Genomic DNA, 57,671 nt, shown 5'->3' on the forward strand with positions numbered 1-57,671 from the left:
CTGACGATCGTCGCGGTAAAACGGCACGTACTCTTCGCGGGTGGTGATGTAAATCACCTGCTTCGGACTGCAATAGTACAGCGAACCCAGGCACATCGGGCACGGGCTGGCCAGAATGTAGATCTCACAGTCGGAGAGATTTTCCGTTTGCAGCTTTTTACAGGCTTCGCGGATCGCCAGGATCTCAGCATGAGCGGTCGGATCGTGGCTCTGCGCGGCTTTATTGGCGCTTTCGGCCACGATCTCGCCATTGCGCACAATCACCGTGGCAAAGGGTCTGCCACCTTCCTCAACGTTCTGCATTGCCAGCTCAATCGTTCTTTTTACAAAATCCATCATGACCTCTCTCACTCGTTAAGACAGGCGTAAGCGTAGGCTTAATATTGCTAGCAATCAAGCTAGCAAAGATGGATTTGATTTTATTGTATTGATAACTAACCGTTTATAGGGGTTTCATGCAGATGCCGCCAGCCGATGCCGGCAGAAGACAGGCTGAATACCACGGTTGAACGCCGCTGGGTAGGTGCTGAACCCGGCAGCGACTGGATTTCCCGGTAACTCACCACGGCACCGTCGGTCCATTCGCTGATCAGCGTCATCTCGTCAATGGCGATCTTCAGCCCTGGCTTTGCCGCCTGGCTGGCGCGGAAAAACTGGCTCAGTTTTGGGTGATCCAGCACCGCGCCGCTCAGGCCGATCATCGAGAACGCCGCCGGGAAGCGAGCCAGTAACGCCCCGACGTCGCCGCTGCCTTCACTCAGCCAGCTTTCAATGGCGACATGTGCGTCCAGCACTTCGGTAAACCAGGTATTCATGACGTTTTCTCACTGTTAACGGGATATTTTTGCTGCTGGCGGGCAAACCAGTCAGCCGGAACATGATGCGGTGCCTGCGTCAGCTGCTCAATGCCCTGTTCGATGATGATCGACGCCTGCTTCCACAGGTCGGCATTGCCGTCGGTCAGCAGCGCAATCTGTACGCGCTTTTCGACCAGATAGACGCGGGCAAAATGTGGATCGAAATGGATTATCGAGCGGGTGTTATCAATAATATCCGCCAGCTTGATGGTCTGCGCATCGGCAGAGGCTTTGGCGGTGTGGCGAAAGTGGGCGACTTTGCGCGCGGCGCGGTTTTTGGCTTCCGCCGGATGGCAGTCGGTCAGCATTTCGACCAGCTCCGCCACATCCGGGCCGAAGAAGTTGCTGATGTCATTTAAGGTGGAGGGCGTGTCCTCAACCGTGTCGTGCAGCCAGGCGGCAGCCAGCATCACTTCGTTGTCGGTCACGCTTCTGACCAGTTCGACCACGGCCGCCGGATGAACGATATAGGGTTCATCGGTGTATTTGCGGCGCTGGCCCGCTTCCGCGTGGGCTTTGGTGGCATATCGCCGTGCCTGTTCTTCCAGTGAGTCCATCCGCTTTCCCCCATAGATAGAAAATTAGCTTGCAAATATATCGTGCACTATTTATATTTTTGGTCATGACGAAAGATAAAGATGACAAAAAAGCCAAAGACTCGCCACTGTTGCTTGATCAACAGCTGTGCTTTGCGCTTTATTCCGCCAATCTGGCGCTGCACAAGCTTTACCGGCAGCTGCTGACCCAGCTCGATGTCACCTATCCGCAATATCTGGTGATGCTGGTGCTGTGGGAGAAGGATGACGTCACCGTCTCTGAGATTGGCGAGCGTCTTTTTCTTGATTCCGCGACCTTAACGCCGCTGCTGAAACGACTGGAAGCCGCCGGACTGCTTAATCGCCAGCGTTCACGCAAAGATGAGCGCCAGGTGGTGGTGACCTTAACGGAGCAGGGCGCTGAATTACGCCGTAAGGCCGAGAATATCCCGGAGTCGGTGTTCTGCGCCACGGCCTGTGACGGCGATATGCTGACCTCGCTGAAAACCGGACTGGAAACGCTGCGCGACAACCTTAACGGGTAAGCGCGGATGCACTAAAATCAGTATCGATTCTTTTTGTTATATAAATCGCGCGCGATTTAATCGCGCATAAAAACACTCAACAGGAGTTTCACCATGTCTATCGAAAAAGTTGTTTATACCGCAAAAGCTAAAGCCACCGGTGGCCGTGACGGCCGTGCGACCTCTTCCGACGGCGTGCTGGACGTTAAGCTGGGCGTGCCGAAAGAAATGGGCGGCGCAGGCGGCGAAGCGACTAACCCGGAGCAGCTGTTTGCTGCCGGTTACTCTGCATGCTTCCTCGGTGCGATGAAATTTGTGGCCGGTCGCGACAAAATCGCTATCCCGAAAGACGCCTTTATTGAAGGCGAAGTGGGCATCGGCGCGATCCCGACCGGTTTCGGTATCGAAGCCAAGCTGAATATTCACCTGGAAGGCATGGACGAAGCGGAAGCCAAAAAACTGGTCGATGCTGCACACATCGTGTGCCCGTACTCCAATGCAACCCGTGGCAACATCGATGTGACCCTGAATATCATCAACTAATTTGATGGTAAAAACGCCCCCGGCCCGCTCTGTGGTCGGGGATGCGCGCCCCGTAACGTTTTAAAATACAAAAAAACCGCAATCTTTCTGGTAGTTTCCTGTTCTCCGCTTACGCTTACTTAGCACCCTAACGAGTCGACACACAGCATCCTTCTCAGGAGAGACACATGATCAAGTCCCGTATTGCAGCCCTGCTGCTCGGCACGCTGCTGGTCAGCGGCACCTCTTTCGCTGCAGATACCACCATCAAACCTACCCGCGGAACGATCGATTCGGTCAGTGATTCGGCGGTTCAGATCACTACCCGTCAGGGCGATAAGCTGGATGTAAAAATCACCGACCAGACCAAGGTCAACAGCGTGAGCAAAGCCAAAATGAGCGATATCAAACCGGACAGCTTTATCGGCACCGCCGCGGTTCCGATGGCCAATGGCGAGCTGAAAGCGCTGGAAGTACACGTGTTTGCACCGAGCCTGCGTGGCAGCGGTGAAGGTTTCAACCCGTTTGAATCGCCGGACGGCAAAATCAACACCATGACCAACGGCACCGTCGGCAAGCTGGTTAACAGCAACGGCCGCACCCTGACGGTCAAAGTGCATGACATGGAAAAAACCGTGATCGTGCCTGACGACGTGCCGGTGGTATTGATTGAGCCGGGCAACAAGAGCCTGCTGAAAGCCGGAACCAAAGTGGTGCTGTTCGGCATGAAAGATGCGCAGGGCAACATCGTGGCACGCGGCATTTCTGCCGGTAAAGACGGCCTGACGCCGCCAATGTAACCCGGAGAAACCATGCCGGCTTCTGCAAAAAAACGGGTCCATCCGTGGCCCGTCCGCCTGTGTCACTGGCTGAACGTGCTGGTGATGGTTGGCATGGTGATGAGCGGCTGGGGCATTTATAACGCCTCGCCGCTGTTTTCGTTTACCTTCCCGCAATTCCTCACCCTCGGCGGCTGGCTGGGCGGCAATATCGCCTGGCATCTGGCCGTGATGTGGCTGCTGTTCGTCAACGCGGCGATTTACGTGCTGTGGGGACTGTTCAGCGGGCATTTTCGTCGTCGCTTCTTCCCCTTTACGCCCGCGTCGGTGCTGCGTGATATCGGCCAGGCGCTGCGCTTTAAATTGCCGCACCAGCAGGGCCGCTATAATGCGGTGCAAAAGCTGCTGTATGTGGGCGTGCTGATGTTGGGTGCGCTGCTGGTGCTGTCCGGGCTTTCCATCTGGAAACCGGTGCAGTTCAGTCAGCTGGTCGCCCTGTTCGGTGGCTTTGATATTGCCCGCTACGTCCATTTTTTTGCCATGAGCGGCGTGATGCTGTTTGTGGTGGTGCATGTGGTGATGGTGTTGCTGGTGCCAAAAACGCTACCGGCGATGATCACCGGTGGCCGCAGGGAGACACCCGCCGATGAGTGACAAACCCAAAATTATCCTCGAGCCGGATCAGCGCAAACAGCTGGTGAATCTGCAGCGTCGCCTGATCCTGCGATCCGGCCTGACGCTGGGCGCGGTGTCGATGCTCACCGGTTGCAACCTGCAGGACGGCGATCAGGTGGATAAAGCGCTGTGGGCGATGTCGCGCTGGAACGATCGGGTGCAGGCCTGGCTGTTCAGCGGCGATAAGCTGGCGCAGACCTACAGTGAAGCGCAGATTACCCGGCCATTCCGCTTCAACGCGTTTTACCCTGAGTACAACGTGCCGGATATTGATATCAGCGACTACCGGCTGGAAGTGTCCGGCAAGGTGGAGAAAAAAGCGCCCTGGACGCTGGATCAGCTAAAGCAGCTGCCGCAGAATGCGCAGATCACCCGGCTGATCTGTATTGAAGGCTGGAGCGCCATCGGCCAGTGGAGCGGCGTGCCGCTGAAAACCTTCTTACAGCATGTGGGGGCCGATCTGACCGCCAAATACGTCGGCTTTAAGTGTGACGATCGCTACTACTCCAGCCTGGATATGCCCACCGCGCTGCATCCGCAAACCATCCTCGCGTTAGATTTTGACAAAAAGCCGCTGCCGCCGGATTTCGGTTATCCGCTGCGTCTGCGCGCGCCGACCAAGCTCGGATTTAAGAATGCCAAGCATATTGGGGCTATTTTTGTCACCAATGAGAATCCCGGAGGGTATTGGGAGGATCAAGGATACAACTGGTTCAGCGGGATCTGAGCATCCCCGTCGTCCTTGACGCTGTGGCGGCGTTAGCTGCAAGAAGCCACCCGAATCACTTACTTATGTAAGCTCATCGGGATGACTTCTTTTGCTGCCTTGTCACAGCGCCAATGACTTGGGTCTGGACTGTGGGAGCCGTCGTCCTTGACGCCGTGGCGGCGTTAGCTGCAAGAAGCCACCCGAATCACTTACTTATGTAAGCTCATCGGGATGACTTCTTTTGCTGCCTTGTCACAGCGCCAATGACTTGGGTCCGGACTGTGGGAGCCGTCGTCCTTGACGCCGTGGCGGCGTTAGCTGCAAGAAGCCACCCGAATCACTTACTTATGTAAGCTCATCGGGATGACTTCTTTTGCTGCCTTGCCACAGCGCCAATGACTTGGGTCTGGACTGTGAGACCTTGCAGCGTTAGCGCAACGTTAATTAATCCCATTTGAGCTTTTTCTGAACGATTTTTGGGAAAACGGGCGCGTATTGTGGTTAACTACGCGGCTTGTGCGGAGGGGCTCCTTCGCTCTGACGTTCCTGGGTGACGATTTTACCTGGGGATAATCGACCTGCTTTCCGAACTCTGGCGTAACGGTACGGTCTGATTAGCGTTTAAGATCCGTTTTAGTTACACCGGGAAATAGGTTGAATGAATTTTATTAAAACTCTTACACAGCAGAAGCTCTCGCTGATGCTGGCATTTTACATCGGTATCTTTTTGAATATACCGGTGTTTTACCGTCGTTTTGATCCCTTTCTGGCCCAATTCAATGCCATGCAGTGGTTTTCTGCTGCGGTGGAAGTGGTGGCAATCGTCCTGCTGACCTTCTTCCTGATGCGTCTGCTGTCGCTCGGCGGCAAGGTGTTCTGGCGCATTACCGCCACCGCGCTGGTGCTGATTTCGGTTGCCGCCAGCTACTATATGAGCTTCTTTAACGTCGTTATTGGCTACGGCATTGTGGCCTCGGTAATGACCACCGATACCGACCTGTCGAAAGAGGTGATTGGCTACCACTTCGTCCTGTGGATGGTGTCAGTCAGCATCGTGCCGTTAGTGCTGATCTGGTGCAACGCGCTGCGCCTGACCCTGCTTGAGCAGCTGAAAACCCCAGGGCACCGCATTAAACCGCTGCTGATCCTGCTGCTGGCCGTCGCGCTGGTCTGGTTGCCGATCCGCTTCCTCGATAAGCAGCAGAACATCAACGAAAAGCTGACCAACGTCGATCTGCCAAGCTATGGCGGCGTGGTGGCGCACTCCTATCTGCCGTCGAACTGGCTTTCGGCGCTGGGGCTGTTTGCCTATACCAGCTACGACGAGAAGATGGACAGTAAGGACCTGCTGGATCCGGCGAAGAAGTTTACCTACACCGCGCCAGCCGGGCTGGACGACACCTATGTGGTGTTTGTCATCGGTGAAACCACCCGCTGGGACCATATGGGCATCCTCGGCTATAACCGCGATACCACGCCAAAACTGTCGAAAGAGAAGAACCTGGTGGCGTTCCGTGGCGAGTCCTGCGATACCGCCACCAAGCTGTCGCTGCGCTGTATGTTTGTGCGTGAGGGCGGAACCGATGAAGGTCCGGCCCGCACCCTGAAAGAGCAAAATGTCTTCTCGGTACTGAAAGAACTGGGCTTCAGCTCGGAGCTGTTCGCCATGCAGAGCGAAGTGTGGTTCTACAACAACACCAACGCCGATAACTTCGCCTTCCGCGAGCAGATTGGATCGGAGAAAGAGAATCAGGGCAAATCGGTTGACGATATGCTGCTGGTGCCGGAGCTGAAAAAGTCGCTGGATCGCCATCCTGACGGCAAACATCTGGTGGTGCTGCATACCAAAGGCTCGCACTACCTCTATTCCCAGCGCTATCCGCGTGAGTTCGCCCGCTATCAGCCTGAATGCATGGGCGTCGACGACACCTGCAGCAAGGCGATGCTAATCAATGCCTTTGATAACTCGGTGCTGTACACCGATACGGTGCTCGACAGCGTGTTCGACCAGCTGCGTGATAAGAAAGCCATCGTCTTCTATGCGGCGGACCACGGCGAATCGATCAGCGAGAATATGCACCTGCACGGCACGCCGCGTCATATGGCGCCGCCGGAGCAGTTCCGCGTGCCGATGATTGTCTGGGCATCCGATAAGTATCTGGCCGACCCAAACAACCAGAGCGCCTTTGAACGGCTGAAAGCCCAGCAGCGCGTTGGCAAAACCCATCGCCACGTTGAGCTGTTTGATACCCTGCTCGGTTGCCTGGGCTACACTTCGCCAGACGGCGGCATTAATCAGAAAAACAACTGGTGTGCCGATCCGAAACAGGTCCCGGCGACGGCAGACAATAAAGCCTGATCGGCTGCAAAACCCCTGCAAATAGCCCGGATCGTTCCGGGCTTTTTTATGCCTGAAATTCCCCACCGCAAAACCGCAGCATAAAATCCTGTTGGCGAAAAATGACTGTTACAAAAATTTGTCCATTTTTAATGGAAAAAAAGTCGCTGAAAGCCTTCTGCCGTCAGGCTTCATCCACTTATTTCGCGCCGCGTTTCGCTTATGACCGATCCCGGGTTGTTGCTGATTTCTTATGCGTCAGTTGCAGCATATTTAGCTGGCTAAGTTGATATAAGCAAAGCGTATCGTTCATAAATAACCCAGTTAGCCGACTAAATTAATCGTTTTTTTTTAGAGCAAATTGCCATGATTAAAGTTGTGGGCATTATCTTTGTGTGGTGAAAAGGACTGCAATCAATCGTTTCCTCTGAAAAACACCGCAATTGGTTTTTTTTATGTTTGCTTGCTGTTTCTCACACTCTGTGTAAATACCTGACAGTTGTATTGACGTTCCTTGCAACTGTTGACAAATTGATGCCTCAGCGAGACAGGATGCGGATTAGTCTGATGGTTTCTCCCCTGACCAATCCTTTCCTTCTCCAGCGCCGCAAGGCAACGCAAAGACCGCACTAAAAAAATACAGGGTCTTGCGCACGTGCACACAACACCACATCACAATTGGAGCAGAAGCATGCGTATTTCTAAAACAGGGATGCTGAAGGTAGGTCTGAGCCTGATTGCTCTCACCGTTGCCGCTGGCGTCCAGGCTAAAACCCTTGTTTATTGTTCAGAAGGGTCGCCTGAAGGCTTTAACCCACAGCTGTTCACGTCTGGCACCACCTACGATGCCAGCTCAGTCCCGATGTACAACCGTCTGGTTGAATTCAAAATCGGCACCACTGAAATCCAGCCGGGCCTGGCAGAGAAGTGGGAAGTGAGCGAAGACGGTAAAACCTACACCTTCCACCTGCGTAAGGGTGTGAAGTGGCAGACCACCAAAGACTTCAAGCCAACCCGCGATTTCAACGCCGATGACGTGGTGTTCTCCTTCGAGCGTCAGCTCGACAAGAACAATAAGTATCATGGCGTCTCTGGCGGCAGCTACGAATACTTCGAAGGCATGGACATGCCGAAGCTGATCAGCAAAATCGAGAAAGTGGACGACAATACCGTGCGCTTCGTGCTGACCCGTCCTGAGTCTCCGTTCCTGGCTGACCTCGGCATGGACTTCGCCTCCGTGCTGTCGGCTGAATACGCTGACAACATGCTGAAAGCCGGCACCCCGGAAAAAATCGACCTGAATCCGGTCGGTACCGGTCCGTTCCAGCTGGTGCAGTACCAGAAAGACTCCCGCATCCTGTACAAGGCTTTTGACCAGTACTGGGGCACCAAGCCAAAAATCGACCGTCTGGTGTTCTCCATCACTCCGGATGCGTCCGTGCGTTACGCCAAGCTGCAGAAAGGCGAATGCCAGGTGATGCCGTACCCGAACCCGGCTGACATCGCCCGCATGAAGGAAGATAAAAATATCAACCTGATGCAGATGCCAGGCCTGAACGTCGGTTACCTGTCGTTCAACACCGAGAAAAAACCGCTGGATAACCTGAAAGTGCGCCAGGCGCTGATCACGGCCGTTAACAAGCAGGCGATCATCGACGCGGTCTATCAGGGTGCTGGCCAGGCGGCCAAGAATCTGATCCCACCAACCATGTGGGGCTACAACGACGCGGTCAAGGATTACACCTACGACCCGGCGAAAGCGAAAGAGCTGCTGAAAGAAGCGGGCATGCCAGACGGTTTCTCCATCGACCTGTGGGCGATGCCGGTTCAGCGTCCGTACAACCCGAACGCACGTCGTATGGCTGAAATGATCCAGTCCGACTGGGCGAAAATTGGCGTGAAAGCCAAGATCGTCACCTACGAGTGGGGCGAGTACCTGAAGCGTGCTAAAGCCGGTGAACACCAGACCGTGATGATGGGCTGGACCGGTGATAATGGGGATCCGGACAACTTCTTCGCCACCCTGTTCAGCTGTGCAGCGGCAAAAGACGGTTCCAACTACTCTCGCTGGTGTTACAAGCCGTTTGAAGACCAGATCCAGCCAGCCCGTGCTGAGCCCGATCACAACAAACGTATTGAATACTACAAACAGGCTCAGGTTGTGATGCACGACCAGGCGCCTGCGCTGATTATCGCGCACTCTACGGTGTACGAGCCGGTGAGCAAGAAGGTGACCGGCTACGTGGTTGACCCATTGGGTAAACATCACTTCGAGAACGTGGATATTCAGGAATAAGAAACCTGATGCGCGGTTGAATAACTGCGTTGCGCGGTGCTCGCCACCTTCGCCTGGCATCCAGCCATGTTGAGGGCGGTGGGCACCGCGCGCCTTGTTCTTCAATCTGCTCCCGACGATGTTAACCATCTGAAGTCATCATTAATTGAATTCATTCAATCAATGCCAGGTACGGCGCCCTGAAAAGCGTCGCGGCGGAGAATCTCCGCGGCAAGATGTGAGCAAATATAATCTCTCGGGCTACGAGCCTGCGGGAACCAAAAGAGAATCCGGAATATGCTGCAGTTCATACTCCGACGTTTGGGACTTGTCATCCCGACGTTTATTGGTATCACCCTGTTAACCTTCGCGTTTGTCCATATGATCCCGGGCGATCCGGTGCTGATTATGGCCGGCGAACGCGGAATGTCTCCTGAACGTCACGCGCAGCTTCTGGCCCAGATGGGTCTGGATAAGCCGCTGTGGCAACAATATGTCTCCTACGTCTATGGCGTGCTCCATGGCGATTTAGGCATTTCACTGAAAAGCCGCATCCCGGTCTGGCAGGAATTCGTTCCGCGCTTTAAAGCGACGCTGGAACTGGGCATCTGCGCGATGATTTTTGCCGTGGCTGTCGGCATCCCTGCCGGGGTACTGGCTGCGGTTAAACGCGGTTCCATCTTTGATCATACCGTGGTCGGCATCTCGCTGACCGGTTACTCCATGCCGATTTTCTGGTGGGGAATGATGATGATCATGCTGGTGTCGGTGCACTGGAATCTGACCCCGGTGGCGGGGCGAATAGGCGATACGGTGTTCCTCGACGACAGTCAGCCGCTGACCGGCTTTATGCTGATTGATACCCTGATCTGGGGCGAACCGGGCGACTTCAAAGACGCCGTGATGCATATGATCCTGCCGGCCATCGTGCTGGGGACCATTCCGCTGGCGGTGATCGTCCGTATGACGCGTTCGGCGATGCTGGAAGTGTTAGGTGAAGACTACATCCGTACCGCGCGCGCCAAAGGGCTGACGCGGATGCGGGTGATTGTGGTCCATGCGCTGCGCAATGCGATGCTGCCGGTGGTGACCGTGATCGGGTTACAGGTGGGCACGCTGCTGGCGGGCGCCATCCTGACCGAAACCATCTTCTCCTGGCCGGGTCTGGGCCGCTGGCTGATCGATGCGCTTCAGCGTCGTGACTATCCGGTGGTGCAGGGCGGCGTGCTGATGGTGGCCATCCTGATTATCGCGGTCAACCTGCTGGTTGATGTGCTCTATGGCGTGGTTAACCCGCGCATTCGCCACAAGAAATAAGGGGACGAGGATATGTCTGCACTCGATCCAGGCAGCGTGAGCGCTGCCCCAAAGCCCATGACCCCGTTACAGGAGTTCTGGCACTATTTTAAGCGTAACAAAGGCGCGGTGATCGGGCTGGTCTACGTGGTTCTGATGTTCCTGATTGCGATCTTTGCCAACGTGCTGGCGCCGCATGCGCCGTCTGATCAGTTCCGCGATGCGTTACTGCATCCGCCGGCCTGGCAGGAGGGTGGCAGCTGGAAGTTTATTCTCGGTACCGATGACGTGGGTCGCGATGTGCTGTCCCGTCTGATGTACGGTGCCCGCCTGTCGCTGCTGGTCGGCTGTCTGGTGGTGGTGCTGTCGCTGATCCTCGGCGTGATTTTCGGCCTGATCGCCGGTTACGTCGGCGGCGTGACCGACAACGTGATTATGCGTCTGGTCGATATCATGCTGGCGCTGCCAAGCCTGCTGCTGGCGTTGGTGCTGGTGGCAATCTTCGGGCCGTCGATTGTCAATGCCTCCATCGCGCTGACCTTCGTGGCCCTGCCGCACTATATCCGTCTGACCCGTGCCGCGGTGCTGGTGGAAGTGAACCGCGATTACGTCACCGCTTCCAACGTGGCCGGCGCCGGCCCGATCCGCCAGATGTTTATCAACATTTTACCAAACTGCCTGGCACCGCTGATCGTGCAGGCGTCTCTGGGCTTCTCCAACGCGATCCTTGATATGGCCGCGCTGGGCTTCCTGGGTATGGGTGCGCAGCCACCAACACCGGAGTGGGGCACCATGCTCTCCGACGTGTTGCAGTATGCGCAAAGTGCCTGGTGGGTGGTCACCTTCCCTGGTGTCGCGATCCTGCTGACCGTACTGGCATTTAACCTGATGGGCGACGGATTGCGTGACGCCCTCGACCCGAAACTCAAGCAGTAGAGGCACCCGATGGCACTATTCACTGTAGACAAACTGTCGGTGCATTTCGGCGACGAGAAGGCACCGTTTAAAGCGGTCGACCGCATCAGCTATCAGGTCGAGCAGGGCCAGGTAGTCGGCATCGTTGGCGAATCCGGCTCCGGTAAATCCGTCAGCTCGCTGGCGATCATGGGGCTGATCGATTATCCCGGCAAAGTGATGGCGGAAAAGCTGGAGTTTAACCAGCGCGACCTGAAACGCATCTCCGAGAAAGAGCGCCGCCAGCTGGTGGGCTCCGAAGTGGCGATGATTTTCCAGGACCCAATGACCAGCCTGAACCCGTGTTACACCGTGGGCTTCCAGATTATGGAAGCGATCAAGGTGCATCAGGGCGGCAACAAGAAAACCCGTCGCCAGCGCGCGATTGACCTGCTGAACCAGGTCGGCATCCCCGATCCGGCGTCGCGTCTGGATGTCTATCCGCACCAGCTTTCCGGCGGGATGAGCCAGCGCGTGATGATTGCGATGGCCATCGCCTGTCGGCCAAAACTGCTGATTGCCGATGAGCCCACCACCGCACTGGATGTGACCATTCAGGCGCAGATCATCGAGCTGCTGCTTGAGCTGCAACAGCAGGAGAACATGGCGCTGATCCTGATCACTCACGATCTGGCGCTGGTAGCCGAAGCCGCGCACCACATCATCGTGATGTATGCCGGGCAGGTGGTGGAAACCGGGAAGGCGGTGGATATCTTCAAATCGCCACGCCATCCGTACACTCAGGCGCTGCTGCGTGCGCTGCCTGAATTTGCCGCTGATAAGGCGCGTCTGGCATCACTGCCGGGCGTGGTGCCGGGCAAATATGACCGTCCGCAGGGCTGTCTGCTGAACCCGCGTTGCCCGTATGCCAACGACCGCTGCCGGGTTGAAGAACCTGAATTACGTGATATTCCGGGGCGTCAGTCCAAATGTCATTACCCTCTGGATGATGCCGGGAGACCAACTTATGAAGCCTGAACATAACTCTGCGCTGCTGATGCAGGCGATCGATCTGAAAAAGCATTACCCGGTGAAGAAAGGGCTGTTTGGTCAGGAGCGTCTGGTGAAGGCGCTGGACGGCGTCTCCTTTAATCTGGAGCGCGGCAAAACGCTGGCGGTAGTAGGCGAGTCAGGCTGTGGAAAATCCACGCTGGGCCGTTTACTGACCATGATTGAAACGCCGACCGAAGGTCAGCTGTTCTATCAGGGACAGGATTTGCTGAAGCACGATCCGGCGGCCCAGAAGCTGCGCCGCCAGAAAATTCAGATCGTCTTCCAGAACCCGTACGGCTCGCTGAACCCGCGTAAAAAGGTCAGCCAGATCCTTGAAGAGCCGCTGCTGATTAACACCAGCCTGAGCAAAGCCGATCGCCGCGAGAAAACCCTGGCGATGATGGCCAAGGTCGGCCTGAAAACCGAGCATTACGATCGCTATCCGCATATGTTCTCCGGCGGTCAGCGTCAGCGTATTGCCATCGCCCGTGGCCTGATGCTGGATCCGGACGTGCTGATTGCCGATGAACCGGTGTCGGCGCTGGACGTGTCGGTGCGCGCGCAGGTGCTAAACCTGATGATGGATCTGCAACAGGAGCTGGGGCTGTCATACGTGTTTATTTCCCACGACCTGTCTGTGGTGGAGCATATCGCGGATGAAGTGATGGTGATGTATCTGGGACGCTGCGTGGAGCGGGGCAGTAAAGAAGCAATTTTTGCAAACCCGCGCCATCCGTACACCCAGGCGCTGCTGTCTGCCACGCCACGTCTGAACCCGGACGAGCGCCGCGAACGTATCAAGCTGACCGGCGAGCTGCCAAGCCCGCTCAATCCGCCACCGGGCTGCGCGTTTAACGCCCGTTGCCACCGTCGTTTTGGTCCCTGCACCCAGCTGCAACCGCAGCTCAAGCAGTATGGCGACCAGCAGATTGCCTGCTTCGCCGTCGATCAGGATGAAGGTCAGCCGGTTGGTAACTGAGGTCCGGCCATAAGCGAGAAGGGCGAATAATCGATTCGCCCTTTTTTATCTGTGCGTAGCTGACGAATTTATAAAAGAAATAAGGCGTGAGTGGCGCGTGCTCAGGCGATTGCGCTTAGGACCAATGGTCAGTTCAAAAGGGTGGGAAGAACAGGGCCACCGGATAAAGTAGGGGGGCAGGGGTAGCTAAAGGTGACTTATGTCAAATTTTACCGTTTGCCAGCATAAACTTTGATAACTTCCCTTAACGTATTGCTAAACCTGGCCAGGTTGGCTATTTCCTCTTATCATTCATTGTCTTTTAATCGTCATTCTTTTTAATTAACCTGACGAAATTATTTAATTAAGGCAAATAATAACAAAGTTGATTGATAGCCCGTGCAATCATTTATTTTATTTATCCTGAAGAGTTAATTAATCATTCTTCTGCACCATTACTGGCGGTAAGAATAACCTGATGCCAATAAACATTGTATGGTATATTGCCGCAAAATCCCCCCACTCTCCGCGATCATTCCCATGAAAAGCTATGATGACCTGCAGCGTTTTAAAGAAAAAACGCAAACAAACCATATCGAATTCAAGGACATGTCTGAACAGACGAAGAATTCAGACGGTGCCAATTGGGCGATCATCAAACAGTTAATGAATGATGGCGCAGAGTCGGCTTTAGGCAACGGTCAGCGTATCGATGTGCCTGCACCGCAACCGATTGCAGAAGACAGCCTGGATGCCCTGTTGGGACAAGCCGCGCAGCCAGTGCAGCCGCCTGTTCAGAAGCCAAAACCACAGCATCAGCCGCCTACAAACGCGCCGTCGCACAGCGTGGCGCCGCTTGTGGCGAAACCGGCGGCAGCGCAGATTGGTGGCTCCTTGCTGGACAGCATTTCCGCGTCGCTGAAGCCTGCGCCGGTGGCGGAACCTGCACCTACGCCTCAGGCCGTGAACCCGTTTAATGAGTCGCAAAACCCGCTGGCGTCGGCACAGCCGGCCTTTGCCGCCCCAGTCGCCGCACCAGCTGCTCAGCCAGCGCCGGCCGCGTCACCGTTGATGGCATCTTTGTCCTCGCTGCCCACCGCCGCGCCCGCGCAGACTGCCCCGGTGCAACCAGCCGCCGATCTGCCGCGCTTTAAGCAGCTGTTTAGCACCGCGCCGGAGCCGTCAGTGACCTCTTTATCGAAAGATACTTTGCTGCAACCTCTGCTGGAGAGAATTGCCTCATGCCGTTAGTTTGTGTTTGTTCTCCCAAAGGGGGCGTGGGTAAAACCACGCTGGCGGCCAACCTGGCCTATTCCCTCGCCCGTGGCGGCAGCAAAGTGCTGGCCATCGACTTTGATGTGCAGAACGCCCTGCGTCTGCATTTTGGCGTGCCGTTGTCCGATGGTCGCGGTTACGTGGCGAAATCGTCCGAATCGCCCGACTGGAGCCAGTCTATTTTAACCACCGGCGGCAACATCTTCGTGATGCCATATGGTGACGTGACTGAAGAGCAGCGTGTTGAATTTGAAGATAATTTATCCCGCGATCCGAACTTCCTCGCCCGTGGTTTACATACCGTTCTCAACTACCCAGGTCTGGTGATTGTCGCTGATTTTCCGCCAGGACCGGGTCCAGCCCTAAAGGCAATGACCGATCTTGCCGATTTACACCTTGTGGTGATGCTGGCGGATACCGCCTCGCTGTCACTGCTGCCGCACATCGAAAACGAAAAAATGATTGGCGGTGCGCTGAACCAACGTTCAGGACACTTCTTTGTGCTGAACCAGAGTGACAGCCGCCGCAACATCAGTCGTGACGTAACGGCCTTTATGCAACAGCGACTGGGCGACCGGTTGCTGGGTGTGGTGAATCGCGATGAGAGCGTGGCGGAAGCCAATGCCTCGCAGCAGTCCATCTTTGATTTCAGCCCTGTTTCGGCGGCGGCCTTTGATATTGAGATCGTCAGCAAGCGTATTACTGCCCTGCTGAATATCAAGGTTGGCGACGGTGAAATGCAGGCGCCGCTGAGATCGCGTTAATCGACGGCGGAGCCGTCGGGTATGGATGCCTGAAACACCGCAGTGCGCCCGCGCTGCGGTAAAAAATAATAGTCTCGTTTTCAGGATGACTTATGAAAAAAGTCCTGTACTACCTGTTGCTGCTGGTATTATTCCCGCTGGCCGCAGTGATTGTGATCACCCCAATGGATAGCCAGAAACAGTATATTTTTGGCCTGATTTCCATTGCGATTCTTTTTGTTATGGGCTTCAGTAAAAGCCGCAAAATCTCCATGGTAATGGTGTTCCTGTCGGCATTAATGTCGACGCGCTATATTTACTGGCGTGCGACGGAAACCCTGTCATTCAATTCCGAAGTGGAAGCGATCTTAGGCATCGGCTTATTTATTGCCGAAGTGTATGTCTGGCTGATCCTGATCCTCGGCTACCTGCAAACATCATGGCCGCTTAAGAGAACCATCGAGCCGATGCCGGAAGACGTCAACTTATGGCCGACCGTCGACATCTACGTGCCGAGCTATAACGAAAGCCTTGATGTGGTGCGCGACACCGTACTCGCCGCCCAGTGCATCGACTATCCACGCGACAAAATCAAAATCTACCTGCTGGATGACGGCAAGCGTAGCGAATTTGCGGTGTTTGCCGCCGATGCCGGCGTGGGCTACATCACTCGTGACGATAACCGCCATGCCAAAGCCGGTAACCTGAACCACGCGATGCGCATTACCAAAGGCGAGCTGATTACCGTCTTTGACTGCGACCACGTTGCGACCCGCGCCTTCCTGCAGGCCACCGTGGCACCCTTCCTGAAAGACCCGAAACTGGCCCTGTTACAGACGCCGCACTACTTCTATTCGCCGGACCCATTTGAGCGCAACCTGAAAGCCGCGCGCGATATCCCGAACGAAGGCGCGCTGTTCTATGGCCCGGTACAGCAGGGTAACGACAACTGGAACGCCACCTTCTTCTGCGGCTCCTGTGCGGTGATCCGCCGTTCTGCGCTGGAAGAGATCGGCGGCTTTGCCACCGAAACCGTGACCGAAGATGCGCACACCGCACTGAAAATGCAGCGTCTGGGCTGGAAGTCCGCCTTCCTGGCACTGCCGCTGGCGGCGGGCCTGGCCACCGAGCGTCTGGGTCTGCACATCATTCAGCGTACCCGCTGGGCACGTGGCATGACGCAGATTTTCCGCGTGGATAACCCGCTGCTGGGCCGTGGCCTGAAGTGGCAGCAACGCCTGTGCTACCTGAACGCCATGCTGCACTTCCAGTTTGGTTTGCCGCGCGTGATCTTCCTGACCGCCCCGCTGGCGTATCTGCTGTTCAACCTGAACATCATTCACTCATCTGCCAGCCTGATTTTCGCCTACGTATTGCCGCATCTGGTGATGTCGCTGTACGTCAACTCCCGCATGAACGGCCGCTTCCGCGCCACCTTCTGGGGAGAAATCTACGAAACGGTGATGGCCTTCCACCTGGTTATTCCGACCCTCCTGACGATGATTTCGCCAAAGCACGGCAAGTTCAACGTAACGGATAAGGGCGGCCTGCTGGATGTGGGTTTCTTCGACTTCAACATCGTGCGTCCACACGTAATCTGTGCGGCGCTGCTGACGATTGGCGTGGTGAGCGGCATTATCCGTGCCGTGGCGCATGACTACTTCGGCGTCGACCCTTACGTCATCGCCCTTAACGTCGGCTGGGCGCTGTTCAGCCTGATCATCCTGATGGCGGCGATCGCCGTGGCGCGTGAAACCAAGCAGACGCGTAAAACCATCCGTATCGAGGTGAATATTCCGGTGGTGCTGCACTACGCCAGCGGCATCTCTTCACGCACCACCACGGTGGATCTGTCGATGGGTGGCGCACAGGTTAACGCGCCGGATGACCGTCATGAAAACGATGAAATTGAAGCCATCGACCTGATGTTGCAGTCCGGCACTATCTCGATTCCGGTGAGCATTATGGGCTCGGACAACGGCGTGATCCGCCTGATGTTTGATGAGATCCCGTTATCACGCCGCCGCGAACTGGTGCGCGTGGTGCTCTCCCGCGCGGACGCCTGGATCAAGCCAGAAGGCGAGAAGGACAAACCGTTCCGCTCGCTGATTACCATTATCCGTACCGTATTTGAATTGTTCTGGCTGACCTGGAAAGATCGTCGTGCGAAGCGTCATCGTCAGGCCGTGAAGGAAGAGGATGGCGTGGCATGAAGCGACTGATATTACCTGCGCTCTGTTTTACCGGGGTTCTGACCCTGAGCAGCGTCTGGGCCGCGCCGGAAAGCGTGACCCAGGACAGCAATGCGTTGTCCCAGATCCCACCGCCGGCCGATGTGGGCCAGCAGACCAGCAGCACTCCGGGCTATGCGGCACAGATGAACCAGGCAACCGGTACGGTTTCTCAAATGAGCCAGCCTGCCGCCGATCCGGCCGCGCAGCCCGATGCTGCCCAGCCGCAGGACGCGCAAACGTCGACTGACGTTCCCCAGCCTGCACCGGGCACGGCGGACAGCGCAGCGACCAGCCAGCCGGCCACGGCGGACAGCGCAGCGACCAGCCAGCCGGCCGCGACGGACAGCACGGCAACCAGCCAGCCGGCCACGGCGGACAGCGCAGCGACCAGCCAGCCGGCCACGGCGGACAGCGCAGCGACCAGCCAACCGGCCACGACGGACAGCACGGCAACCAGCCAACCGGCCACGACGGACAGCACGGCAACCAGCCAGCCGGATCCGGCCACCGGTCTGCCGGCGGGCCTGCCACCACTGCCGGCGCCGGTGGTTTCCGCCCCGGCGCAGCCCGTGTTGCTGAATCAGCCGCTGACCAGCACCGTGTCGGTCGGCCAGATGGGCCAGACTAACGGCATTCTGTTGACCGGCGGTCAGCTGCAGTCCGGTATCGTCTTCACGTTGCCAACGGATGAAGTGATCACTAACGCCCGCCTGAACCTGTCACTGAAGGTCTCTCAGGCGCTGGCGGCCCGTAACACCTCACTGCAGCTGATGCTCAACGGTCAGCCGCTGGGCACCCTGCCGTTAAGCGCCTCAGACAGCGCCAGCGAAGATTATCAGCTGGATATTCCCGCCGCGATGGTGGTCTCCAGCAACAACCTGAGCTTCAAGATTAACGATGCCGATCAGCTGCTGTGCGAGCGCGACAGCGCCAGCCAGTATCAGGTCACCATCCTGCCGAAAACCACCCTGTCGCTGGAAGGCCAGCAGCTCAATATCGGTAACACGCTGCGCAACTTCCCGCGTCCGTTTATCGATCCGCTGCGCATGACCCCATCGGTGGTACCGATGGTGTTTGGCGATTCGGTGTCGCCGGGTGAAGTCAGCGCGGCGGCAATTGTCTCCTCGTGGATGGGTATCCAGACCGATTACCGGGGCATCAGCTTCCCGGTGCTGCGTAACGAGCTGCCAGAGAAAAACGGCATCCTGTTTGCTCATCCGGGCGAAATGGTGGCGGGCGTGGCGATCCCACGCGTGACCGGCCCGAGCCTGCAGGTGATCGATAACCCGGTCAATCCGGTTTACAAGCTGATGCTGGTGATCGGTAAAGACGATGACGCGCTGCGTCAGGCGGCCTGGCGTCTGACGCAGCCGCTGAGCGTCGACGTGCCGTCGCTGGCGGTGGCTGCGCAGAATATCCCGGTCAGCAAGCCGTACGACGCGCCGCGCTGGATCAACACCGATCGTCCGGTTCGCCTCAGCGATCTGCTGCGTAAAGATCAAAGCATGACCACCACCGGGATCTGGCATGACGCGCTGCGGGTGAACTTCCGCGCCGCGCCGGACCTGTTCCTGTGGGATGGCGACACCCTGCCGGTGAAGCTGAACTACCGTTTCCCGTCGGAAAGCTGGATTGATGAGGACAAATCGTTCTTAAACGTCGGGCTGAACGGCACCTTCCTGCGCAACCTGACCGTCAATAAGGTCGGCCTGCTGGAAAGCGTCTGGCACCGTCTGGGCGGCGATGCGCGTCAGGAAAACTACACCCTGAAGCTCGACCCGTACCTGATTTACGGTGACAACCAGCTGCAGCTGTACTTCAACATCAAGCCGAAGGCCGATGCGCCGTGCAGCGTGCTAAGCAACAACAATATCAAGAGCCGGATCGAAGACGACTCCTATATTGACCTGAGCCACACCCGTCACTTTACGCTGCTGCCGAACCTGTCGTATTTCGTCGGTGCGGCCTTCCCGTTCACCCGTTTTGCCGACTACTCGCAGACCGTGTTGATGCTGCCGTCCTCGCCAGGCAATGCTGAAATCAGCACCCTGCTGGATATGGCCGGACGCTCGGGCAATGCCACCGGCGTGGCGTTAAGCCACAACAGCGTGATGTTTGGTATTCCCGCGGGCGGAACCTCGCTGGGACGCCTGAAGAACAGCGATGTGCTGGCGGTTTCTACCCTGTCGCAGACGGCCTTCAATCAGTCGATGTTGCAGGGCACGCCCTACGATGTGAACGGCCACACCCTCGGTGTTAAAGAGCCGACGCTGCTGGATAACCTGCGCGGCTGGCTGACCGGTGACTGGTACCGTCAGGCGGTGGATGCGGATCGCTACTTCTCGTCGAACGAAGACTGGCGCGGCTTTATCAGCTACAGCTCGCCGTGGAACAGTTCACGGGTGGTGGTGATGACCGTCGCCACCGACGATGCCCAGCTTTCCCGCCTGCATCACGACCTGACGTCGCAACGTATTAACGCCGGCATCCGGGGCGATACGGCGATCATCACCGATGAGAACGGTATCCGCAGCTTCCGCGTCGGCGCGCAGTTCCCGAGCGGCCAGATGCCGTGGTACATGATGGTGATCTGGTATGCCAACCAGCATGCGGTGGTGTTAGCCCTGCTGGCGCTGTTGTTCTCTGTGCTGGTGGGCCTGAGCACCGTTGTGCTGCTGAAGCGCCACGCCTGGAAGCGACTGAACCCGCAACATGATTCCGATTCCTCTGGCGAGAAGAAGTAACCGACATGATGAAAATAAAAACACTGACCGCCAGACTTCGTCAGCATTGGGTTCCCGGCATGACGCTGGCTGCCTCCGCGCTGGTTTTCCCGGCGCTGGCAGCGGAGAACAACCCGGCCATCCAGGCGTTGTTCGATCAGGCCAATTACTGGCACCAGAAGGCCCATGACGAGCTGGCCCGCGATGCGCTGAACAAAGTGCTGATGGTCGACAGCAGCAACACTCAGGCCATTTACCTGATGGCGCTGTGGGCACAGCAGAGCGGCGACAGCGCGACGGCCAGCAAATGGCGCACGCGTCTGAGCCAGGTCTCACCGGATGATGCGCATCTGGTGGAGCTGGACCAGGCCCGTCAGCTGCAGTCAATCCCGGCGGCGCAGCTGTCGCTGGCCCGTCAGCAGGCGCGCAGCGGCAATATCTCGGCGTCGCTGCAAACCTGGCGCAACACCTTCAGCGGCAACGAGCCGCCGGCCAGCGTGGCGGCAGAATATTACCTGACCATGGCGGGCGATCGCTCGCTGCTGCCGCAGGCGATTGATAACCTGCGTCAGTTCTCGGCGCAAAATCCGCAGGATAACGGCGCGAAGCTGGCGCTGGGCAAGGCGCTGACCTATCAGGAATCTACCCGCCGCGAAGGTCTGCAAACGCTGGCCGGCATGGCGGATGGCAACCAGGATGCGGACCGCTCGCTGCGTCAGGGTCTGTTATGGCTCGGTCCGCAGCCGGCCGATGCCCCGCTGTACCAGAACTATCAGCAGCGTCACCCGCAGGATCGCGCGGTAATGGACTATTACCGTAAGAACGCCGGGGGTGCTGAAAAAGGCCAGGGCTTTACCGCGCTTAACAGCGGTGATGTTTCCGGCGCTCAGTCTGCCTTTAATCAGGTGCTGCAGGCCAACCCGGAAGATGCCGATGCGCTGGCTGGTCTCGGCTATGTCGCCCAGCGCAACGGCAACTATGCCGCGGCGGCGGACTATCTCGATCGTGCCGCGAAGCAGGGCGGTGAAAACAGCCAGCAGCGCATGACCCAGGCCGCCGACGCCCGTTTCTATGCCCAGCTTGCCACCGCGCAGCAGGCGATGAAGGCCGGGAACACCGCGCAGGCGCTCAGCCTTAGTGAACCCCTGACCCAGGCCGACGGCGAAAAAGGCGTGTCGGCGAAGCTGTTCCGCGCCGATGTGCAGCGCCGCAGCAACCAGCTCGACGCCGCGGAGCAGACCTACCGCTCGGTGATCCAGAGCGACCCGGACAACCGTCCGGCGAAAGAAGGGCTGTTCTACGTGCTGCGTCAGCAGAACCGTAGTGCGGAAGCCAATACGCTGCTGTCGGCTCTGCCGGAAAGCGTGCGTGAAAGCGTGACGCCGAAACCGGCGGTGACCAGCGATCCGGTGCGCCGCCAGGCGAAGCAGGCGCTGGCGGCGGGTAACACCCAGCAGGCGATTACTATCCTGCAACAGGGCTTGCAACGCTTCCCGACCGATCCGTGGCTGCGCCTCGACCTGGCGCGCATTTACCAGCAGCAGGGCAACACCAACCTGGCGGCGGGCATCATGCAGCCCGCGTTCCGTTCCGGCGCAAGCAATAACGAAATTTACGCTGGCGCGCTGTTTGCCAGCGAAAGCGGTGCCTGGCAGCAGGCGCAGACGCTGATCGCCCGCATTCCTGCCCGCAGTCAGAGCAGCGAAATGCGCGAGCTGTCGCGCAGGGCCAACTTCAATCTGCAGATGGCGGTGGCGCAGCAGTATCTGGCGCAGGGCTCGAATGCCGCGGCGGCGAATACCCTGAAAGCGCTGGCGGTGAACCCACCGGAGAACCCAGCCGATGCGGGTAACCTGGCGAAAGGGCTGGCCGATGCCGGCGATCTGTCGACGGCGGTAACCGTGGTGCGCAACAATATGCAGCGCGGCGTGCAGGGCAATGCCGGTGATTATGCCGCGCAGGTGGCGGTGCTGAACCAGGCCGGGCTGAGCGGCGAAGCGCAGAGCTTCCTCAGCAACCCGGAACTGCAGTCGCGCAGCACGCAAACCCAGCTGGCAGGCATTCAGAACGGCTACGTGATCAACGAAGCCGACCGTCTGCGGAATCAGAAGCAGTATGCTGCGGCCTACGACAAGCTGATCGGCGCGTTGCAGCGCGATCCGCAGAACACCGATTTGATGTTTGCCATGGGCCGTCTCTATCAGTCCGGCAAAATGAACAAAGAAGCGGGCGTGGTGTATGACTACCTGATGACCCGCGACACGCCAACCCAGGATGCCCGCGTTGGCGCGATTGACGTGGCGCTGGCCAGTCACGACCTGCCAAAGGCGAAAGGCCTGGTGGCCGGACTGCGTGGCGAGCAAACCCCGGAGCGCCTACTGCTTATGGCGCGCGTGGCGGAAGCCGACGGCGACCATCAGCAGGCGCTGGCGTACCTGCGCACCGCGCGCGGCAAGATGATCGGTCTGGAAGGCGCCTCAAGCGGCTCCAACCCGGCAATCGGCGGCCTGGCGCTGGCAGACAATCCATTTATCAACCGCACCACGTCATCGCAGCGTCGTTCCCCTTCGGCGTATGGCGCGGTGATGCCGTGGCAGACCGCCCCGGCGGGCAGCAGCGATGCGGCGATGCAAACCACCAGCGTGGACGTGCCGTCGCAGCAGAGCCAGACGCTGCATCAGATCGATACCATGATGGACGATTTGCAGGAGCGCACTGGCACCTGGGCACAGGGCGGCGTGCAGGTCAGAGGGCGTGATGGCGAATCCGGCCTTAGTAAGCTGACCGAAGCCAAAGCACCGCTGACCTGGTCAACGGTACCGTATGGCGACACCCGTTTCGACTTCACCTTAACGCCGGTGACCCTCAGCGCGGGCAGTGCCAACAGTTCGGCCACCCCGCGCTTTGGTACCCAGGCGCTGGAGCAGGGCCGCAGCGCGCAGGCCAACAACGTGCTGCCGTCGGAAGTGAAGCTGGATTCACCGGGATCGCAGAACGCCTCCGGGGTTGAAGTGAACCTCGGCCTGACCAACGACAACTTCAAAATTGACCTGGGCTCGACGCCATTGGGCCAGGATCTCAGCACGCTGGTGGGCGGCATTCAGTGGTCACCGAAGCTGACTGATTATCTGACGCTGATCCTGACCGGTGAACGCCGTTCGGTCACCGACAGTCTGCTCTCTTATGTCGGCGTTGAAGACAAGCTGAGTGGCAAACGCTGGGGCCGCGTGACCAAAAACGGCGGCGATGCGCTGTTAAGCTATGACAATGGCGACGCCGGTTTCTACTTCGGCGCGGGCGGTTACAGCTATCTCGGTGAGAACGTTGAAAGCAACCAGAGCATCATGGGCCAGGCGGGCGCCTACGTGCGTCCGTTCCATGACGACAGCAGCGAGCTTAAAACCGGTATCAGCATGAGCTGGATGGATTTCTCGAAAAACCTCAGCTACTACACTTACGGCCAGGGCGGTTACTTCAGCCCGCAGAACTTTGTTGCGGTGTCGTTCCCGGTTGACTGGAGCAAGAACTACGACGATCTGAAGGTGAAGGTTGGCGGCTCGGTGGGTTATCAGTCCTACTCGCAGGATCGCAGCGCCTACTTCCCAACGGATCCGGATAAACAGGCGCAGCTGGAAAGTTATTACAATGCGGGCTACGCCACCGAGGCCTATTACGAAGGCGGCAGCAAAAACGGCATTGGCTATAATCTGCACGCCGGTGCGGATTACAAGGTGAATAAAGACGTCACCATTGGCGGCCAGCTGGGCTACGACACCTTCGGTGATTACAACGAAAGCAGCGCGAAACTCTATTTCCGCTATATGCTCGGGGACAAATAAGAATGACTGACCTTCAGGACCGTACGCTGCACTACTATCGTCAGCAGCAGTATCAGCCAGGCTGGTTCGACTTACTGAGCGTGATGATTAACGGCATGTTACGCAATGCCGGAGAGCGTGAGAGTCACGCCTTCCTGCAGCAGATGGGTGATACGCTGGCAGCGCGTTATCCGCTGGGCGCGGCGAATACCGTGGCGGATCTGGAAAGCCAGATCAACGCGGTGCTGGCGCAGTTTAACTGGGGCTTTGTTGATGTGCAGCCGCGTGAGAGTTCGATGGTGATCTCGCATATGGCGCTGCCGCCGGGCGACGGGCAGATTGAAGCCCGTCAGTGGCGTCAGGCGCTTGGCGCGGTGCTGCTGGGCTTATACGCTCGCTGGCTGCGCGATCAGGGCGGCAACCACGCCGTTCCGTTGGTGTGCGAAGAAACCGACAGCGAAGCCACGCTGAATTTCCGTTATCAGAGGTGAGGAAGATAATAATGTCTCTGCTCAGGGCGAGCCTGATGATCATTGCGATGATGGTGGGCTGCGCGCAGGCCATCGCGTCAGACGGCTGGAGCACCTTTAAAGGGCGCTTTATGACCGAAGACGGCCGCATTCAGGATACTGGCAACAATAACGTCAGCCATACCGAAGGGCAGGGCTACGCGATGTTGATGGCGGTCTGGTACAACGATCGCGGCAGCTTCGACAATCTGTGGCGCTGGACTCAACAGCATCTGAAGAACCCGCAGAATGGCCTGTTCTACTGGAAATACAATCCAGCCGCCGCCGATCCGGTGATGGACAAGAACAATGCCTCCGATGGCGATGTGTTGATCGCCTGGGCGCTGCTGAAGGCCGGACAGAAGTGGCAGAATCAGGCCTATTTGCAGGCGTCCGACCGCATTCAGAAGGCGATTGTTGACCGCGAAGTGATCACCTTTGGTGGCCAGACCGTGATGCTGCCTGGCGTGCAGGGCTTTAATAAAACCAGCTATGTGGTGTTGAATCCGTCCTATTTCCTGTTCCCGGCGTGGCGTGATTTTGCCGCGCGCAGTCATCTGAAGGTCTGGACCAACCTGATCGACAGCGGGATGGATCTGCTGGGCAAGATGCGCTTTGGCGATGCCGGTCTGCCGGTTGACTGGGTGGCCTTGAACGCCGACGGCACGGTGGCCCCGGCTACCGCCTGGCCGCCGCGCTTTAGCTATGACGCGATCCGCGTGCCGCTGTATGTCTACTGGTATGATCCGCAAAGTCTGCAGCTGGTGCCGTTCCAGCGTTACTGGATGGGTTTCTCCCGGCTGCAAACTCCGGCATGGATTGACGTGATGAGCAACAACAAAGCGCCTTACAATATGGCCGGTGGCCTGCTGGCGGTGCGCGATTTGACGCTGAACCAGAGCGGTTATCTCACCGACCAGCTGGATGCCAAAGAGGATTACTTCTCGTCGAGCCTGCATCTGCTGGCCTGGCTGGCGCTGAAAGACCACTAATCTGGTCCGCAGGCAATAAAAAACCCGCCTGCTCACACGGATGAGCAGGCGGGTTTTTTTCATCTATCAGTTCGGGTACGCCACCCAATCTCCGCCGTTCAACCGGATCCACGGTTTCCCCTGATACATCATCACCACCGCGTTATCGTTCTCCGACACCACCGGCGTCTGCGGCAGGTTGGCGGCCAGCGTCGCCAGATTTACCTGCGGGTTGCTGAACACCTGACCATCCACCGCACGGGAAACCAGTTCGGAAATGGCCTGCAGGCTGGTTGGCGTAGAGACGTCCACGGCCTGGGCCGGATGAGGCGCTTTCATGCCGACAAACTTAATGCCGACCGGCACATGGGTAATCGACGGGCTGGGAATATCCCGCAGTCCGGACATCTGCATTTTGTCGCCTTCCAGCGCCGCACCGTGCTCCGGTACCACGATCACCATCACCCGACGGCCGGATTTATCCAGATTGGTCAGGAAGGTATCAAGCTGATCGAACAGCATTTTCGCGCGCGGCTGCCAGGCGGCGGTTTTGCTGCTGCCCAGTTCGCGCGTGCCGTCATGCAGCGGGATCAGGTTATAGAAGGTGGCGCTGCGCGGATCGGCACTTTTCTGCCGCTCATCCAGCCAGCGCTGCATCACCTCGCCATCGTTTAACACCGGCGAGCTGTCGAAGGAGCTGAGTTCCGGCGTGATCCCGGCCTGCGACATCAGCGGCGCGTTCACATTGCCCTCTTCACGCAGCTCCTGCAGATAGTTACCGAATACGCCGGTATGGTCCATCATCAGCTGCTGCTTAAAGCCGAGGTTCGCCAGATTGTCGAACAGATAGCAGCGTCCATCGGTCGGTTTATACAGGTCGCTGTGCGAGCTCTGGCCGCAGCTGGCACGCAACAGGCGGATACCCGCTGGACCACTGTAACCGGTGGCCGAATTGTAGTTGCTCAGCATAACATCGAAGTGCTTCCACAGCGGATGATCGCGCAGCTGTGCCGCATCCAGATCGGACCACGCCAGCGAACAGATATTGATCACCAGAATATCGAACGGGGCCGCATCCGCCGGTAAGGTGGCGGGGAACGCAGTGACCTTCTGCTTTTCGCTGTCGTAAAACTTATTCAGATACGCGGTCAGATTGGCGCTGGTGGGCGGCGCAGACTGATCCAACCCGTCGGCGGCGGTCTTGGCCGCTGGCGCTGGCGCAGACGTAGACGCCGCGGCAGGCGTGCTGCTGCCGGGCAGCAGGTTCACCGACGGACCGGCAATCGTCACCACGTTCAGCCACAGCAGCATCAGCGAAACCAGCACGGTAATGCGCACCCACTGCGAGATAAACAGGTACAGCACCAGCATCACAAAGGCGGTGCCCACCATCTCCCAGTTAATAAAGCGGTTGGCCAGCTCCAGCAGATACGACGCGGAGAAGCCGGTGAGCTGGCTGCCCTGACTGGCAATGCTTTCCGGGCCGGGCAGCCAGGTATCGTGCCAGAACAAACCGATGCCAATCGGGATAGCGATCCAGTTGCGCAGGCGGTGCAACCGATCGGAGCGGATCGGCAGCAACAAGCCGGCCAGCAACACCAGGTTGCTCAGCGGATGAAAATTGAGGTATCCGAACCACAGCAGCGCGAATTTGATCAGGAAGTAGAAGTTCCAGCCACCCAGACCGCGCCATAAAAAGCGCGCTGCGGGCATTACAGGTCGTTGAGTCATTTCTTATCCGGTGGAGTGGTCGCATTACGTCGCCAGGTGCCTTCGTACTTCAGGGCGCGCGGCGGGGTCAGGCGTAGCATTAGCCGGTGCCACTTTTGAGGCAGCCAGCGGGCATAAACAGGTTTAAGTATTAATAGCAGCAGCATCACAAGGATCAGGATCTGCACGATATCCGACAGGTTCATTCTGACGCTTCCGGTGGCTGTTTACCGAGGGTGATGTCCTGGGGCTGACGGCGCGGGGCTTCTGTCGCGGGCGTCGACGCCTTCGGATCGGCAGCAGGCTGCACCGGCGCGGCGCGCCAGGCGGTTTTCACTTTGGCCGGGATCTGGCGGATCTCCGACAGAATCTGCAGATCCTCCTGCCACACCAGCCGGTTAGTGAAAATCTCATCGTGCGGCAGGCGGAAGATAAACTTTACCGCCGTGTCCAGATCGTTAAAGCGACAGGAGGAGAGGAACAGATACACCCGGTCATCGACTAACGTCACCAGATCGCCAAAGCGCCGGGGTTTGCACAGCGTCAGCACCTGTTCCGGCTTAAGCTCCGGCACCGGACGCAGCGCGACCAACAGGCCTTTGCCATTCTCGGGCAGCAGGGTGTTGTTTACCAGCAGCGTCACCGACTGGCAGAAAGCCTCCAACGGCAGATAGCCTCTTTCCTGCAGCGGCTGCATCGATTTCAGCAACGCATCAAGATCGGCGGGCACGTGACGATTGTAGGATTGACCCTGAATGCCTTCCAGCATGGTCAGGAAGCGCGACATCGGCGCATTAAACGGCACGATGGCGTTGACGCCGCAGGCCAGCAGCAGGCGTTCATCGCTGTAGCGCAGGGCAGTTTCCATCTCGCGCACCACTATTTTTAGCCCGCTGCCGCGGGTCCGCCGCAGGCTGTGGATGCGGCCTGCCAGATGGGGGATATGGTCGCTGCTTTTCAGGGTGAAAATCACCGTAGCGGCATTGGCCTGTAACGCGCGTTCGTACACCTCTTCATTGGTGGCAAACAGCATCCACTGACTGGAGAGCGGCGGCGCGCCTTCCAGCACCGTTTGTTCCGCGAGATACAGCTGCTCATCGTTGAGGGTAAGCGGGCTATTTTGCTCTGCCTGATCCCGTAAGACGAAGCCCTGTTCTGACGCGTCGAGGCGCATTGCACGGTCGGCCAGCATACCGCCGCCATTTGCCCACCAGTTAATGCGGTAATTCCAGCTGTCCTGCTGCCAGTCGAGATGGGAAAGGCCTTCAAGATGGCGGTAACAGGTTTGCAGATGATTGCGAATGTTATTAATTCCTGTTCCCGCAGTAATTATCAGAAGCGTGATTTTTTTTCCGCTCAACCACTGTTGTAATTGCTTCAGCCAAATATTTACCTCGTCAGCCGCTATTTTTTCCCATAACAACGAAGCGGTAAATAATATCACCAGGCGCGGTTTTTCCGACAGCACCCGCTCCAGATCGTCGGTGAGGTTGAGCAATGCCTGGCGCGTCTCCGGTAATGAGAACATCGGAATGGCATCAGGGCCGCCCTGCGGCGCAGGGCTAAGCAGCGCCAGGGGCGAGCTGCCGGCGGTGATCACGGCCACCGAGCGCTGCGCGCTAATGCACTGACGTGCCAGAGCACGGGCGTCTTCTTGCCGGTTTGCAGTTATCCAATAACAGCCGGATGGCTGCATCAGGATTAATTCATCCCTGACCTGTTCTAAACCTAAAGAAAATGATGTGGCCATAAGTTTTATCGCAACACGTCCTATTAAAAACAGTGAGTGGTGAGCAGATGAAAATAGGTTACCTGAATTATCTTGCTGTAAATATACATTACAACTTCGGCCAAACCCATTTAAACTATCCTTAAGTTAATTCTTAGAACAACCCGCCGCCTTTGGCACCTTCTGCGGCTAAAAAAAAAGGATTTAGAATGAATCAGCCGCGACAGCCGGTGTTATCTGTAAGCAGTGAATCACAGGATGACATTCGCGCGTTAGCCGACGCCTTCTCTTTACAACACTGGCACTATGTTGACATCGCCCGGGAAGAGCGACTGGCGGCGATTGTTGCCCGCTGGCCGTTACTGGCAGAGCTGGCAACAGATCTGCGCAAGAAGGTGGCGTAATGCCGGTGATTGCCTTTCAGGGGCTGCGCGGCGGTGCGGGTACCACCTCGCTGGTGGCGGGGTTAAGCTGGGCGCTGCATACGCTGGGCGAGTCGGTTATCGCTATCGATATGTCGCCCGACAATCAGCTGCGCATGCACTTCAATACCGCGTCGGAGCATCCGCGTGGCTGGCTGCGTACCGCGCTGGATCGGCAGCCGTGGCAGCAAAGTGCCCTGCGCTATGCGCCCGAACTGGATTTTATCCCCTTTGGCCAGCTGGGTGACGACGAGCTGATGGCCTTTGTCAGCCAGCCGCTGGCGCATCAGGATGGCTGGGCCACCCAACTTGCCTCGCTGAAGCAAACCTATCGCTGGATCCTGCTGGATGTTCCTGCCGGCACCACGCCGTGGACGCGGGCATTACTGGCGCTGGCTGACCGCACCATCAGCGTGATGGTTCCTGATGCGAACTGCCATATTCGCCTTCATCAGCAGTGCTTTACCGCCGATAACCTGTTCTTACTGAATCAGTTCTTCCCGGTCAGCCGTTCGCAGCAGGATCTGCATCAGCTGTGGCTGGCGACGTTGCAGAACCTGATCCCACTCACTATTCACCGCGATGAGGCGGTGGCGGAAGCGCTGCTGCGCAAGCAGCCGTTTAACGAATATCGCCCGCAGAGCCTGGCGGCAGAAGAGATGACGACCTTCGCCAGCTGGGCGCTAATCCATCTGACTGAGCAGGCGTCATGAAGCATATCCTCAGGACAGGGTCGACATTATGACGGCATTACGCTGGCTACTCAATCCGCCGGTCTGGCAGGCGCTGCATCAGCGTTACGGCGGTTTCCGCCGCAACGGCGCGTCGGCCATTACCTGCGCCTTGCACTGCTTCTGGTTGGTGTTGGGCTGGTCGCTGCTGCGCTTTGAGTCGCCGGCCTGGCAAAAGGTGCAGGCCGATCGACGTCGTCTGTACCCGCATATCTCGCCGGAAAAACCGCGTCCGGCAGATCCCCTGCGTTATCTTTTCCAAAGCCTGTGGCTAGTCGTGATCTTGCCTGTCGGCGCTGTTAGCAGTAGTGAGCGCTCACGTATTATTCCGTTGCAGCGCTGGCGGCAGCGCGCCTTAATCTGGCTGGGCAAACTGCCGCAGCGCGCGGAAGATCGGCAACTGGCGCGCAGGGCCGACCACCGCATAAAGCAGATGCCTGCAGCGCTGCGCAAAGGGCTGTTTGGCGTGGCGATCTTGCTGGCCACCGCGCTGGCGCTGCTGTGTATCTCTCAGCCGTTCGACTTCTTTACCCAGGCGGTGTTTGTGGTGCTGCTGTGGAGCGTGGCGATGGTGGTGCGGCGCATTCCGGGGCGTCTGCCGACCATGATGCTGATCGTGCTGTCGCTGACCATCTCCTGCCGCTATCTCTGGTGGCGCTACACCGCCACGCTGAACTGGGATGACCCGGTCAGCCTGACCTTTGGCGTGCTGCTGGTCGCGGCGGAAACTTATTCGTGGGTGGTGCTGGTCCTGGGCTATTTCCAGACCCTCTGGCCGCTGCAGCGTCAGCCGGTACCGATGCCGGCTGACACCGCCAGCTGGCCTACGATAGATTTGTTAGTACCCACTTACAATGAAGCGCTAAGCGTGGTGAAACCGACGCTGTATGCCGCACTCGGCATCGACTGGCCGAAGGACAAACTGACCATTTACCTGCTGGATGATGGCAACCGCGATGAGTTTCGCCAGTTCGCAGCGGAGATTGGCATAAAGTACATTGCCCGCTCCGGGAATGCCCATGCCAAAGCCGGAAACATCAACCATGCGCTGAAAAGCGAATGCCGCGGCGAGTATGTGGCGATTTTCGACTGTGACCACGTGCCCACCCGCTCTTTCCTGCAGGTGGCGCTGGGTTGGTTCCTGAAAGACCCGAAGCTGGCGATGCTGCAGACGCCGCACCACTTCTTCTCGCCCGATCCATTCGAACGTAACCTGGGCCGCTTCCGCCGCACGCCCAATGAAGGCACGCTGTTTTATGGTCTGGTGCAGGATGGTAACGATGTCTGGGATGCGGCGTTCTTCTGCGGCTCTTGTGCGGTGATCCGCCGCAGCGCGCTGGACGAAATAGGCGGCATCGCAGTGGAGACCGTCACCGAAGATGCGCATACCTCGCTGCGCCTGCACCGCAAAGGCTACACCTCGGCCTATATCCGTATTCCCCAGGCGGCGGGCCTGGCGACCGAAAGCCTGTCCGCCCATATCGGCCAGCGTATTCGCTGGGCGCGCGGCATGGTGCAAATATTCCGTCTGGATAACCCGTTGATGGGCAAAGGACTGAAGCTGGTGCAGCGGCTCTGTTATGCCAACGCCATGCTGCACTTCCTTTCCGGTATACCCCGGCTGATCTTCTTGCTGGCACCGCTGGCCTTCCTGCTGTTCCACGCGTTTATCATTTTTGCGCCAGCGCTGGTGATCGCCATCTTTGTGCTGCCGCATATGGTGCACACCAGCATGACCAACTCCCGCATACAGGGTCGCTGGCGTCACTCGTTCTGGAGCGAAGTCTACGAAACCGTGCTGGCCTGGTATATCGCCCGGCCGACCACGGTGGCGCTATTTAATCCGCATAAAGGCAAGTTCAACGTCACCGCCAAAGGCGGACTGGTGGAAGAACAGCATCTCGACTGGGTGATCACTAAGCCGTATATGTGCCTGGTGCTGATCAACCTGGCGGGCATCTTTGCCGCCTTCTGGCGACTGCACTCTGGCCCGCCGCACGAGGTTTTGACGGTGCTCGTCAGCCTGGTGTGGGTGCTGTACAACATGATTATCCTCGGCGGTGCGGTGGCGGTGTCGGTGGAAGCCCGGCAGATCCGTGAAGCGCATCGGGTGGAAATTGCCATGCCGGCGGCGCTGGCGCGGACCGATGGCCATATGCTGCCCTGCACGCTGCGCGACTACTCCGATGGTGGCGTCGGCCTGGAACTGCGGGAAGACAATTTGCTCAGCGAAGGCGAGCAGGTCTGGCTACTGCTGCGCCGGGGCCAGCAGGAATTCAGCTTCCCTTGCCTGGTGCAGCGCACTTTCGGTCGCCGCGCCGGCATCCGCCTGCATCAGCTGACCACCGAACAGCACGTCGAATTTATACAATGCACCTTTGCCCGCGCCGATACCTGGGCCTTGTGGCAGGACAGTTTCCCGGAAGATAAACCCGTGCAAAGTCTGGCCGATATTGTGGTTCTGGGCTTTAAAGGCTATTTGCGGTTGGCGGAGTATGGCCCCGCACCGCTGCGCAGGTTGTTTGAGCTGCTGACGCGGCTGGCAGGCTGGTTGGCCTCTTTCTTCCCCCGAAGCGTGAGCAGAACAGGCTCCGCGATTTCCTGATTGACCTTGATGAAGACCTCATGACGAAAAAATTAGCTTGGTTCACCGCATTATGGCTTGGCGCGCTGCCAGGACTTCAGGCAGCGCCGGACAGCTACACCCGTCCGGTAAACACGACGGCGGACAGCCTGGTGCCTCCGGCAATCGATCCCGCCGCGCCGGTACGTGATTATCTGCGGTCCTTTACCCAGATTGCCCCGCCGCCAGGCAACTTTAACCTGACCGGCACCCGCACCCAGGGGCAGATTGAGTTTGGCGTGCGCAGCGATGAAGTGGTGACTAAAGCGTTGCTCAACCTGAGCTTCCGCCCATCGCCATCACTGATCCCCGGCATGTCGCATCTGAAGGTCTACCTGAACGACGAGCTGGTGGGGCTGGTGCCGGTTGTCGCCGAGCAGGCCGGTAAAAATAATCAGGTTCAGGTGCCGATCGATCCGCGCTTTATTGGCGACTTTAACCGTATCCGCTTTGAGCTGGTGGGGCATTACGCCAACATCTGTGAAAACCCGGCCAGCAGCGCTATCTGGCTGGATATCGGGCAAGACAGCACGCTGGATCTTTCGTTGCAAAAGCTGCCGCTGAAGGACGATTTATCGCACTTCCCCGAGCCGTTTTTTGATGCGCGCGACAACCGCCCGTTAACCCTGCCGGTGATTTTTGCCCGCGCGCCAGATCTCGGCCAACAGCGCGCCGCCGCAGTGCTGGCATCCTGGTTCGGTACCCAGGCGGACTGGCGCGGACAGACTTTCCCGGTGCTGTATAACCAGTTGCCCGATCGTCAGCACGCCGTGGTTTTTGCCACCAACGACCAGCGCCCGGACTTCCTGAAGGATTTGCCGCCGGTGGATAAACCGACGGTGAAAATCATCGACCAACCGGACAATAAGTACCAAAAATTACTGTTGGTGTTGGGACGCGACGATAACGATCTGCTGAAAGCGGTGCAGGGGATTGCGCAGGGTGAACTGCTGCTGCGTGGACAATCCTCGACCATTGACAGCGTGAAGGAGCTGTCTGCACGCCAGCCTTACGATGCGCCAAACTGGGTGCGTACCGACCGCGCCACCACCTTCGCCGAGCTACAGCAGTTCCAGGGCCAGCTACAGGCCGATGGCATGCAGCCTGCGCCGATTTCGTTAACCCTGAAGCTCCCGCCGGACCTGTTCCTGGTGCGTGCACGCGGTATCGATATGGATATCAAATATCGCTATACCTCTCCGGTGCAGGATGACGGCTCGCGGCTGGCGGTGAACCTGAACAACCAGTTTGTGCAGGATTACCCGCTGGTGAACAAGCGCGACGAAAGCAATCAGCTGCTGCATATTCCGCTGGTGCAGGGGCTGCTGGATGGCGGCACGCAGCTCACCATTCCGGCCCTGCAGCTGGGCGTGGTGAACCAGATGCGCTTTGATTTTGATTATGCCAGCACCTTTATTGGCGGCTCGTTTAACAACAATACCAATGAAGGGCGCTGCGAAACTATCACCCCGGTGAGCAACCATGTGGTGATTGACGGCAATTCGACGGTCAATTTCTCTGGCTATCGCCACTATATGGAGATGCCGTCGCTGGGCGCGTTTGCCAACGCCGGCTTCCCGTTCAGCCGCAACGCCGATCTGGCACAAACGCTGGTACTGGTTAATAACCGTCCGCAGCCGGGTGAAGTCAGCGCGCTGTTGAACGCGCTGGGCAACATCTCGGCGCAGACCGGCTATCCGGCGCTGAAAATGCAGATCGCCGATGACTGGAGCAAGGCAAAAACCAGCGATGCCGATCTGCTGATGATCGGCAGGCTGCCTGAACAGATGAAGGATGATGACAAGGTCAATCTGCTGCTGGATACGGCGAAGAGTTGGATCAACAAGCCTAACCGTCAGACCGCCGTCTCCAGCGGCGCCTCTTCCCCGGACGATCTGCGCGCTGAAAGCCAGACCACCATCAGTTCTGGTGGGCCGATGGCAGCGGTGATTGGCTTCCAGTCGCCATTTGATGCGCAACGCAGCGTGGTCGCGCTGCTGGCAGACAGCCCGCGCGCGTGGGAATTGCTGAATGGCGCGCTGATCGACAGCGGTAAACGCGCGGCAATCTTTGGCTCGGCGTCAGTAATCCGTGAATCCGGCGTGCGCAGCCTGCGGGTGGGCAATACCTACTGGGTGGGCCATTTGCCGTGGTGGGAGCGGGTATGGAATGCGCTGGCCACGCATCCGGTGCTGCTGGCGGCGTTTGCCACGCTGGTGGTGATCCTGTTTGCGCTGCTGGTGTGGCGACTGATGCGCCGCGTCAGCCGTCATCGCCTCGGTGACGAGGACGACGATTAGTGAAACGTTCGCGACTTAGCCTGTTGTTGCCGCTGCTGCTGTGGCCCTTAAGCAGCAAGGTGCTGGCGGCACCCGATCACGTTGAGCCGGTCGACTGGCTGCTGCAACAGGTCAGAATTGGCGAGGCGACCAATAAATATGATTTGGTCAGCCAGTCGCTCTACCGGCTGGAAAAAATTGCCCCGGATAACCCGCAGGTGTTGGCGGCGCAGATCCGCCAGGCGTTACATCAGGGCGAGCAGGACAAAGCGCGTCAGCTGATGGTAACGCTGAAGCAAATTTCGCCCGATTCGCTGGCGACGCGGCAGGCTGAAGTTAGTATTCGCTTACTATCAGATGAGGGCAGGAAACAGCTGCAGCTGGCGCGGCTTCTCGCCACCTCTGGCCGCATTGAAGAGGCCAAAGCGGCTTACGATAAACAGTTCAACGGTGTCTTTCCCTCGCCCGATATCGCGCTGGAATACTGGCGGGTAGTGTCGCGGCTGCCGGGACAGGAAAACCGCGCGCTGGCCGAACTCTCGGCGCTGGATCGCGATGCGCCTGGCAGCATTAACGTGCGCATGGCGATTGCGCAAATGGAGCTGAGCCGCAATAACCCGACCGCCGCCGTTAAACAACTGCAAGCGGTGGCAATGGATCCGGCGGGCCGGGTGCAGGCCGCCGAACTGTGGCTCAGCAATATCAAATCGCAGCCGGTCACGCCGCAGAGCGTCGCCCAGCTGAAAACCTATCTCGCCACCTTTACCTCTGACAAGCCGCAGTCTGACGGTCTGACCGAGCTGGCGCGTCAGCAAAAAATGCTGGCCGATCCGGCTTACCAGCAGCGGCTGCGCGGCCTGGCGATGATTGACCGCGGTCAAAGCAGCACCGCCATTCCCGCTCTGCGCGCCGCGCTGCAGGCCACCCCAAACGATCCCGATTTATTGGGGGCGATGGGCCAGGCCCTGGCGCGGGACAACCGTCGCGCCGAAGCAAATGGCTATTTTCAACGGGCGGTTGTCGCTGATGCGCAGGGCACCGATATCGGCAAATGGCGCAGCCTGCTGACCTCTAACCAGTACTGGCTGGCAATCGCCGGGGGCGACAAAGCGCTGGCGGCGGGTAATCTTAGCCAGGCCGCAAGCCAGTATCAGCGGGCGCGCTCGCTGGATAACCTCGACAGCTATGCGCTGATTGGGCTGGGCGACGTGGCGCTGGCGCAGAAAGACCCGGCCACGGCGGACGTGCAGTACACCCGCGCGTTACGGCTGGATGCGGGCAATACCACCGCAGCCCGGCGGCTGGCCGCTCTCTATCAACAGCAGTCCCCGCAAAAAGCGATGGCGTTTATTAACGGGCTGCCAGCTGCGCAGAAAAAGGCGTTGGGTGACACCCTCGCCAGCCTGCGTAGCAATGCGTTGAGCGCTGAGGCGGACAGGCTGGCCGCGGCTGGAAACTGGCGGCAGGCGGCCGAGATTTACCGTCAGGCACAACAGTTGTCGCCTGACGACGTCTGGCTGAACTACCGGCTGGCGGCCGCACTGCGCCAGAGTGGACAGACGCAGGCCGCCGACCGGCAGATGCAGGCGATGGCGCGTCAGCAGCCGGGCGTGCCGGCACAGGTGTATGCCAACGCGCTGTATTTGTCAGGCAGCAACCGCCCGCAGGCCGCGCTGGCGCAGATCCACTCGCTGCCGCAGACAAAGTGGGATCAAAATATTACCGATCTCAACGCCCGACTGGAAACCGACCGGCTGATTGCCCGCGCGGAAGCCAGCCTGGATAACATCGAAGCGCTGATTGCCCGCCATCAGCTGGTCGCCGCGCGTAAGCTGCTGAGCGCGCTGCCGCCCGAGGCGTCCACTGATAACGTCTACAGCGGACGCCGCGTGGCGAATGCCTGGCTGGCGGTAGGTGAGCCGCAGAAGGCTACCGCGCTGTATGCCGGGCTGAAAACCCAGGCCGCAAAAGCCGGACCATCGCAAAGCAGCGCGCTGATCTATCGCGATGCTGCCCGCCTGGAAGCGCTGCAGGGGCAACCTCACTTCGCGCAGGAGGATTACCGCCAGGCGATGGTCGCCAGCGGCATCACCCCGGTTGTACCGCCGGATAATCAGGCGTTTACCCGGCTGACCCGCAACGACCCACAGGATGACTGGTTGAAACGCGGTATCCGCAGCGATGCCGCCGATCTTTACCGTCAGCAGGACAGCACGCTGACGCTGGAAGAAGACTATTCGCGCAGTAAGGGCACCGGCGGCGTATCCGACTTCACCGCGCACACCACCATGATGGAAGCCGAAACGCCGTTCGCCGACGGCAAAAGCTTCCTGCGGCTGGATAATGTCGATGTCTCGGCCGGTACCTTCTCGCGCAATGACAGTGGAAACATTGATGAGACGTTCGGCACCTGCGCCAATGACGATGCCACCTGTAACCGCGATTTCCGCCAACATCAGAACGGCACCAGCGTTGGCGTCGGCTACCGCAGCGAACAGTGGCGCGCGGATATTGGCACCACGCCGCTGGGCTTTGCAGTCACCAACTGGGTAGGTGGCGTCACCTGGAACACCGATCTACGGGACCTCGGCGTGTCGTTGACCGCGTCACGGCGGCCGATTTCCAGCTCGCTGCTCGCTTATGCTGGCGCACAGGATCCCAATACCGCCAGCGGCAAAACCTGGGGCGGCGTGGTGGCAACCGGTGGCGCGATTGGCCTGAGCTACGACCAGGGCAACGCCAACGGCGTATGGGCCGATCTCAGCGCGCACCAGATCACCGGCGAAAACGTGGCGGACAACAGCCGCGAACGCCTGATGGCGGGCTATTACTACAAGTTAATCAACGAAAACAACCGGCGGGCCACCATCGGCCTGAACGGCATGCTGTGGCACTACGCGAAGGATCTGAGTGATTACTCACTTGGACAGGGCGGCTATTACAGCCCGCAGCGTTACAGCTCACTGTCGGTACCGGTCAGCTGGCGCCAGCGCACGGAAAACTGGTCTTACGATCTCGGCGGTTCCGTTTCCTGGTCCCATTCGCAAACTGACGGCCAGTCACGCTATCCGCTCGATTTCGGCGCGTTGACCACGGATAACCCACAAAGCAGCGACAGTAGCAGCAACGGGTTCGGTTATACCCTGCGGGCGGTGGTCGAGCGTCGTTTAACCGCGCACTGGACGATGGGCGTCGGCGTCGATATTCAGCAGGCGAAGGACTATACGCCGAGCCACGGACTGATCTATGCGCGTTATTCGATGGCAGGCTGGCAGGGCGATCTGGATATTCCGCCAGAGCCGTTAACCCCATACGCGGACTTTAAATAGGGTCATCAGGCTGCAGTTACGGGGAAAATTAAGATAATCGCCTTCAGAAAACACCTAATCAACCACTTGCCGGGACAGAGTGCTTAACAAGCGGCCGCCTTAAGATATACTCAGGGCAGTTTTTTGCTGCCCCAGGTGGTGGCATCCCGTGATTCGGAGAGTGGGTTTGCGCGTCAGTCGTTCATTAACAATAAAACAGATGGCGACGGTATCCTGCGTGGCCGCCGTGACCATCTGTATTTTTATTGTCATTCAGCTTTTCCATTTTGTGCAGCAGCGCAGGATTGACTACGCCCAGCAGATGGAAAATGTCGCCCACACCGTGCGTCAGCCGCTGTCCCAGGCGGTGCTGAAAGCCGATATTCCGCAGGCCGAACTGATCCTCAACTCACTGAAACCGGCCGGGATCCTGGCCAGGGCCGAAGTGGTGTTGCCGAACGGCTTGCAGGCGCTGCATACCGATTTTGAGCCCGAAAAGCCGGTGCCGGAATTTATCGCCACGCTGTTTGAGCTGCCGGTGAAGATCACCGTGCCGCTCTACTCGGTGGAGCCAGCTAATCCCAAGCCGCTGGCGCTGCTGGTATTGCAGGCCGATTCCTGGCGGGTCTATCAGTTTATTCTCAGCGCCCTGTCGACGATGGTGACCACTTACCTGCTGCTGGCATTGATCCTGTCGATCGCCATCAGCTGGTGCATCAACAAGCTGATCGTTCGCCCGCTGCGGCGGATCGCCATGGAGCTGCAGGATCTGCCGCCGCAGGAGGCGATTTCTCATCAGCTGACGCTGCCTGAGCGCCACCGTGACGATGAGCTGGGCATGTTAATCCGCAGCTACAACCGCAATCAGCAGGTGGGCGAAGCGGTGCATGATGAGATGAGCAGGCTGACCACCCGTTTTGCCCTGACCAATCTGCCGAACAAAACCCTGTTTCTGGCGCTGCTGGAGCAGCATCTTAATTCCGTCTCTGACGACGACAATTTCACTCTGATGGTGCTGCGCATCGAGACCTTGCAGGATGCCAACGGCGTGGTGAAGGATGAACAGCGTGATGCGCTGTTGCTGACGCTGCTGGAAAAAATTCGCAACAGTATCGACAGCCATACGCTGGTGGGCCAGCTGTCAGGCAGTGATTTTGTGCTGCTGGTGAAGCGCGCCAATAAACCTTTCCGCGCCATGCGCCTGGCGCGCCTGCTGCTGCTGCGGCTGAATCAGCCTGTCACCTTGCAGGATATGCAGCTGCGGCCCAACCTGAGCATCGGCCTGGCGCAGCGTGAAGAGCGCGATCTCACCGCGCAGGACTTTTTAAGCCGTGCGGCGTCGGCGATGATGTCGGCCCGTCATCAGGGCAAAAATCAGATCCTGTTCTTTGACCCGATGATGATGGAGCGGGCGCACAAGCGACTGACTCAGGAACACGATATTTTGCAGGGGCTGGAAGAAGAGCAGTTCTCGCTGTTCCTGCAGCCGCAGATTGATATGCGTAACGGCAAGCTGGTCGGCGCGGAAGCCCTGCTGAGAATGCGTCAGCCGGACGGCAGCTGGGCCTTGCCGGAAGATCTGATTGTGAACGCCGAAGAGATTGGCGTGATCAGCGCGCTGGGCCGCTGGGTGTTCGAAGAGTCCTGCCGGGTGCTGGCGGGCTGGCAGAAGCAGGGCATTAATCTGCCGCTCAGCGTCAATCTCTCCGCCGTGCAGCTGCGTGAAGCGGATATGGTCACCCATTTACAGGACCTGATCCATCGCCACCAAATCAGTCCGGGCAGCCTGATGCTGGAGATCACCGAAACCGCCCAGGTGGGCGAGCCGGAACAGGCACTGCAGCTGTTAAGCGAGCTGCAAAAGGTCGGCATCTCGGTGGCACTGGATGATTTTGGTATGGGCTATGCCAACCTGAACTGGCTGAGCCAGTTTAAGTCGTTACCCATCAGTAAGCTGAAGATGGACCGCAGTTTTGTCTGCGTGCTGCCGAATGATGACACTATGGTGCGCATCGTCGCGGCGATTGCCGAAATCATCAAGCTGGACGTGATTGCCGAAGGCGTCGAGACCAGCCAGCAACGCGACTGGTTACTGGCGCGCGGCATTAATATCGGGCAGGGCTACCTCTATTCTGAGGCGCTGCCGCTGCCCGTCTTTAACCGAAAATATCTGGAATTAGTTACGCCCTAATACGGTCCCGTAAGGGATAATTTCCACGTGTATCAATCCTTAACGCAAACCACAACGCGTCATTACCGGTGCTGAAGTGATTCAGCTCATAAAACGGCGCGTTGCCCGGCGGCTGAGTGTTTCAAGTTATATCAATCCCGTTAACGTAGTGTTACTTTCGCGCTGAAGACTGACGATAACCTCAGCGAAAGCGCCTGCCATCCAAGCCGTTAATGGACATTCTATGAAAACTTCCCTGTTTAAAAGCCTCTATTTCCAGGTGATTACCGCCATCGTCATCGGCGTGCTGCTAGGGCATTTCTACCCCGAGTTGGGTGCCCAGATGAAGCCGCTTGGCGATGGTTTCGTTAAGCTGATCAAGATGATCATCGCACCGGTTATTTTCTGTACCGTGGTCACCGGCATCGCCGGGATGGAAAGCATGAAAGCGGTCGGCCGTACCGGTGCCGTCGCGCTGCTCTATTTTGAAGTGGTCAGTACCATCGCCCTGATTATTGGCCTGGTGGTGGTTAACGTGTTGCAGCCTGGCGTTGGCATGAATATCGACCCGGCCACGCTGGATGCCAAAGCGGTGGCGATGTATGCCCAGCAGGCCGAACAGCAAGGCGTGGTGGCGTTCCTGTTAGATATCATTCCTAACAGCGTGATTGGTGCCTTTGCCAGCGGCAACATTCTGCAGGTGCTGCTGTTCGCCATCATGTTCGGTTTTGCCCTGCACCGTATGGGCGACAAAGGCACGCTGGTATTCAACTTTATCGAAAGTTTCTCCCGCGTGATTTTCGGCATCATCAATATGATCATGCGTCTGGCACCGATTGGGGCGTTCGGCGCAATGGCCTTTACCATCGGCAAGTACGGCGTCGGTTCGCTGGTGCAGTTGGGCCAGCTGATTATCTGCTTCTATATTACCTGCCTGCTGTTTGTGGTGGTGGTGCTGGGCACCATTGCCCGCGTGGTCGGCTTCAACATCTTCAAATTTATCGCCTACATCAAAGAAGAGCTGCTGATCGTACTGGGGACCTCGTCCTCAGAATCCGCGCTGCCGCGCATGCTCGATAAGATGGAAAAGCTCGGCTGTAAGAAGTCGGTGGTCGGGCTGGTGATCCCAACCGGTTACTCGTTTAACCTCGACGGCACCTCGATTTACCTGACCATGGCGGCAGTGTTTATCGCCCAGGCCACCAATGCGCATATGGATATCTGGCATCAAATCACGCTGCTGGTGGTGCTGCTGCTCTCCTCGAAAGGGGCGGCGGGCGTTACCGGCAGCGGGTTTATCGTGCTGGCGGCTACGCTCTCGGCGGTCGGCCATCTGCCGGTGGCCGGTCTGGCGCTGATCCTCGGTATCGACCGCTTTATGTCTGAAGCCCGTGCGCTGACTAACCTGGTCGGCAACGGCGTGGCGACCGTGGTGGTGGCAAAATGGGTCGATCAGCTGGACGAGCAACAGTTGAAAGACACGCTGGATGGCAAAAATAAGGCGAAAAAACTGCCCGAAAACGCCGCATAAGCCGTTAATTCGTTAAATATCCCCTCAAATGCCCGTCGCGACTTGCCCTCGCGGCGGGCATTTGCATAATAACCCCCAGAGATTTTTATCATTTTTCACTCCGTGGTGGGACATCCCCGCCAATGCGTGGTCTAAGAAGCTGTTCTGAGAAAAAACAGCGGCTTCCCTGAGTTATCCCTCCCGTAGATAGCAGCAGGCCGTAGATCGCCAGTGATTTTTTTTGGTTTGTGATTGAGTAGGGGTTCACATGCAGGGCACCAGAATTCGTCTTTTGGTTGGTGGAATATTGCTGGCCGTGGTCAGCAGCACTGTGCAGGCTGAAACACTCCAACCCGATCCCGCCTGGCAGCAGGGAAAACTCGATAACGGGTTCACCTGGCAGGTTTTAACGACTCCGCAGCGTCCCAGCGACCGCGTTGAAGTCCGCTTACTGGTTAATACCGGCTCTCTGGTGGAGAATACCCAGCAGGCCGGTTACAGCCACCTCTTACCGCGTCTGGCCTTAGTGCATAACGCGAAGCTTGACCCTGCGCAGCAGCGCTCGCTGTGGCAGCAAAGTATCGATCCCGATCGCCCGCAACCGCCTGCGATCACCTCTTATGACTTCACGCTCTACACCCTCAGCCTGCCGAACAACCGGCCGGAAGTGGTGAAAGAAGCGATGAACTGGCTGGCGGCGACCGTCGGCGATATGACCATCAATGAACAGACGGTGAACACCGCGCTGGCTGCTGACGATCCGATCGCCACCTGGCCTGCCAATCCGCAGGATGTCTGGTGGCGTTACCGGCTGAAGGGCTCCACGTTGCTGGGCCACGATCCGGGCACGCCCGCCAATGCGCCGATCGACCCGGTTAAGCTGAACGACTTTTACAGGCAGTGGTACACGCCGGACGCGATGACGCTGATGGTGGTGGGCAACGTCGACAGCCGCAGCCTGGCCGAGCAGATCAACAAAACCTTCTCGCCGCTGAAGGGCAAGCGTGATACGCCGTCGCCGATGCCAACGCTGTCGCCACTGCCGCCACAGCCGATTAACCTGGTCAACAATAATCTGACCCAGGATCGCCTGTCGCTGGTGTGGGATTCGCCGTGGCAGCCCATCAGGGATTCGCAGAATCTGCAGCATTACTGGCAGAGCGATCTGGCCCGTGAAGCGTTATTCTGGCACGTGCAGCATGTGCTGAGCGACAGCAAAGCGCAGAAGGTGCAGGTGGGCTTTGACTGCCGCGTGCTGTACCAGCGCGCGCAGTGCGCCATCAATCTGGATGCCGATAACGCCACCCTGCAAAGTAACCTAAATCTGGTTGCGCGCGAAATGGTGAATATCCGCGATAACGGCCTGCCGCAGGAAGAGTTTGACGCATTGATGGCGCAGAAAACCGCCGAGCTGAACAAGCTGTTTGCCACCTACGCCCGCACCGATACCGATGTGCTGATGAGCCAGCGTTTGCGCTCGCAGCAGAATGCGGTGGTGGATATCGCGCCGGAACAGTATCAGAAACTGCGCCAGAGCTTCCTGTCGGGCCTGACCTTGCAGATGATGAACCAGGAGCTGCGCCAGCAGCTGTCACAGGATCTGACCATGATGCTGATGCAGCCGCAGGGCGAGCCGGAAACCAACGTTCAGCAGCTGGAAGAGAGCTGGAAGAAAATCATGGCACCGGCCCCGGAAGCGGCGGCCGCAGCGGTGGATGAAACCAAGCCGGAAGTCTCTGACATCCCGTCTTCGCAGAACTGATCTGTTCTGACAACAACCCGGTCGCCTAACGCTGCCGGGTTTTTTGCGTGCTACCAGATCCGCGCGCGCAGCCATTCATTGACCAGCATCGGCCAGCTGGCCAGCGGCAAATCGGCGACGTTGCGGATGCCAAAGCCGTGTCCGCCTTTCTCGTAGAAGTGCAGCTCGCTGGAGACCTTGTGTTCCCGCAGCGCGCTGAACATCACCATACTGTTATTGATGGGCACCGACTCATCATTCACCGCGTGGATCAGCAGGGTTTGTGGCGTTTGTTCGGTGACGCGCGTTTCCATCGAGTACGCGTCAATTTCCCGCTGCGTCGGGTGTTCACCCAGCAGATGCTGGCGACAACCCTGATGCGCCAGCCCTTCACGCATACTGATCACCGGGTACATCAGCACCAATGCATCCGGGCGGGCGGTCAGCGAGTCGGCAATATCCTGCACCGGATAGAGTTTCTCATTGAAGCGCGTACCGACGCTGGCGGCCACATAGCCACCGGCCGAGAAGCCCATCATCACAATACGCTTGCCGTTCAGCCCACGCGCGGCACGGTGACGCAGCACGCGCACCGCACGCTGTGCATCCGACAGCGGCGCGTCAGCCGCTTCATGGTGGCCATCCTGCGGGAAACGGTAGGTCATCACCGCCAGCGTATAGCCCATCGCGGTAAAGAACATCGCCAACGCGCTGCCTTCTTTATCGATCATGATTTTTTCGAAGCCGCCACCCGGTGCGACAAGCAGGGTCACGCCGTTGGATTCTTCCGGATACCAGAAGGCCAGCTCAGGATTGCGCACGCCGCTGGCGGCACGATCGTAAGGTTCGTACTCTTTGGCTAAATCGACAATTTGTGGGCTGACCCTGGAATCGCTGGCACCGGGAGCCTCGCCGTGAGGCCAGATATTAATAATTTCGGTTTTCATAGGCGCTCCTGAATTTCATTATTTAAGTATAGGCGAGCCCGGCGCGAGAATAGGGGGGATCGGCTGTAATAAAACAATCATTGCCCATTTATTTATACAGCGTCCAGCCTTGCTCACGCTTTTCGCGCAGTTTCAGACTATGCCCAGAAGCGCCGGTTCGGGGGTATTTATGGGCTGCTATCTGATTGTTTTAAAACGAGTCGGTTTGCATCACGGATCGCCTTTAAGCAGGTTTACGGTAATTATCATACTATTCAGTTTATTATCCGTTTGCCGATCTGCGGCTGGACCTGAATTAGGAATTGACTCATTCAGACTGCTTACGGATAAGCGGCGTAATTAATTTGACTTAATTTGCGGATGTTAATTAAAGGGCGGATCTTCGCGAATAGAATAATAAAAAGCCCCGCTAGTGCAGGGCTGTTTGCATTCAGGAGGAAAACCGGCGAAAGCGCTTAAGCCGGCATCGCCGAACGGGGAATGATCGCCCCGCGATGTTGGATCACCGTGCTGGCGGTCAGATGGCCGCGTTTAGCCGCCTCTTCCGCACTGCCACCGCTTAGGCGTACCGCAAGATAGCCGGCGCTAAAGGAATCCCCTGCCGCCGTGGTATCGACCACGCTGCTGGCCGGCAGCTTCACCGCCGGAATATCCAGCAGTGGCCGATCGGCCAGCGACACCAGGCAGGATTCGGCACCGCGCTTGATCACAATCTCGCTGACGCCGGCGGCACGGGTGCGGGCAATCACTTCGTCAACCGGCGCTTCGCCCCACAGCAGGGTTTCATCGTCCAGCGTCAGGAAGGCGATGTCGGTGCAGGCTAGCATCACCTGATAAGCCGCCTGCGTCACCTCTGCCGACGACCACAGGCGTGGACGGTAGTTGTTATCAAAGATGATTTTCCCGCCGTTGCGGCGACAGGCGGTCAGCAACGCCATCAGCTTTTCCCGGCTCTGCGGGCTGAGGATCGCCAGGCTGATGCCGCTCAGGTAAAGGTAATCAAACTGGGCCAGCTGCTGGCAGATGTCTTCTGCGCGCTCGCCTTCCAGCCAGAAGCGTGCGGCGGCATCGTTGCGCCAGTAGTAAAAGGTTCGCTCGCCCTGCGCATCGGTTTCAATCACGTACAGGCCCGGCAACTTGTTGTCCATCTGCTGAATGAGGCCGGTCTGCACCTGCTCCTGCTGCCAGGCGGCGAGCATCTCACCGCTGAAGCTGTCGGTGCCCAGCGCGGTCACGTAGTCCACGCTGAGCTGCTGTGGGTCAACCTGGCGGGCGATATACACCGCGGTGTTCAGCGTATCACCGCCAAAACCGCGGCTCAGGTCGGTGGCTTTCTGTGAAAGCTCAATCATGCACTCGCCGATAACGGCAATTTTTTTCTGCGTCATGGTAGTCAGCTCATCCCTCAAATTTGCACCAGTTTCGCTGCGCAGCCGCGCGTAGTCAATATTTTAAAACGGCGTTTTACTTTTTTCCTCACGCAGTGAATAGCTGAGAAAACAGCAACAACGGCCTTCATTTTCGGCCAGCTGCGGCCAGCAGTAAGGGGCAATTACCGGGCGTTTTTAGCGCCAGGCGCGATAAAGTTCTGCGATCCGGTGCCGATATCTCTCTTGCGGGAGATCCGTTCCCTGAACGGTCTCATCATTATCAAGGATCAATTACATGGTGCTGAACGACCTCAGTCACCGGCTTCCTCTCTCAAATGTTGTGACAAAGCAACAAGATGAGCGTTTGTACTGGCAGGAGTGCCAGCGCATCTATACGTTTCAGCCTATCTACCGGGTGACCGGCAGTCTGATGGCAATTGAGTTGCTCACGGCGGTATTTCATCCCGCTGAACCGGGCAAGAGGGTATCACCGGAGTCCTATTTTGCAGCGCTTGAGATCCCACAGCGCCTGCACATTGTTACCGAGCAGCTTGAATTGCTGGCGGAATGGGAAACGATGTTCACCTCCAGTGGCACCGTTGCCTCGGTCAATATTGATGGCCCAACCCTGTTGGAACTGCAGCACCATGCTGCCATCCGTCAGCTGGTGGCCCGCTGCCCGTGGGTGCGTTTTGAGCTGGTAGAACACCATGTGCTGCCGCAGGAGGAGATTGTCGCGCAGATGCCGGAACTCGGCCCGCTGTGGCTGGATGATTTTGGCTGCGGCATGGCCAACTTTTCCGCGCTGACCGAGCTGAAGTATGACTACATCAAAATGGCCCGTGAGCTGTTTATCATGCTGAGAAAGTCAGAAGAGGGTCGTAATCTCTTTAACAAGCTGCTGGCCCTGATTAATCGCTACAGCAAAGGGGTGATTGTCGAAGGCGTTGAAACGATTGATGAATGGAATCAGGTGAAAAATTCACCCGCTTATGCCGCTCAGGGTTACTTTTTTGCCCGTCCGATGCCTTTTGAACAGCTGGAATCGCTGCCGCACCAGCTGATCTGATCCCGTTTCCTTCGCGCTGGACTATCTTTACAGAAGGCCGAAGCGAGCAAGGAGACCGGGTATGTCGCGTACGGGAAAAATAATTAGCTGGATTGTCGGGATTTTTTTGTTGCTGGTGATCGTGGTGGTGATCATCATTGCGACCTTTGACTGGAACCGACTTAAACCGACCATCAATCAAAAAATGTCGACTGAATTGAATCGTCCGTTCGCCATTCGCGGTGACCTGGGCGTGGCGTGGGAACGCAACCGGGATGAACCCGGCTGGCGCAGTTGGGTGCCATGGCCGCACGTTCACGCCGACGATATTCTGCTGGGCAATCCGCCCGAAATCCCTGATATCACTATGGTGCATCTGCAACGTGTGGATGCCACGCTGGCCCCGCTGGCACTGTTGGGCAAAGAAGTGTATATCCCGTGGATTAAGCTGACGCAGCCGGATGCCAGGCTGATCCAGACCGCGGATAAAAAGAATAACTGGACTTTCAATCTGGCCGGCAGTGACAATCCGGACCCGAATCAGCCGCCGTCTGCGTGGACCTTCCGCCTCGACAACATCATGTTTGACCGCGGACAGATCGCCTACCGGGATGCCATCAACAAAGCCGATGTGCAGGTCACCGTTGATCCGCTCGGCAAGCCGGTGCCTTACGTTCAGGTGGCGGGCAGCAAGGATGATAAGAGCCAGAAGGGCGCGTCTGATTACGTGTTTGGCTGGAAGGCTTCCGGGACGTACAACAACGAGAAGCTGACCGGCGACGGTAAAATCGGCGGCATGCTGTCGCTGCGAAGTAAAACCAATCCTTTCCCACTGCAGGCCGACGTGCGCAACGGCACCACGCGTGTGCAGGTGGCCGGGACGCTGCAGGATCCGCTTAACCTTGGCGGGCTGAATATCCGGCTGCGCTTCGCCGGCGACACGCTGGCCAATCTCTACGGCCTGACCGGCATTCTGCTGCCCGATACGCCGCCATATGAAACCGATGGACATCTGATCGCCCGCTTCCAGCAGAAGGGAGGCCCGGTATTCCGTTATGAAAATTTCAACGGCCATATTGGCGACAGCGATATTCACGGCTCCATGACCTACACCCAGGGCAAACCGCGTCCAAAACTGGAAGGTTCGCTGGAATCGAAACAGCTGAGAATGGCGGATTTAGGGCCACTGATTGGCGTGAATTCGGGTAAAGGCAGTGAGAAAACCGAGCAGGCGAAAGCCAAACGTGGCGATGCCACCACTCAGCCAGCGGATCGCGTGTTGCCACACGATAAGTTTGATACCAAAAGCTGGGGAGCGATGGACGCTGACGTGAAGTTCAGTGGCAAGAAAATTGAGCACAGTAACTCGCTGCCGCTCAGCGATCTGTACACCCATCTGGTGCTAAAAAACGGCGATATCCTGTTGGATCCGCTGCGCTTTGGTATGGCCGGCGGTAATCTTAACGCCACCATTCATCTGGAAGGTGACCGCACGCCGATGCGCGCGCGCGCCGATCTGCATGCCCGTAACCTGAAGCTGAAGCAGCTGTTCCCGGACGTCTCCGCCATGCAAAGCAGCATGGGGCAGATGAACGGCGACGCCACGCTGAGCGGAAACGGTAACTCGGTGGCCGATATTCTGGCGACCAGCAACGGTGAGCTGAAGATGCTGATGAATGACGGGGTGATCAGCCGCAGCCTGATGGAGATTGTCGGTCTGAACGTCGGTAATTACGTGGTCGGCAAGCTGTTTGGCGATGATGAAGTGCGGATCAACTGTGCCGCAGCCGACCTCAACGTCACTAACGGCTTAGCCTCAACCCGGCTGTTTGTCTTCGATACCGAAAACGCGGTGATTAACATCTCCGGCACCACCAACTTCGCCAACGAGCGGATGGATTTGTCGATCGATCCTGAGAGCAAGGGCATCCGTATCATCACCCTACGCTCGCCGCTGTATGTGAAGGGCACCTTCAAGAATCCGAATGCGGGCGTTAAGGCCGGTCCCCTGATTGCGCGGGGTGCGGCCGCGGTGGCTCTCGGTGCGGTAGTGGCGCCCGCCGCCGCACTGCTGGCGCTGATTTCACCCAGCGACAACGAGCAGAATCAGTGTACCAACGTGCTGCAACAGATGAAGAGCAAGAAGTAATCCCCGGCGGGGATGGGCGCAGGGCCCGTTCCCGCAGCGGATTTCAGCACGAAAAAAAACCGGCCATGGCCGGTTTTTTATTGCCTGAACAAGGCTTAGTCGTACAGCGATTCGTGGCGGGTTTCTTTGCTGGCCAACAGCGCAATCAGCGTCAGGCAGGCCATCGAGGCCAGATAGATACCGACGTAGAACAGACCGTAGGTGTGCGCTAACCAGGTGGCGATGTAGGGTGCGACAGACGCCCCAAGGATCGACGACAGGTTATAGGAGAACGAGGCACCGGTATAACGCACTTCCGTCGGAAACAGCTCCGGCAGCAGGGCACCCATCGGGCCGAAGGTCAGCCCCATGATGCTCAGGCCGCACAGCAGGAAGGCCATCACCATTAGCTGATTCCCTGACCCTAACATGCTCGGGAAAATCAGCGAGAAGGCGATAATCGCAAGGGTAATGACGATCATGGTTTTGCGGCGACCAAAGCGGTCTGCCAGCAGGCCGGCAATCGGCACCATCACACCAAAACCAATGACCGCCAGCATCAGCATCCACAGCATGGTATTGCGTGGGAAGCCCAGGCCGCCCGGTGCCGGCGTGGTGCCGTAGGTCATTGAGTACACGGTCATGATATAGAACAGCGTGTAGGTCGCCAGCATGATAAAGGTGCCGATAATCGTCGCCTTCAGATGCTTAGACAGCAGCGTGCCGATCGGGATTTTGACCTGCTTCTTCTCTTTCTTCACCTTGGCAAAGACCGGCGATTCGTGTAGCGACAAACGCACGTACAGCCCAACCAGCACCAGCACCGCAGAGAGGATAAACGGCACGCGCCAGCCCCACTGCATAAACTGATCGTCGGTCAGCAGCCAGGAGAGCAGCAGGAAGGTGCCGTTGGCAAAGAAGAAGCCAATCGGCGCACCGAGCTGCGGGAAGGAGCCGTACAGGGCTCGCTTCTTCGCCGGGGCATTTTCCGTTGCCAGCAGCGCCGCGCCACCCCATTCCCCGCCGAGGCCCAGGCCCTGACCGAAGCGCGCCAGCGCCAGCAGCAGTGGCGCAAAGACGCCGATGGTTTCATAGCCCGGCAGCAGGCCGATCACCACGGTTGAAATCCCCATGGTCAGCAGCGACGCGACCAGCGTGGCTTTACGGCCAACGCGGTCACCGAAGTGGCCAAACACAGCCGAGCCAATCGGGCGCGCGACAAAGGCGATGGCGAAGGTGGCCAGCGACTGTAGCGTGGCGACCGTGGCATCACCCTGTGGGAAGAAGATATGCGGGAAAACGATCACCGCAGCGGTAGCATAAATATAGAAATCGAAAAATTCGATAGCGGTGCCGACCAGCGAAGCGACCATCACTTTACCGCGGGAGTTTACGGGCGTGGTGTCGTTTTCGGCGTCGAGCGTTGGGGCGATGGAGGCTTGCATAGCAGTTTCTTATTTGTAAAACATGTTAAAGAATCTTACGCACAGCGGAGACGGCATTCAATGGCGAAAACCGCGCCACGACGGGCTTGCGGCGTGGAAAAGAGGATTATGCGTGACAGAGGATAATTGCCGGGCGATGGCAACGCCAAACGCCGGTTTGCTGGCAATAAACACCAGCAAACGGCCAATAAAAAGTGGTGGGTCAGCGTTAAATGCTGGCTTTTGCGCAACTTTTGTCCAGCAAACCAGATTTATGACTGACTTTCCCCCCTGCGACGGACGACGTTAACCCCGACACAGCGTGTTACAGAACGTGTCGGAGCGGATGGCGAGAGTCTTATTTTATCGTCGCGTTTACCTGCTCAAGCATCCACGGATAAAACGGATTCGACGACTGGCGCATCAGCGAATCCAGGCTGACGATTAACACCGAGCGTTCCCCGCGCGGCGTCATTGAGCCGAAACTGACGCCGAACGCATTGGGCGGCGTCGGCGTGCGCCCGTACAGGGAATCGGTTAACGGGAAGGGCAGCGCCACATGGGACAGCGAATAGACGTCTGCCGGGTAACGCAATCCCAGCGGCGTGACCAGGGTCGCGGTGCTGCCGGCCGGGGTGGTTTTTGCCACTTCGCTATCGCTTTCGGCAGAAGCGTTGGTGACCAGGGTCGTGGTGTAGGCCCGTGGCGCGGGTGGTAACAGATGTTCCGCCGCATGACGGGCGCTGCTGCGCATCAGCGGGGAGAGCGGCACCGACTGATTGATATCAAACAGCACCAGCTCGCTGCCGTTGGCCGGCAGCAGATTGTATAAGGCTCTGACCACCGCAGGCGTGCTGACAGTGGCATCCGCCACCGACTGGAAGGTCAGCACCGGCGGCAGTTTAGCCAATCGCTGGCTGGCCTGTTCACGATGCAGCTGGCTCTGCAGGGCGCTGGTAAGCAGCCAGGACTGGCGCGCCGCTTTTACCGGGAATGAGTTGTATTTGAACGGGTTAAACTCCGGCAGGATGCTCAGCCACGCCGAACGGGCAAATGCCGGGAAGATCGACGGGATCCCTGCCAGCCCGGCATAACGGGCGTAGCTGCTGACGCCAATCATCGGCGAGATCAGAATCAGCCGGTCGGGTGCCGGCAAGGTCGGATCGTCCAGCGCATCCAGCGCATATTTCATCGCCAGCGCGCCGCCGTTGGAGAAGCCGACGATATGCAGCGGTGCACCGGGTGGAATGCGTTTTTTCGCTTCCCGCACGGCCAGCCGGGTTGCCGCCATCCAGTCCTGCCATACCACGCTGGTCAGTGCCGCCGGCACCGTGCCGTGGCCGGGTAAGCGGATCCCCAGCGCGATATAGCCATGCTGCTGATAGTCTTGAGCGATATGGCGCAGGCTGTAGGGGGAGTCGGTCAGGCCATGCAGCAACACCACCGCGCCACGCGGCGTGCCGGTCGGCATCATGATGTAGGAGCGGTTCCAGTCGGTGGAAAAGTGTTCCGGATTGACCGGGCTGCGCTCCGCGTAGCGGTTATAGGTTTCCGGATTGTCGTCCTGCAGCCTGTCGCTGACGTTAATTTTGATGCCGTCGAACAGGTTCTGCTCATTCTTCAGATAGCCCGTCCAGTCGCTGTTATCCATCTGACTGTCGCTCAGCTCCTGCGGTACCCAGGTGTGCCACAGCTGCAAATCTGGCCCGCGTTCCGTTAGCGCCACGCGCAGCCCCAGCAGCACGATCGATACAATGACCACCAGTGTCGCCACGCGTTTAAACCAGATTTTAGTCCGTTGAAGCATTGTCATCCTGTCCTTCTGCCCGAGTCTCCGCTGCAAGTATAGAGCGGATCGGCCAGGGAATGAGACTGGGTTTAAGCAATGTCTTAATGGGAATTTCGCCGCTGTTGATTAATGGTTTAAGAAAAAAACAGCGATTAATCACCGTAAGTTACCATTTATCTTTATGATTATGTTGGGTATTTATATTTTTCCATCGCAATATGGTGCTAAATTTTGCGGTTTACTTCGGTCTTGACCCGGCCTATAGTGACGGCGATTCACACAACGGAGCCCAAAATTGGACAGTCACCCCTTAAGTAACATCTTAATCTGGTAAGCCAACTCCTTTGTTTGCTTGCCGAAAAACGGCGGGCAATGTTTCACCTCCTTTCAAGGTCGTCGCATCCCCCCTGACTTATCGTAATCAGGTCCAGTGAATACTGGGCGCGGAAGGCTATGCGTTTGATCCCCGATCTTCTGCAGTGCCGCTAAACACACTTTTTCTGATAAAGGATTTTCTGATGAAAGAACCTCCGACCAGCGATGGGCGAAGGCAGCTGCACGGCAGAAGGGGGATAAACACGCACTGATCGTCCCGCCTTCACGCTGTCCTGCCCTCGTCCCGATCCGTACACATTCTGATTAATCCTCATGCGTAGGAGAGATTCCCCGCGCCTGAAAAAAAAAGAAAGGATCTGGCAGATGAAAATGAACAATGCCAACTTAAAACTTGCCCGCGATCTGGCCATCGCCAGCGCCGCAAAACAGAGCCTGGACAGCACGCTGGCCAGAATGCATACCCAGCGTCAGGGCCTGACCCTGCAAGAGGCCGCAGAGCGCCTCGCCCATTACGGCAAAAATCAGGTGGCGAACGAGAAGGCGCCACATGCCATTCGCCAGCTTTTTCAGGCGTTTAACAACCCCTTTATCTGGGTGCTGATGGTGCTGGCCGGCATCAGCTTTGTCACCGATTACATTTTGCCGCAGCGCAAAGGCGAAGAAACCGATCTGACCGGCGTGCTGATCATGCTGATGATGGTGATGCTGAGCGGGCTGCTGCGTTTCTGGCAGGAATACCGCACCAATAAAGCCGCCGAAGCGTTGAAGTCAATGGTGCGTACCACCGCCACGGTGATCCGCCGCAGCAGCGCCTCGGCGCAGCCGGTCAGAAGTGAAATTGCCCTGCAGGATGTGGTGCCAGGCGACATTATCTTCCTGTCGGCGGGCGACATGATCCCGGCTGACGTAAGGTTGCTCTCCTCCCGCGACCTGTTTGTCAGCCAGGCGGCGCTCAGCGGGGAGGCCATTCCGATTGAGAAATATGACGCGATGGCCAACATCGCCGAGAAAACCGCTGCCGGAAGTAGCGATGACGCCGACCTGCTGTCGATGCCAGGCATCTGCCTGATGGGCACCAACGTCGCCAGCGGCACCGCAACCGCCGTGGTGGTGGCGACCGGTGGCGAAACCTGGTTTGGCTCGCTGGCGAAATCAGTGGTGGGTAGCCGTCCGCAAACGGCGTTCGACCGTGGCGTCAACAGCGTCAGCTGGCTGCTGATCCGCTTTATGCTGGTGATGGTGCCGATTGTATTGTTTATCAACGGCTTTACCAAAGGTGACTGGTCCGATGCGCTGATGTTTGCGCTGGCGGTGGCGGTGGGGCTGACCCCGGAAATGCTGCCGATGATCGTCAGCTCCAACCTGGCGAAAGGGGCGATTGCCATGTCCCGTCGCAAAGTGGTGGTGAAACGGCTGAATGCCATTCAAAACTTCGGCGCGATGGACGTGCTGTGCACCGACAAAACCGGCACGCTGACGCAGGATCGCATCATTCTGGAACAGCATCTGGATGCCCACGGCCGTAATAACGACAAGGTGCTGCAGCTGGCCTGGCTGAACAGCCGCCATCAAAGTGGCATCAAGAACCTGATGGATAAAGCCATCCTCAGCTTCAGCCAGGGAAACCAGGCGGTCGCCGGACTGTGGCGCTACCGTAAAATTGATGAACTGCCGTTCGACTTTGAGCGTCGCCGCCTGTCGGTGGTGGTCGCCAACGAACACAATCAGCAGCAGCTGATCTGCAAGGGCGCGGTGGATGAGATGCTGGCGGTGGCCAGCTGGTGGCTGGACGGCGGCGAAAAGCGTCCGCTGGATGAAGCCGCACGGCAACAGTGGCGTCAGCAGGCAGAAGAGTGGAATCAGCAGGGCTTCCGCGTGTTGATGCTGGGCGAACGTGAGCTGGGAGAGAATCCGCTGACGCTGCCGTTGAGCAAAGCGGACGAGCGTGAGCTGACCATTTGTGGGCTGCTGACCTTCCTCGATCCGCCGAAAGAGAGTGCCGGCGAAGCGATTGCTGCGCTGCAGGAAAGTGGCGTGGCGGTGAAGGTGTTGACCGGCGACAACGCGATTATCACCAGCAAAATCTGCCGTGAAGTCGGCCTGAACCCTGGCGAGCCGCTGTGCGGTACCGAGATCGCCCGCCTTAGCGATGATGAGCTTTACCCGCTGGTGGAAGCGCGGACGGTCTTTTGCCGCCTGACGCCGCAGCAGAAATCACGCGTGCTGCAGGCGCTGCAGTACAACGGCCACACCGTCGGATTCCTCGGCGATGGCATCAACGATGCGCCGGCGCTGCGCGATGCGGATATCGGCATTTCGGTGGATACCGCCACGGATATCGCCAAAGAGTCCGCCGATATTATTCTGCTGGAAAAAAATCTGATGGTGCTGGAACAGGGCGTGATTAAAGGCCGGGAAACCTTCGGCAATATCATCAAGTACCTGAACATGACCGCCAGCTCCAACTTTGGCAACGTGTTTTCAGTGTTGATCGCCAGTGCCTTTATTCCGTTTTTACCGATGCTGGCCATTCATCTGCTGATCCAGAACCTGATGTATGACCTGTCTCAGCTGGCGCTGCCGTGGGACAAAATGGACAAGGCGTTTTTACGCAAACCGCGCAAATGGGACGCGAAAAACATTGGTCGTTTTATGCTGTGGATGGGACCAACCTCGTCGCTGTTTGATATCACCACCTTTGTGATTATGTGGCACGTGTTCGCCGCCAACAGCGTCGAGCATCAGGCCCTGTTCCAGTCGGGTTGGTTTATTGAAGGGCTGCTGTCGCAAACGCTGGTGGTGCATATGCTGCGCACCCAGAAAATCCCGTTTATTCAGAGCCGTGCGGCGCTGCCGGTGATGATAGCGACCGGGCTGGCGATGGCGTTGGGGATCTATATTCCGTTCTCACCGCTGGGGCATGCGGTCGGTCTGGTGCCGTTGCCATGGTCGTACTTCCCATGGCTGGTCGCCACGCTGTTCGGTTACTGCGTGGTCGCGCAGGCGATGAAACGTGTTTATATCCGCCGCTTCGGCCAGTGGTTCTGAGGAGAAACGCATGAAATACGCTAACGTGGTGACCACCATCGTGCTGTTCTTTGTCGGGCTGCTGATTTTCTCCAGCGGGCTGCTGATGATCCTCAGCATGTAATGCAGTCAGGGCGGATCGCCGATCCGCCCTGATTTTTTAATCCCGTGGGACCTTCACAAACCGCAGGTAAATAAAGCGGATCACAAAGTATTCAATCGCACCCAGCAGCAAAAACCACAGGCAAAATACCAGCGTATACAGCTGGCCGATATCACTGAGATGGAACATCGCCATCAGGCGGTACGTCAGGCTCAGACCAAACCACGGCGCGGGCAACAGCAGGGCCGAGAGCATGCCCAGCATCAGGGTGCTCATCGGCATCAAAAAGGTCAGAAACGGGTTATTCATGGGGCGTCCAGTCGGGTCATCAGCGGCCATTTTCCAGCAAACTCGCTTCAGGTTCAATCCTTACACCGCCAGCGCGCGTTTCACCTCTTCCCGCATCCACTCAATAAAGCTGCTGCGCTTCTCCGAAGGGTGCAGATCTTGCCGCCAGAGCAGGTGAATCGGGCGGCGTCCACCTTTGCCCGCTGAGCGTGATGACCACCGCCCAGTTTGAAACCGGCAAAGTTTACCGGGTCTGGTAACGCTCAAGGGGCGGATTTGCCGATCTCCGCCCCTTTTTCTAAACAAAAAAAAACCATTTCCTGCCCGCCATATCCCTCATTTCCGCTGGCTATTCCCCCAACGCCTTCAGGGATGTGACCGTTAACACAGTAATTCTTTTAGCCTTTTTGATTAAAAATTTACCGCGAAATTAGCATTCGTTAAAAAGTATAGCCAAGGCTATACTCAAATCCCTGATTTTGTTGTCTTTTTTTTTGCGAAACCCCGTGATAGGATGCGCTTCTTGTTGAGCACCCGCGCTTATTTTTTCGCCGGGACCTCTGTTTTTGATGCCTGAAGGCGTCCAGGGTCCTCAAACCGGTATAACTACAATGAACATGTACGCAACAATGATTTTGGCCTTTGGCATGTCGATGGACGCGTTTGCGGCGGCCATCGGTAAAGGTGCCAGCCTGCATCGTCCCTCATTGAAAGAGGCGCTGCGCACCGGCCTGATTTTTGGCGTTATTGAAGCGCTGACTCCGCTGATTGGCTGGGCAGTGGGCATTGCGGCCAGCCGTTACGTTATGCAGTGGGATCACTGGGTGGCCTTCACGCTGCTGTTTGTGCTCGGCGCCCGTATGATTTGGGAAGGGTTCCGCAAAAAAGAATCGGTCGAAGACGCGCCCCAGAGCCACAGCTTCATGTTGCTGGCCACCACTGCGGTGGCAACCAGCCTCGATGCTATGGCTGTGGGCGTTGGCCTGGCCTTCCTGCAGGTGAACATTGTCACCACCGCGCTGGCTATCGGCGCATCTACCATGGTGATGGCATCAGCCGGTATTTTGCTGGGGCGTTTCCTGGGCCCGGTGATGGGCAAATGGGCCGAGATCTTTGGTGGTGTGGTGCTTATTGGCATCGGTAGCAGCATTCTGGTTGAACATTTAGGCCTCTTTGCCTGATTTCCCTCCTCTTTCCCCTCTTGCTGTCGGTGGGCTGCGGCCCGCTTGTTTAACCTTCGTTTACGTTCCCCTTTGCATACTACCCGCCAATTTTGTGATCTGGTTCAAATTTATTTGC

General features: G+C 57.9%; 41 protein-coding genes (1 of these 41 running past the window's edge). 30 read left to right on the top strand and 11 right to left on the bottom strand.

The window, feature by feature from the left end; all coding sequences use genetic code 11:
- The 3 genes from AC1UKS_RS00780 to AC1UKS_RS00790 form a co-directional block, all read right to left on the bottom strand.
- Positions 1–339, bottom strand: partial view of a nucleoside deaminase gene (locus tag AC1UKS_RS00780; RefSeq protein WP_265909163.1) — the 5' portion only. It extends 138 nt beyond the left edge of the window; only the first 339 of its 477 coding nucleotides appear in the window; its start codon is at positions 337–339; its stop codon lies off the left edge, out of view.
- Positions 340–434: 95 nt separating this feature from the next.
- Positions 435–815, bottom strand: coding sequence for a DUF4440 domain-containing protein (locus tag AC1UKS_RS00785; protein WP_482435344.1), 381 nt, complete (start codon positions 813–815; stop codon positions 435–437).
- Complete coding sequence (locus AC1UKS_RS00790) at positions 812–1,414, bottom strand: HD domain-containing protein (RefSeq protein ID WP_482435345.1); 603 nt, start codon at positions 1,412–1,414, stop codon at positions 812–814. Before AC1UKS_RS00790 ends, AC1UKS_RS00785 begins: the two co-directional genes overlap by 4 nt.
- Before the next feature lie 65 nt (positions 1,415–1,479).
- On the opposite strand from AC1UKS_RS00790, the gene AC1UKS_RS00795 reads away from it, so the two are divergent.
- The 18 genes from AC1UKS_RS00795 (at position 1,480) to AC1UKS_RS00880 (ending at position 25,710) form a co-directional block, all read left to right on the top strand.
- Positions 1,480–1,938, top strand: a complete 459-nt coding sequence (locus AC1UKS_RS00795) for a MarR family winged helix-turn-helix transcriptional regulator (protein ID WP_482435346.1) — start codon at positions 1,480–1,482, stop codon at positions 1,936–1,938.
- Between the two features lie 93 nt (positions 1,939–2,031).
- Positions 2,032–2,460 (top strand): organic hydroperoxide resistance protein, encoded by a 429-nt coding sequence (locus AC1UKS_RS00800; protein WP_013204417.1) that lies wholly within the window; start codon positions 2,032–2,034, stop codon positions 2,458–2,460.
- 167 nt (positions 2,461–2,627) lie between these two features.
- Complete coding sequence (locus AC1UKS_RS00805; RefSeq protein ID WP_053141274.1) at positions 2,628–3,239, top strand: hypothetical protein; 612 nt, start codon at positions 2,628–2,630, stop codon at positions 3,237–3,239.
- A 12-nt stretch (positions 3,240–3,251) separates the two neighbouring features.
- Positions 3,252–3,872 carry a cytochrome b/b6 domain-containing protein gene (locus AC1UKS_RS00810; protein WP_482435347.1) on the top strand — a complete coding sequence of 207 codons (621 nt, stop codon included), beginning with the start codon at positions 3,252–3,254 and terminating at the stop codon, positions 3,870–3,872.
- Positions 3,865–4,620 carry a molybdopterin-dependent oxidoreductase gene (locus AC1UKS_RS00815; protein WP_105760459.1) on the top strand — a complete coding sequence of 252 codons (756 nt, stop codon included), beginning with the start codon at positions 3,865–3,867 and terminating at the stop codon, positions 4,618–4,620. The genes AC1UKS_RS00810 and AC1UKS_RS00815 overlap by 8 nt, the downstream gene beginning before the upstream one ends.
- A 640-nt stretch (positions 4,621–5,260) precedes the next feature.
- Complete coding sequence (gene eptB / locus AC1UKS_RS00820; protein ID WP_482435348.1) at positions 5,261–6,961, top strand: kdo(2)-lipid A phosphoethanolamine 7''-transferase; 1,701 nt, start codon at positions 5,261–5,263, stop codon at positions 6,959–6,961.
- Positions 6,962–7,631: 670 nt separating this feature from the next.
- Entirely contained in the window at positions 7,632–9,236 is a 1,605-nt protein-coding gene (gene dppA / locus AC1UKS_RS00825; protein WP_482435349.1) for a dipeptide ABC transporter periplasmic-binding protein DppA, read from the top strand.
- Positions 9,237–9,512: 276 nt separating this feature from the next.
- Positions 9,513–10,532, top strand: a complete 1,020-nt coding sequence (dppB, locus tag AC1UKS_RS00830; RefSeq protein ID WP_013204410.1) for a dipeptide ABC transporter permease DppB — start codon at positions 9,513–9,515, stop codon at positions 10,530–10,532.
- Between the two features lie 12 nt (positions 10,533–10,544).
- Positions 10,545–11,447 (top strand): dipeptide ABC transporter permease DppC, encoded by a 903-nt coding sequence (gene dppC, locus AC1UKS_RS00835; RefSeq protein WP_482435351.1) that lies wholly within the window; start codon positions 10,545–10,547, stop codon positions 11,445–11,447.
- Positions 11,448–11,456: 9 nt separating this feature from the next.
- On the top strand, positions 11,457–12,443 hold the full coding sequence (dppD, locus tag AC1UKS_RS00840; RefSeq protein ID WP_482435353.1) for a dipeptide ABC transporter ATP-binding protein: 987 nt from the start codon (positions 11,457–11,459) through the stop codon (positions 12,441–12,443).
- Positions 12,433–13,437 carry a dipeptide ABC transporter ATP-binding subunit DppF gene (gene dppF, locus AC1UKS_RS00845; protein ID WP_482435354.1) on the top strand — a complete coding sequence of 335 codons (1,005 nt, stop codon included), beginning with the start codon at positions 12,433–12,435 and terminating at the stop codon, positions 13,435–13,437. The genes dppD and dppF overlap by 11 nt, the downstream gene beginning before the upstream one ends.
- Positions 13,438–13,956: 519 nt before the next feature.
- Complete coding sequence (gene bcsO, locus AC1UKS_RS00850; RefSeq protein ID WP_482435355.1) at positions 13,957–14,667, top strand: cellulose biosynthesis protein BcsO; 711 nt, start codon at positions 13,957–13,959, stop codon at positions 14,665–14,667.
- Positions 14,658–15,455, top strand: coding sequence for a cellulose biosynthesis protein BcsQ (gene bcsQ, locus AC1UKS_RS00855; RefSeq protein WP_265909172.1), 798 nt, complete (start codon positions 14,658–14,660; stop codon positions 15,453–15,455). The genes bcsO and bcsQ (AC1UKS_RS00855) overlap by 10 nt, the downstream gene beginning before the upstream one ends.
- A 92-nt stretch (positions 15,456–15,547) precedes the next feature.
- The gene (bcsA, locus tag AC1UKS_RS00860; protein WP_482435356.1) at positions 15,548–17,647 is read left to right on the top strand and encodes a UDP-forming cellulose synthase catalytic subunit; all 2,100 of its coding nucleotides are present in this window, start codon (positions 15,548–15,550) and stop codon (positions 17,645–17,647) included.
- Positions 17,644–20,412, top strand: coding sequence for a cellulose biosynthesis cyclic di-GMP-binding regulatory protein BcsB (bcsB, locus tag AC1UKS_RS00865; RefSeq protein WP_482435357.1), 2,769 nt, complete (start codon positions 17,644–17,646; stop codon positions 20,410–20,412). Before bcsA (AC1UKS_RS00860) ends, bcsB (AC1UKS_RS00865) begins: the two co-directional genes overlap by 4 nt.
- 8 nt (positions 20,413–20,420) lie before the next feature.
- Entirely contained in the window at positions 20,421–24,230 is a 3,810-nt protein-coding gene (locus AC1UKS_RS00870; RefSeq protein WP_482436856.1) for a cellulose biosynthesis protein BcsC, read from the top strand.
- Between the two features lie 2 nt (positions 24,231–24,232).
- Positions 24,233–24,700, top strand: coding sequence for a cellulose biosynthesis protein BcsD (gene bcsD / locus AC1UKS_RS00875; protein WP_482435358.1), 468 nt, complete (start codon positions 24,233–24,235; stop codon positions 24,698–24,700).
- Between the two features lie 11 nt (positions 24,701–24,711).
- Positions 24,712–25,710 (top strand): glycosyl hydrolase family 8, encoded by a 999-nt coding sequence (locus tag AC1UKS_RS00880; protein WP_482435360.1) that lies wholly within the window; start codon positions 24,712–24,714, stop codon positions 25,708–25,710.
- A 66-nt stretch (positions 25,711–25,776) separates the two neighbouring features.
- On the opposite strand, the gene bcsG is transcribed toward AC1UKS_RS00880, so the two are convergent.
- Genes bcsG through bcsE form a run of 3 tightly spaced genes read right to left on the bottom strand, consistent with a single transcriptional unit; the run spans position 25,777 to position 29,149 of the window.
- The gene (gene bcsG / locus AC1UKS_RS00885; RefSeq protein ID WP_482435362.1) at positions 25,777–27,420 is read right to left on the bottom strand and encodes a cellulose biosynthesis protein BcsG; all 1,644 of its coding nucleotides are present in this window, start codon (positions 27,418–27,420) and stop codon (positions 25,777–25,779) included.
- The gene (gene bcsF / locus AC1UKS_RS00890) at positions 27,417–27,605 is read right to left on the bottom strand and encodes a cellulose biosynthesis protein BcsF (protein WP_482435363.1); all 189 of its coding nucleotides are present in this window, start codon (positions 27,603–27,605) and stop codon (positions 27,417–27,419) included. Before bcsF ends, bcsG begins: the two co-directional genes overlap by 4 nt.
- Positions 27,602–29,149, bottom strand: coding sequence for a cellulose biosynthesis protein BcsE (bcsE, locus tag AC1UKS_RS00895; RefSeq protein ID WP_482435364.1), 1,548 nt, complete (start codon positions 29,147–29,149; stop codon positions 27,602–27,604). Before bcsE ends, bcsF begins: the two co-directional genes overlap by 4 nt.
- A gap of 188 nt (positions 29,150–29,337) precedes the next feature.
- Between bcsE and bcsR the strand changes: the two genes are divergently transcribed.
- The 8 genes from bcsR to AC1UKS_RS00935 all read left to right on the top strand — a co-directional run bounded on the left by bcsR (position 29,338) and on the right by AC1UKS_RS00935 (position 43,933).
- Positions 29,338–29,532, top strand: coding sequence for a cellulose biosynthesis protein BcsR (bcsR, locus tag AC1UKS_RS00900; RefSeq protein WP_265909178.1), 195 nt, complete (start codon positions 29,338–29,340; stop codon positions 29,530–29,532).
- Positions 29,532–30,263 (top strand): cellulose biosynthesis protein BcsQ, encoded by a 732-nt coding sequence (bcsQ, locus tag AC1UKS_RS00905; protein ID WP_482435366.1) that lies wholly within the window; start codon positions 29,532–29,534, stop codon positions 30,261–30,263. The genes bcsR and bcsQ (AC1UKS_RS00905) overlap by 1 nt, the downstream gene beginning before the upstream one ends.
- Positions 30,264–30,291: 28 nt before the next feature.
- Positions 30,292–32,886 carry a UDP-forming cellulose synthase catalytic subunit gene (gene bcsA, locus AC1UKS_RS00910; RefSeq protein WP_482435367.1) on the top strand — a complete coding sequence of 865 codons (2,595 nt, stop codon included), beginning with the start codon at positions 30,292–30,294 and terminating at the stop codon, positions 32,884–32,886.
- Positions 32,887–32,906: 20 nt separating this feature from the next.
- On the top strand, positions 32,907–35,204 hold the full coding sequence (bcsB, locus tag AC1UKS_RS00915; RefSeq protein ID WP_482435368.1) for a cellulose biosynthesis cyclic di-GMP-binding regulatory protein BcsB: 2,298 nt from the start codon (positions 32,907–32,909) through the stop codon (positions 35,202–35,204).
- A complete protein-coding gene (gene bcsC, locus AC1UKS_RS00920) occupies positions 35,204–38,512 on the top strand; it encodes a cellulose synthase complex outer membrane protein BcsC (protein WP_482435369.1) in 3,309 nt (1,102 codons plus the stop codon). Before bcsB (AC1UKS_RS00915) ends, bcsC begins: the two co-directional genes overlap by 1 nt.
- Positions 38,513–38,678: 166 nt before the next feature.
- On the top strand, positions 38,679–40,682 hold the full coding sequence (hmsP, locus tag AC1UKS_RS00925) for a biofilm formation regulator HmsP (protein ID WP_482435371.1): 2,004 nt from the start codon (positions 38,679–38,681) through the stop codon (positions 40,680–40,682).
- A gap of 223 nt (positions 40,683–40,905) precedes the next feature.
- Entirely contained in the window at positions 40,906–42,192 is a 1,287-nt protein-coding gene (locus AC1UKS_RS00930; protein WP_053141312.1) for a dicarboxylate/amino acid:cation symporter, read from the top strand.
- A 247-nt stretch (positions 42,193–42,439) separates the two neighbouring features.
- Complete coding sequence (locus AC1UKS_RS00935) at positions 42,440–43,933, top strand: M16 family metallopeptidase (RefSeq protein WP_482435372.1); 1,494 nt, start codon at positions 42,440–42,442, stop codon at positions 43,931–43,933.
- 50 nt (positions 43,934–43,983) lie between these two features.
- On the opposite strand, the gene AC1UKS_RS00940 is transcribed toward AC1UKS_RS00935, so the two are convergent.
- Both AC1UKS_RS00940 and kdgK read right to left on the bottom strand, forming a co-directional pair.
- Positions 43,984–44,859 (bottom strand): alpha/beta hydrolase, encoded by an 876-nt coding sequence (locus tag AC1UKS_RS00940; RefSeq protein WP_151036300.1) that lies wholly within the window; start codon positions 44,857–44,859, stop codon positions 43,984–43,986.
- A gap of 455 nt (positions 44,860–45,314) precedes the next feature.
- Positions 45,315–46,247 (bottom strand): 2-dehydro-3-deoxygluconokinase, encoded by a 933-nt coding sequence (kdgK, locus tag AC1UKS_RS00945; protein WP_482435374.1) that lies wholly within the window; start codon positions 46,245–46,247, stop codon positions 45,315–45,317.
- A 277-nt stretch (positions 46,248–46,524) separates the two neighbouring features.
- On the opposite strand from kdgK, the gene pdeH reads away from it, so the two are divergent.
- On the top strand, positions 46,525–47,298 hold the full coding sequence (gene pdeH / locus AC1UKS_RS00950) for a cyclic-guanylate-specific phosphodiesterase (protein WP_482435376.1): 774 nt from the start codon (positions 46,525–46,527) through the stop codon (positions 47,296–47,298).
- 61 nt (positions 47,299–47,359) lie between these two features.
- The gene (locus AC1UKS_RS00955) at positions 47,360–49,426 is read left to right on the top strand and encodes an AsmA family protein (protein WP_482435378.1); all 2,067 of its coding nucleotides are present in this window, start codon (positions 47,360–47,362) and stop codon (positions 49,424–49,426) included.
- Between the two features lie 95 nt (positions 49,427–49,521).
- Here the strand turns inward: AC1UKS_RS00955 and AC1UKS_RS00960 are convergent, their stop codons facing one another.
- Together AC1UKS_RS00960 and AC1UKS_RS00965 are read right to left on the bottom strand one after the other, a co-directional pair.
- Complete coding sequence (locus tag AC1UKS_RS00960) at positions 49,522–50,850, bottom strand: MFS transporter (protein WP_265909187.1); 1,329 nt, start codon at positions 50,848–50,850, stop codon at positions 49,522–49,524.
- 337 nt (positions 50,851–51,187) lie between these two features.
- Positions 51,188–52,636: an alpha/beta hydrolase gene (locus tag AC1UKS_RS00965; protein ID WP_482435379.1), complete on the bottom strand. Its 1,449-nt coding sequence runs from the start codon at positions 52,634–52,636 to the stop codon at positions 51,188–51,190.
- A gap of 681 nt (positions 52,637–53,317) precedes the next feature.
- Between AC1UKS_RS00965 and mgtA the strand changes: the two genes are divergently transcribed.
- Complete coding sequence (mgtA, locus tag AC1UKS_RS00970) at positions 53,318–56,002, top strand: magnesium-translocating P-type ATPase (protein ID WP_482435381.1); 2,685 nt, start codon at positions 53,318–53,320, stop codon at positions 56,000–56,002.
- Between the two features lie 139 nt (positions 56,003–56,141).
- Here the strand turns inward: mgtA and AC1UKS_RS00975 are convergent, their stop codons facing one another.
- On the bottom strand, positions 56,142–56,393 hold the full coding sequence (locus tag AC1UKS_RS00975; RefSeq protein ID WP_482435382.1) for a DUF1158 family protein: 252 nt from the start codon (positions 56,391–56,393) through the stop codon (positions 56,142–56,144).
- 590 nt (positions 56,394–56,983) lie between these two features.
- On the opposite strand from AC1UKS_RS00975, the gene mntP reads away from it, so the two are divergent.
- Positions 56,984–57,553, top strand: coding sequence for a manganese efflux pump MntP (gene mntP / locus AC1UKS_RS00980; protein WP_013204378.1), 570 nt, complete (start codon positions 56,984–56,986; stop codon positions 57,551–57,553).
- Positions 57,554–57,671: the final 118 nt, after the last annotated feature.

The organism is Erwinia sp. AK-PDG3-5 (genome assembly GCF_056821705.1).

Excerpts from the sequence above, each read along its gene's own strand:
- dppB (WP_013204410.1), top strand. The coding sequence starts at position 9,513 with ATGCTGCAGTTCATACTCCGACGTTTGGGACTTGTCATCCCGACGTTT.
- bcsE (WP_482435364.1), bottom strand. The coding sequence starts at position 29,149 with ATGGCCACATCATTTTCTTTAGGTTTAGAACAGGTCAGGGATGAATTA.
- mgtA (WP_482435381.1), top strand. The coding sequence starts at position 53,318 with ATGAAAATGAACAATGCCAACTTAAAACTTGCCCGCGATCTGGCCATC.
- dppD (WP_482435353.1), top strand. The coding sequence starts at position 11,457 with ATGGCACTATTCACTGTAGACAAACTGTCGGTGCATTTCGGCGACGAG.
- AC1UKS_RS00810 (WP_482435347.1), top strand. The coding sequence starts at position 3,252 with ATGCCGGCTTCTGCAAAAAAACGGGTCCATCCGTGGCCCGTCCGCCTG.
- dppF (WP_482435354.1), top strand. The coding sequence starts at position 12,433 with ATGAAGCCTGAACATAACTCTGCGCTGCTGATGCAGGCGATCGATCTG.
- bcsA (WP_482435367.1), top strand. The coding sequence starts at position 30,292 with ATGACGGCATTACGCTGGCTACTCAATCCGCCGGTCTGGCAGGCGCTG.
- eptB (WP_482435348.1), top strand. The coding sequence starts at position 5,261 with ATGAATTTTATTAAAACTCTTACACAGCAGAAGCTCTCGCTGATGCTG.
- kdgK (WP_482435374.1), bottom strand. The coding sequence starts at position 46,247 with ATGACGCAGAAAAAAATTGCCGTTATCGGCGAGTGCATGATTGAGCTT.
- bcsQ (WP_265909172.1), top strand. The coding sequence starts at position 14,658 with ATGCCGTTAGTTTGTGTTTGTTCTCCCAAAGGGGGCGTGGGTAAAACC.
- pdeH (WP_482435376.1), top strand. The coding sequence starts at position 46,525 with ATGGTGCTGAACGACCTCAGTCACCGGCTTCCTCTCTCAAATGTTGTG.
- bcsQ (WP_482435366.1), top strand. The coding sequence starts at position 29,532 with ATGCCGGTGATTGCCTTTCAGGGGCTGCGCGGCGGTGCGGGTACCACC.
- AC1UKS_RS00880 (WP_482435360.1), top strand. The coding sequence starts at position 24,712 with ATGTCTCTGCTCAGGGCGAGCCTGATGATCATTGCGATGATGGTGGGC.
- bcsA (WP_482435356.1), top strand. The coding sequence starts at position 15,548 with ATGAAAAAAGTCCTGTACTACCTGTTGCTGCTGGTATTATTCCCGCTG.
- AC1UKS_RS00960 (WP_265909187.1), bottom strand. The coding sequence starts at position 50,850 with ATGCAAGCCTCCATCGCCCCAACGCTCGACGCCGAAAACGACACCACG.
- bcsD (WP_482435358.1), top strand. The coding sequence starts at position 24,233 with ATGACTGACCTTCAGGACCGTACGCTGCACTACTATCGTCAGCAGCAG.
- AC1UKS_RS00975 (WP_482435382.1), bottom strand. The coding sequence starts at position 56,393 with ATGAATAACCCGTTTCTGACCTTTTTGATGCCGATGAGCACCCTGATG.
- AC1UKS_RS00930 (WP_053141312.1), top strand. The coding sequence starts at position 40,906 with ATGAAAACTTCCCTGTTTAAAAGCCTCTATTTCCAGGTGATTACCGCC.
- AC1UKS_RS00815 (WP_105760459.1), top strand. The coding sequence starts at position 3,865 with ATGAGTGACAAACCCAAAATTATCCTCGAGCCGGATCAGCGCAAACAG.
- mntP (WP_013204378.1), top strand. The coding sequence starts at position 56,984 with ATGAACATGTACGCAACAATGATTTTGGCCTTTGGCATGTCGATGGAC.
- AC1UKS_RS00955 (WP_482435378.1), top strand. The coding sequence starts at position 47,360 with ATGTCGCGTACGGGAAAAATAATTAGCTGGATTGTCGGGATTTTTTTG.
- dppC (WP_482435351.1), top strand. The coding sequence starts at position 10,545 with ATGTCTGCACTCGATCCAGGCAGCGTGAGCGCTGCCCCAAAGCCCATG.
- bcsF (WP_482435363.1), bottom strand. The coding sequence starts at position 27,605 with ATGAACCTGTCGGATATCGTGCAGATCCTGATCCTTGTGATGCTGCTG.
- AC1UKS_RS00790 (WP_482435345.1), bottom strand. The coding sequence starts at position 1,414 with ATGGACTCACTGGAAGAACAGGCACGGCGATATGCCACCAAAGCCCAC.
- bcsB (WP_482435357.1), top strand. The coding sequence starts at position 17,644 with ATGAAGCGACTGATATTACCTGCGCTCTGTTTTACCGGGGTTCTGACC.
- bcsB (WP_482435368.1), top strand. The coding sequence starts at position 32,907 with ATGACGAAAAAATTAGCTTGGTTCACCGCATTATGGCTTGGCGCGCTG.
- AC1UKS_RS00870 (WP_482436856.1), top strand. The coding sequence starts at position 20,421 with ATGAAAATAAAAACACTGACCGCCAGACTTCGTCAGCATTGGGTTCCC.
- bcsO (WP_482435355.1), top strand. The coding sequence starts at position 13,957 with ATGAAAAGCTATGATGACCTGCAGCGTTTTAAAGAAAAAACGCAAACA.
- AC1UKS_RS00805 (WP_053141274.1), top strand. The coding sequence starts at position 2,628 with ATGATCAAGTCCCGTATTGCAGCCCTGCTGCTCGGCACGCTGCTGGTC.
- AC1UKS_RS00785 (WP_482435344.1), bottom strand. The coding sequence starts at position 815 with ATGAATACCTGGTTTACCGAAGTGCTGGACGCACATGTCGCCATTGAA.
- bcsR (WP_265909178.1), top strand. The coding sequence starts at position 29,338 with ATGAATCAGCCGCGACAGCCGGTGTTATCTGTAAGCAGTGAATCACAG.
- AC1UKS_RS00965 (WP_482435379.1), bottom strand. The coding sequence starts at position 52,636 with ATGCTTCAACGGACTAAAATCTGGTTTAAACGCGTGGCGACACTGGTG.
- AC1UKS_RS00800 (WP_013204417.1), top strand. The coding sequence starts at position 2,032 with ATGTCTATCGAAAAAGTTGTTTATACCGCAAAAGCTAAAGCCACCGGT.
- AC1UKS_RS00940 (WP_151036300.1), bottom strand. The coding sequence starts at position 44,859 with ATGAAAACCGAAATTATTAATATCTGGCCTCACGGCGAGGCTCCCGGT.
- bcsG (WP_482435362.1), bottom strand. The coding sequence starts at position 27,420 with ATGACTCAACGACCTGTAATGCCCGCAGCGCGCTTTTTATGGCGCGGT.
- AC1UKS_RS00795 (WP_482435346.1), top strand. The coding sequence starts at position 1,480 with ATGACGAAAGATAAAGATGACAAAAAAGCCAAAGACTCGCCACTGTTG.
- dppA (WP_482435349.1), top strand. The coding sequence starts at position 7,632 with ATGCGTATTTCTAAAACAGGGATGCTGAAGGTAGGTCTGAGCCTGATT.
- AC1UKS_RS00935 (WP_482435372.1), top strand. The coding sequence starts at position 42,440 with ATGCAGGGCACCAGAATTCGTCTTTTGGTTGGTGGAATATTGCTGGCC.